The sequence below is a fragment of the Streptosporangium sp. NPDC050148 genome, assembly GCF_055586505.1.
This window is the reverse complement of sequence record NZ_JBVJIA010000001.1, coordinates 112,619-165,690: the sequence shown is the minus strand read 5'-3', so window position 1 is coordinate 165,690 and position 53,072 is coordinate 112,619. Positions and strand designations below refer to the sequence as shown.

The 53,072-nt window shown below is 73.3% G+C and carries 36 protein-coding genes and 1 pseudogene (1 of these 37 cut by a window edge); 18 read left to right on the top strand and 19 right to left on the bottom strand.

What is annotated here, in order from left to right:
* Window positions 1-318: 318 nt before the first annotated feature.
* Window positions 319-2,388: a type IIA DNA topoisomerase subunit B gene (locus ACZ6RT_RS00700; protein ID WP_399187015.1), complete on the bottom strand. Its 2,070-nt coding sequence runs from the start codon at window positions 2,386-2,388 to the stop codon at window positions 319-321.
* A gap of 240 nt (window positions 2,389-2,628) precedes the next feature.
* On the opposite strand from ACZ6RT_RS00700, the gene ACZ6RT_RS00695 reads away from it, so the two are divergent.
* Window positions 2,629-2,859: a DUF7455 domain-containing protein gene (locus tag ACZ6RT_RS00695; protein WP_344896189.1), complete on the top strand. Its 231-nt coding sequence runs from the start codon at window positions 2,629-2,631 to the stop codon at window positions 2,857-2,859.
* Between the two features lie 17 nt (window positions 2,860-2,876).
* On the opposite strand, the gene ACZ6RT_RS00690 is transcribed toward ACZ6RT_RS00695, so the two are convergent.
* A complete protein-coding gene (locus tag ACZ6RT_RS00690; RefSeq protein WP_470151608.1) occupies window positions 2,877-3,656 on the bottom strand; it encodes a GNAT family N-acetyltransferase in 780 nt (259 codons plus the stop codon).
* A 46-nt stretch (window positions 3,657-3,702) separates the two neighbouring features.
* Between ACZ6RT_RS00690 and ACZ6RT_RS00685 the strand changes: the two genes are divergently transcribed.
* Window positions 3,703-4,446, top strand: coding sequence for a YaaA family protein (locus tag ACZ6RT_RS00685; RefSeq protein WP_399187017.1), 744 nt, complete (start codon window positions 3,703-3,705; stop codon window positions 4,444-4,446).
* A gap of 191 nt (window positions 4,447-4,637) precedes the next feature.
* Here ACZ6RT_RS00685 and ACZ6RT_RS00680 read toward each other — a convergent pair whose 3' ends face one another.
* Both ACZ6RT_RS00680 and ACZ6RT_RS00675 read right to left on the bottom strand, forming a co-directional pair.
* Window positions 4,638-6,317 (bottom strand): RNA polymerase sigma factor, encoded by a 1,680-nt coding sequence (locus ACZ6RT_RS00680; protein ID WP_470151605.1) that lies wholly within the window; start codon window positions 6,315-6,317, stop codon window positions 4,638-4,640.
* A 243-nt stretch (window positions 6,318-6,560) separates the two neighbouring features.
* Entirely contained in the window at window positions 6,561-8,654 is a 2,094-nt protein-coding gene (locus ACZ6RT_RS00675) for a SpoIIE family protein phosphatase (RefSeq protein ID WP_399187019.1), read from the bottom strand.
* Window positions 8,655-9,198: 544 nt separating this feature from the next.
* Between ACZ6RT_RS00675 and ACZ6RT_RS00670 the strand changes: the two genes are divergently transcribed.
* From ACZ6RT_RS00670 to ACZ6RT_RS00640, 7 genes are all read left to right on the top strand, one after another.
* A complete protein-coding gene (locus tag ACZ6RT_RS00670; protein ID WP_399187020.1) occupies window positions 9,199-9,441 on the top strand; it encodes a hypothetical protein in 243 nt (80 codons plus the stop codon).
* A 208-nt stretch (window positions 9,442-9,649) separates the two neighbouring features.
* Window positions 9,650-11,161, top strand: a complete 1,512-nt coding sequence (locus ACZ6RT_RS00665) for a hypothetical protein (RefSeq protein WP_399187170.1) — start codon at window positions 9,650-9,652, stop codon at window positions 11,159-11,161.
* A 7-nt stretch (window positions 11,162-11,168) separates the two neighbouring features.
* Window positions 11,169-11,924, top strand: coding sequence for a LamB/YcsF family protein (locus ACZ6RT_RS00660; protein ID WP_399187021.1), 756 nt, complete (start codon window positions 11,169-11,171; stop codon window positions 11,922-11,924).
* 108 nt (window positions 11,925-12,032) lie between these two features.
* Window positions 12,033-12,656, top strand: a complete 624-nt coding sequence (locus tag ACZ6RT_RS00655) for a 5-oxoprolinase subunit B family protein (protein WP_470151602.1) — start codon at window positions 12,033-12,035, stop codon at window positions 12,654-12,656.
* Window positions 12,653-13,603 carry a 5-oxoprolinase subunit C family protein gene (locus ACZ6RT_RS00650; protein ID WP_470151600.1) on the top strand — a complete coding sequence of 317 codons (951 nt, stop codon included), beginning with the start codon at window positions 12,653-12,655 and terminating at the stop codon, window positions 13,601-13,603. The genes ACZ6RT_RS00655 and ACZ6RT_RS00650 overlap by 4 nt, the downstream gene beginning before the upstream one ends.
* Window positions 13,604-13,820: 217 nt before the next feature.
* The gene (pnuC, locus tag ACZ6RT_RS00645; protein ID WP_470151598.1) at window positions 13,821-14,498 is read left to right on the top strand and encodes a nicotinamide riboside transporter PnuC; all 678 of its coding nucleotides are present in this window, start codon (window positions 13,821-13,823) and stop codon (window positions 14,496-14,498) included.
* Window positions 14,495-15,601 carry an AAA family ATPase gene (locus tag ACZ6RT_RS00640; protein WP_470151596.1) on the top strand — a complete coding sequence of 369 codons (1,107 nt, stop codon included), beginning with the start codon at window positions 14,495-14,497 and terminating at the stop codon, window positions 15,599-15,601. The genes pnuC and ACZ6RT_RS00640 overlap by 4 nt, the downstream gene beginning before the upstream one ends.
* A 4-nt stretch (window positions 15,602-15,605) precedes the next feature.
* On the opposite strand, the gene ACZ6RT_RS00635 is transcribed toward ACZ6RT_RS00640, so the two are convergent.
* The 6 genes from ACZ6RT_RS00635 to ACZ6RT_RS00610 form a co-directional block, all read right to left on the bottom strand.
* Window positions 15,606-17,327 (bottom strand): ABC transporter family substrate-binding protein, encoded by a 1,722-nt coding sequence (locus ACZ6RT_RS00635; protein WP_470151594.1) that lies wholly within the window; start codon window positions 17,325-17,327, stop codon window positions 15,606-15,608.
* Window positions 17,324-19,642, bottom strand: a complete 2,319-nt coding sequence (locus ACZ6RT_RS00630; RefSeq protein ID WP_470151592.1) for a dipeptide ABC transporter ATP-binding protein — start codon at window positions 19,640-19,642, stop codon at window positions 17,324-17,326. The genes ACZ6RT_RS00635 and ACZ6RT_RS00630 overlap by 4 nt, the downstream gene beginning before the upstream one ends.
* Window positions 19,639-20,556, bottom strand: a complete 918-nt coding sequence (locus tag ACZ6RT_RS00625) for an ABC transporter permease (protein ID WP_399187028.1) — start codon at window positions 20,554-20,556, stop codon at window positions 19,639-19,641. The genes ACZ6RT_RS00630 and ACZ6RT_RS00625 overlap by 4 nt, the downstream gene beginning before the upstream one ends.
* A 6-nt stretch (window positions 20,557-20,562) precedes the next feature.
* A complete protein-coding gene (locus tag ACZ6RT_RS00620; protein WP_399187029.1) occupies window positions 20,563-21,546 on the bottom strand; it encodes an ABC transporter permease in 984 nt (327 codons plus the stop codon).
* 121 nt (window positions 21,547-21,667) lie between these two features.
* Window positions 21,668-24,025, bottom strand: a complete 2,358-nt coding sequence (locus tag ACZ6RT_RS00615; RefSeq protein WP_470151591.1) for an AAA family ATPase — start codon at window positions 24,023-24,025, stop codon at window positions 21,668-21,670.
* Between the two features lie 607 nt (window positions 24,026-24,632).
* On the bottom strand, window positions 24,633-26,717 hold the full coding sequence (locus ACZ6RT_RS00610; protein ID WP_470151589.1) for a hypothetical protein: 2,085 nt from the start codon (window positions 26,715-26,717) through the stop codon (window positions 24,633-24,635).
* 228 nt (window positions 26,718-26,945) lie between these two features.
* Here ACZ6RT_RS00610 and ACZ6RT_RS00605 point away from each other — a divergent pair, with 228 nt between their 5' ends.
* The 4 genes from ACZ6RT_RS00605 to ACZ6RT_RS00590 all read left to right on the top strand — a co-directional run bounded on the left by ACZ6RT_RS00605 (window position 26,946) and on the right by ACZ6RT_RS00590 (window position 31,623).
* Entirely contained in the window at window positions 26,946-28,496 is a 1,551-nt protein-coding gene (locus ACZ6RT_RS00605; RefSeq protein ID WP_470151588.1) for an MFS transporter, read from the top strand.
* Between the two features lie 176 nt (window positions 28,497-28,672).
* Complete coding sequence (locus tag ACZ6RT_RS00600; RefSeq protein WP_470151587.1) at window positions 28,673-29,557, top strand: DoxX family protein; 885 nt, start codon at window positions 28,673-28,675, stop codon at window positions 29,555-29,557.
* 317 nt (window positions 29,558-29,874) lie between these two features.
* Complete coding sequence (locus ACZ6RT_RS00595; protein WP_399187034.1) at window positions 29,875-30,183, top strand: MiAMP1 family antimicrobial peptide; 309 nt, start codon at window positions 29,875-29,877, stop codon at window positions 30,181-30,183.
* Between the two features lie 288 nt (window positions 30,184-30,471).
* The gene (locus ACZ6RT_RS00590; RefSeq protein ID WP_470151585.1) at window positions 30,472-31,623 is read left to right on the top strand and encodes a low temperature requirement protein A; all 1,152 of its coding nucleotides are present in this window, start codon (window positions 30,472-30,474) and stop codon (window positions 31,621-31,623) included.
* A gap of 189 nt (window positions 31,624-31,812) precedes the next feature.
* Here the strand turns inward: ACZ6RT_RS00590 and ACZ6RT_RS00585 are convergent, their stop codons facing one another.
* From ACZ6RT_RS00585 to ACZ6RT_RS00575, 3 genes are read right to left on the bottom strand one after another with little or no spacing between them, the layout of a single operon-like run.
* Window positions 31,813-32,058 (bottom strand): hypothetical protein, encoded by a 246-nt coding sequence (locus ACZ6RT_RS00585; protein WP_344896248.1) that lies wholly within the window; start codon window positions 32,056-32,058, stop codon window positions 31,813-31,815.
* Window positions 32,059-32,118: 60 nt separating this feature from the next.
* Window positions 32,119-33,516 (bottom strand): serine/threonine-protein kinase, encoded by a 1,398-nt coding sequence (locus ACZ6RT_RS00580; protein ID WP_470151583.1) that lies wholly within the window; start codon window positions 33,514-33,516, stop codon window positions 32,119-32,121.
* Window positions 33,517-33,553: 37 nt separating this feature from the next.
* Entirely contained in the window at window positions 33,554-37,111 is a 3,558-nt protein-coding gene (locus ACZ6RT_RS00575; RefSeq protein WP_470151581.1) for a WD40 repeat domain-containing serine/threonine protein kinase, read from the bottom strand.
* A 680-nt stretch (window positions 37,112-37,791) separates the two neighbouring features.
* On the opposite strand from ACZ6RT_RS00575, the gene ACZ6RT_RS00570 reads away from it, so the two are divergent.
* The 3 genes and pseudogenes from ACZ6RT_RS00570 (at window position 37,792) to ACZ6RT_RS00560 (ending at window position 39,049) form a co-directional block, all read left to right on the top strand.
* On the top strand, window positions 37,792-37,965 hold the full coding sequence (locus ACZ6RT_RS00570) for a hypothetical protein (RefSeq protein ID WP_344896255.1): 174 nt from the start codon (window positions 37,792-37,794) through the stop codon (window positions 37,963-37,965).
* A 93-nt stretch (window positions 37,966-38,058) separates the two neighbouring features.
* Window positions 38,059-38,439: pseudogene (locus ACZ6RT_RS00565) on the top strand (AlkA N-terminal domain-containing protein); the annotation flags it as partial.
* Complete coding sequence (locus ACZ6RT_RS00560; RefSeq protein WP_470151579.1) at window positions 38,405-39,049, top strand: DNA-3-methyladenine glycosylase family protein; 645 nt, start codon at window positions 38,405-38,407, stop codon at window positions 39,047-39,049. The pseudogene ACZ6RT_RS00565 and the gene ACZ6RT_RS00560, both read left to right, overlap by 35 nt.
* A 221-nt stretch (window positions 39,050-39,270) precedes the next feature.
* Here ACZ6RT_RS00560 and ACZ6RT_RS00555 read toward each other — a convergent pair whose 3' ends face one another.
* The 4 genes from ACZ6RT_RS00555 to ACZ6RT_RS00540 form a co-directional block, all read right to left on the bottom strand.
* On the bottom strand, window positions 39,271-39,531 hold the full coding sequence (locus ACZ6RT_RS00555) for a hypothetical protein (protein ID WP_399187039.1): 261 nt from the start codon (window positions 39,529-39,531) through the stop codon (window positions 39,271-39,273).
* A gap of 314 nt (window positions 39,532-39,845) precedes the next feature.
* Window positions 39,846-42,710, bottom strand: coding sequence for a vitamin B12-dependent ribonucleotide reductase (locus ACZ6RT_RS00550; protein WP_470151578.1), 2,865 nt, complete (start codon window positions 42,708-42,710; stop codon window positions 39,846-39,848).
* 85 nt (window positions 42,711-42,795) lie between these two features.
* Window positions 42,796-43,257 carry a transcriptional regulator NrdR gene (nrdR, locus tag ACZ6RT_RS00545; protein WP_362811726.1) on the bottom strand — a complete coding sequence of 154 codons (462 nt, stop codon included), beginning with the start codon at window positions 43,255-43,257 and terminating at the stop codon, window positions 42,796-42,798.
* A gap of 635 nt (window positions 43,258-43,892) precedes the next feature.
* Window positions 43,893-44,072 carry a hypothetical protein gene (locus ACZ6RT_RS00540; protein ID WP_470151575.1) on the bottom strand — a complete coding sequence of 60 codons (180 nt, stop codon included), beginning with the start codon at window positions 44,070-44,072 and terminating at the stop codon, window positions 43,893-43,895.
* 1,105 nt (window positions 44,073-45,177) lie between these two features.
* On the opposite strand from ACZ6RT_RS00540, the gene lexA reads away from it, so the two are divergent.
* Window positions 45,178-45,888 (top strand): transcriptional repressor LexA, encoded by a 711-nt coding sequence (gene lexA, locus ACZ6RT_RS00535; RefSeq protein ID WP_399187042.1) that lies wholly within the window; start codon window positions 45,178-45,180, stop codon window positions 45,886-45,888.
* Between the two features lie 332 nt (window positions 45,889-46,220).
* Here lexA and leuS read toward each other — a convergent pair whose 3' ends face one another.
* Window positions 46,221-48,689 carry a leucine--tRNA ligase gene (gene leuS, locus ACZ6RT_RS00530; RefSeq protein WP_470151864.1) on the bottom strand — a complete coding sequence of 823 codons (2,469 nt, stop codon included), beginning with the start codon at window positions 48,687-48,689 and terminating at the stop codon, window positions 46,221-46,223.
* A gap of 555 nt (window positions 48,690-49,244) precedes the next feature.
* Between leuS and ACZ6RT_RS00525 the strand changes: the two genes are divergently transcribed.
* Window positions 49,245-52,223 carry a hypothetical protein gene (locus tag ACZ6RT_RS00525; RefSeq protein ID WP_470151574.1) on the top strand — a complete coding sequence of 993 codons (2,979 nt, stop codon included), beginning with the start codon at window positions 49,245-49,247 and terminating at the stop codon, window positions 52,221-52,223.
* A 153-nt stretch (window positions 52,224-52,376) separates the two neighbouring features.
* Here the strand turns inward: ACZ6RT_RS00525 and ACZ6RT_RS00520 are convergent, their stop codons facing one another.
* On the bottom strand, window positions 52,377-53,072 hold the 3' portion of the coding sequence (locus ACZ6RT_RS00520; protein ID WP_399187044.1) for a cytochrome P450. Its footprint extends 537 nt past the window's final position; the window shows 696 of its 1,233 coding nt (coding positions 538-1,233); its start codon lies beyond the right edge, outside the window; its stop codon occupies window positions 52,377-52,379.

The following is a 53,072-nucleotide window of genomic DNA, read 5'->3' as shown; positions in this document are numbered from 1 at the left end:
GGTATCTGTCCGGTATGCGTACTCTGTATCCCCCCATTTCCTCCCCCCCCCCCCCCCCCCCCCCCCCCCCCCCGGGCCCTGGGACAAGGCACCGAACCACGGGACAAGGCACCGGCCCCTGGCACGAGGCGCCGGGCCCTCACTGCAACGCCCCCGTGCGTGACATGAGCCGGCGCCACGCCACGCCATGGCACGGCACGGCACGGCGGTCCGGGCCGTGCGCCGTCCGATCGAGGACATCGCGACCCGCACCGTCGCGAGCGGCGCCACGGCCGTACGGGCCGGGTCACGGATCACCGCGCCCGGGGGCGCCGGGAGCTAGGCGTCGATGTGGTCGCGGTCGACCTCGGCGGCACTGCTCACGATGAACTCCCGGCGCGGGGCCACGTCGCTGCCCATGAGGAGCGCGAAGATGCGCTCGGCCTCCTCGATGTCCTCGATGCGCACCCGGCGCAGCGTGCGGTGACGCGGCTCCATGGTCGTCTCGGCCAGCTGGTCGGCGTCCATCTCGCCCAGGCCCTTGTACCGCTGGACCGGGTCCTTCCAGCGCTTGCCCCGCTTCTCCAGGCCGCGCAGCACCCGGTGCAGTTCGGCGTCGGAGTAGCAGTAGACGTACTTGTCCCCGCGGCCGGGGTTGGTGACCTCGATCCGGTGCAGCGGCGGCACGGCCGCGAAGACCCGTCCGGCCTCGACCATCGGCCTCATGTAGCGGTGGAACAAGGTCAGCAGCAGGCAGCGGATGTGCGCGCCGTCGACGTCGGCGTCGGCCATCAGGATGACCTTGCCGTACCGGGCGGCCTCGATGTCGAAGGAGCGGCCGGATCCCGCGCCGATGACCTGGATGATCGCGGCGCACTCGGCGTTCTTGAGCATGTCCGCGACGGAGGCCTTCTGCACGTTCAGGATCTTGCCCCGGATCGGCAGCAGCGCCTGGAACTCCGAGTCACGGGCCGCCCGGGCGGTGCCCAGGGCCGAGTCGCCCTCCACGATGAACAGCTCGCTGCGGTCCACCTCGTCGCTGCGGCAGTCGACCAGCTTGGCCGGGAGCGCCGAGTTCTCCAGGGCGGTCTTGCGGCGCTGGTTGTCACGGTGCTCGCGGGCGGCGATGCGGGCCTTGGCCGCCGCGACGATCTTCTCCAGGACCGCGCGGAGCTGCGGCTTGGCGGTGCGCGAGGGGTTGGTGAGCAGTTCCTTGAGCTCGCGCGAGACGACGTGGGCCACGATCCGGGAGGCCGCCGAGGTGCCCAGGACCTCCTTGGTCTGGCCCTCGAACTGCGGCTCGGGCACCCGGACGGTCACCACCGCGGTGAGCCCCTCCATGATGTCCTCCCGGGTGACCGGGGCGTCGCCGTTCTTGAGCAGCCGGGTCTCACGCAGCTGCTCGTTCAGGGTACGGACGAGCGCGCGCTCGAAACCGTTGACGTGGGTGCCGCCCTTGGGGGTGGCGATCACGTTGACGAAGGAGCGGACGGTGCTGTCGTAGCCCTTGCCCCAGCGCACCGCCACGTCCACGGTCAGCTCGCGCTGGACCTCGGTCGGGGTCATGTGCCCCAGGTCGTCGAGGACCGGGACGGTCTCGTGGAAGTGACCGGTCCCCTGCAGGCGGAGCACGTCGCAGACGGCCTCGTCGCGGGCGAGGAACTCGGTGAACTCCGAGATCCCGCCGTCGAAGCGGAACTCCTCCTCGACGGGCTCCTCACCGCGGCTGTCGCGCACGGACAGGGTCAGGCCCGGCACCAGGAACGCCGTCTGGCGGAGGCGGACGTGGATCTCGTCGAGGGAGACCTCGGCCTCGGGGAGGAAGATCTGGTGGTCCACCCAGAAGCGCACCCGGGTCCCGGTGACGTTCCTGGCGGCGGGCCCGCCGTCACGGAGCCCGGACTTCTTCTTGAACTTGGCCTTGGGCCCGTCGCCGTCGAAGACGCCGGGAACGCCCCTGCGGAAGCTGATCTCGTGGATCCTGCCGCCCCGGTCGACCTCGACGTCCAGCCGCGAGGACAGGGCGTTGACGACGGAGGCGCCGACACCGTGCAGCCCGCCCGAGGCGCCGTAGGAGCCGCCGCCGAACTTCCCGCCCGCGTGCAGTTTCGTGTAGACGAGCTCGACGCCCGCCAGGCCGCTCTTGGGCTCGACGTCCACCGGGATGCCACGGCCGTTGTCACGGACCTCGATGGAGCCGTCGGCGTGCAGCTCGACCTCGATGCGGGTGCAGTGACCCGCCAGGGCCTCGTCGACCCCGTTGTCCACGATCTCCCAGAGACAGTGCATGAGGCCGCGGCTGTCGGTGGAGCCGATGTACATGCCCGGACGCTTGCGGACGGCTTCCAGACCCTCCAGCACCGACAGGTGACGGGCCGTATAACCCGTCTCCGCGCTAACTGCGGTCACGCCCCACTCCCCGTCTGTCGAACACGTGTGCGCAGCTTACCGTTCTTCGCGCCGGAGCGGGTACAGGTCCGCCTCCCGGAGGGCGCCGTCGTCACATCCGGCGTGATCATCGTCACTGTCGGTCACTTTCTGCTCTGGGCGTAGCAGGGGGTCGGTTGGGAACGTTCGTATCGGGTTAGATGTTCTCTCAAGTGACTGCGCCAGATCCTCCACCTCAGGGGATGACCTGAAAGGCGATACGTGACTGGAACCCTCGCCCCCGCCAAGCAGCTGACCGCTGCGGACCGCTGTGACCGGTGTGGCGCCCAGGCTTACATCCGCGCAACCCTGCCCGTAGGGGGGGAGCTGCTGTTCTGCGCCCACCACGGGCGTCAGCACGTGGCGGTGCTGAGAGACAAGGGCGCCAGCATCCAGGATGAGTCCGCGCGTCTCAGCGACACTCCGGCACCGGCAGGCAACGACGAACGATAATCCAACGGATGGGGTCATCATCGGACCCGGTAGTGATACCGGCCCGTCACCGTGAAGCCATGACGCTCGTACAGCGCCCTGGCAGCGGTGTTGGACTCCACCACGACTAAATATGCCCGCTGTGTGCCCTGCCCTCGCCGCCCTCGCGCGTGCGAGAGCAGGGCACGCAACACTCTCGTCCCATGTCCGCGGCGCCGCTCGTCCGGCAGCACGGCCATGGCGTAGATCCCGAACCACCCGCCTTGCCCGACGCCCCGCCCCACGGCCCCCGGGCCCAGCGAGGCGTACGTGGCGGGCACCCCGGTGAGGATGCGCGCGGCCGTCTCCAGGCCGTCGGCGCCGATCCTGCCGTCCACGCTCCACCAGGTGTCCAGCCAGGCCCGTGAGGGCTCCCCGGTGAGCTCGACCTTGTCCGCGGACGGGCCGGTCTTCTCCGCGGCCGCCCCGGCCCCCTCGGACACCCCGTTCCCGCCGGGCACGCCCGCCTCCTCTGACAGGTCGGCCGTCATGATCAGAGTCGGGTCCACCACCCGGTAGCCGCGTGCCCCGAGCAGCGCGTCCAGGCCCGGTGTGGCACCGCCCCCGATCGAGAAGACGCTCGGCAGGCCGCGGTCGGCGTAGAACTCCTCGGCCCGCTCCACGGCGGCCTGGAGATCGTCCTGCTCACCGAGCGGCAGCACGGAGTTCGCCCGCTTGGTCACCCCGCCCGAGGCGCGCAGCACCCAGCCGTCCGCGTCCACCCGGTGGATCGCCGGCCAGGCCTGGTCGACCAGCCGGTCGAAGCCCACATCGATCATGATGAAGGATCCTAACTCCCCGGTCGCCGCACTATGCTCGGCAACCGTGCTGATTCTGCTGCCTCCGTCCGAGGGAAAGGCCTCGCACGGCGACGGCCCGGCCCTCGAGTTGTCCCGGCTGAGCTTCCCCGCTCTCACCCCGGCCAGGGAGGACGTCCTGGAGGCGCTCGGCGCCCTGTGCGAAAGGGACTCGGCCGCCGAGGTGCTCGGGCTGTCTCCGGGGACGGCCGCCGAGATCGGCAGGAACCTGCTTCTGCGGACCGCGCCCACGCTGGCCGCGGCCGACCTTTACACCGGGGTGCTCTACGACAACCTCGGCCTGGCCTCGCTCTCCCCCGAGGCGGCGGGCCGGGCGTCGGAGAGCCTGCTGATCTTCTCCGGCCTGTGGGGGGTGCTGCGGATCGGTGACCGCGTCCCGCCGTACCGGCTCTCCATGGGGGTGCGGCTTCCCCCGCTCGGCGGGCTGGGCGCCTTCTGGCGCCCGCGGATCACCCCGCTGCTCGACGCCGAGCCCGGCCTGGTGGTGGATCTGCGGTCCAGCACCTACGTGACGGCCTGGCGGCCCGGTGCCAGGGCGGTGGCGGTACGGGTGCTCCGGCAGGGCAAGGTGGTCAGCCACATGGCCAAGGCCACCAGGGGCGTGATCGCCCGCTCGCTGCTGGAGGGGGACGTCGACCCGCAGAGCCCGCAGGAACTCGCGAAGGTGCTGGACCATCTGGGGCACTCCGTCGCCCTGGGCGCGGCGCCCGCGGGCGGACGGTCGTCGTGGACGCTCGACGTCATGGTGTGACGGTCGTCATGGTGTGATCGTCCCGCCCCCGGCCCCGGTGGACCCGATCCCTCGACACCGGACGATCTCCCCCAGCCTCCGCCGCATCTGCGGGACGGGAGTCCGGGTCGTTCCGGTGAACCGTCAAGCCCCCGTCGACACCGGCAAGGCCCGCGCCGGACGGCGCGGGCCTGCTGTGGCCGGGCGGATCCTCAGTCGAGGTAGTCGCGCAGGACCTGCGACCGGGACGGGTGGCGGAGCTTGGACATGGTCTTGGACTCGATCTGCCGGATGCGCTCGCGCGTCACCCCGTAGACCTTGCCGATCTCGTCCAGCGTCTTCGGCTGACCGTCGGTCAGGCCGAAGCGCATCGAGACCACGCCCGCCTCGCGCTCGGACAGCGTGTCCAGAACGGAGTGGAGCTGCTCCTGCAGGAGCGTGAAGCTGACCGCGTCTGCCGGGACGATCGCCTCGGAGTCCTCGATGAGGTCGCCGAACTCGCTGTCGCCCTCCTCGCCCAGCGGGGTGTGCAGGGAGATCGGCTCACGCCCGTACTTCTGGACCTCGACGACCTTCTCGGGGGTCATGTCGAGCTCGCGGGCCAGCTCCTCCGGGGTGGGCTCGCGCCCGAGGTCCTGGAGCATCTGCCGCTGGACGCGGGCCAGCTTGTTGATCACTTCGACCATGTGGACCGGGATGCGGATGGTCCGCGCCTGGTCCGCCATGGCCCGGGTGATCGCCTGCCGGATCCACCAGGTGGCGTACGTGGAGAACTTGTAGCCCTTGGTGTAGTCGAACTTCTCGACCGCGCGGATCAGGCCCAGGTTGCCCTCCTGGATCAGGTCCAGGAAGAGCATTCCGCGGCCGGTGTAGCGCTTGGCCAGCGAGACCACCAGGCGGAGGTTGGCCTCCAGCAGGTGGTTCTTGGCCCGGCGGCCGTCCTCGGCGATCCACTCCAGCTCGGCCCGGACGTCCACCGGCAGCTTCTCGCCGTCGGTGCCGAGCTGCTCCTCGGCGAACAGGCCGGCCTCGATGCGCTTGGCGAGCTCGACCTCCTGCTCGGCGTTGAGCAGGGGGACCTTGCCGATCTGCTTCAGGTAGTCCTTGACCGGGTCGGCGGTGGCGCCGGCGGCCGCGACCTGGGGAACCGGGGCGTCGTCGTCGTCGTCGGTGAGGATGAGGACCTCGTCCTCGTTCACCTGGACGGCCTCGACCTTGGGCTCCTCCTCGACCTCGACCTCGACCTCGGCCTCGGCTTCCACCTCGACCTCCGCCTCGGCTTCCACCTCCACCTCCACCTCGACCTCGACCTCGGCCACGGCCTCCAGGTCGAAGTCCTCGATCTCGACGTCCTCGAGGTCGATGACCTCGTCGTCGTCACCGGCGGGCGGCTTGGGAGCGGCGGTCGCCGGGGTCGCCGGGGCGGCGGCCGCGGACGCGGCCTTCCTCGGCGGCGGGGCTGGCACCGGCTTCTTGGCCGCGGGAGCGGCCTTCTTGGGCGGGGCGGGGACCGGCCTCTTGGCGGCGGGCGCGGGCTCGGAGCCGCTGACGACCGCGGTGACGGTCTCCGGCTGCTCCTTGGCCGCCGCCGCGGCGGTCTTGGTCTTCTTGTTGACGGCCGGGGCGGCAGGGGCGGTGCGGCGCTTGGCGGGAGTGCGGGGCTTCTTGGGACCCGCGGAATCCTCGGCGGTCAGCCGTACGGTGATGCCCTCTTTGCTGAGGCTTCGCAGGATTCCAGCGACCTGCGCCATCGGAATGTCCGCTTCCTCGACGGCCTTGCGGACATCCTCGGACTCGAGGAACCCCTGCGAGCGCCCCCGCTCCATCAGCTGCTGAATGACGGGCTCGTTCAGCTCGGATGGCTTCGAGCGAGTCGAACTTGCAGGCGACACGAACACCTCTCGAAGGAAAGCGTGACGAGAATGGATCCAGATGTCCGGCCAGTGGTTTTTCACCCCTGGCCGTGGTTACCGAGGCCGCGCGAGCCGCGACGCACCTGTCCAGCATTGTGGCATGACACCGTGATCCATACGGCCGCCTCCTGGCGGTTGCCCTCCACCCTAGGCCGACCAAGAGAGTAGTGCGTACGGAAGCGAGGCACCGATACCCGAAAGCAACCGTTATGACTGTTTCATTCAGTCACTCTTCGTGGCTGGGGGAACGTGGATCGCGAGCACCGTGACGTCGTCATCCTGCTCATATCCAGACAGCATGCGATCGACGAGGAAATCCAGCAACATGTGGGGGCTTCCCACGACTTCGGGTGGCGCTTCGGTCACAACAGAGCAAAGATCAGCGAGCCCGGCATCCAGCCCGCGCTTGCGGTTCTCCACCAGGCCGTCCGAGTACAGGACGGCGGTGTGCCCCGGCGGGACGCAGAACCGGAACTGCCTGCGGCTGGTGGGCCAGCCCAGCGGCGTGCCCGGCTCGCCGTCGCAGAGCAGCGGAACGCCCTGAGGGGAGACCAGCAGGGGCGGCGGGTGACCGGCGAGCGCCAGCGTGCCCTCCCCGGTGCCGGGCTCGACGACCATGTAGGCCAGGGTCGTGACCTGCTCCTCCTCCTCGGTCGCCTCGAAGACCCGGTCCAGGCCGGTGAGGACCGCCGCGGGCGGCGGATTGGTCAGCGCCAGGGCCCGCATGGCGTTGCGGATCCGGCCCATCCCTGCGGCGGCCTTGACGCCCTTGCCCATGACGTCGCCGACCACGGCCGCGACCCGGCCGTCCTGGAGCACGAACGCGTCGTACCAGTCACCGCCGACCTGCACGTGGCGGCTGCCGGAGCGGAACCGCTGGGCCAGGACCAGCCCCGGGATCACCGGCAGGCGGTCGGGCAGCAGGCTGCGCTGGAGGGTCTCGGCGGTGCGGTGCTCGCGCTCGAACAGCGTCGCCCGCTCCACGGCCAGGGCGCACTGCCCGGCGAGGGCCTCCAGGAAGACGCCGTCCTCCTGGGAGATCTTCTGCGGGCGGGTGAAGGAGAACCGCAGCGCGCCCAGCGCCCGGCCCGCCGCCAGCAGCGGCAGGCCCACCCAGGCCCGCTCGTCGCTGTGGGCGAGGAAGCCCGTGATGGCCTCGTCGTCGCCTCCCGCGTCCACCAACTGGGAGCGCAGGCTCTCGGGCGACTCGGCGAAGACCGGCCGCCGGCTGTTGACCGCCATGGTCATCACGCTGGAGTGGGAGAGCGGGATCTCCTCGCCGGGCGCGCCGGGGACCTCGGGGATGCCCCCGCTGTTGACCAGCTTGAGCGCGGCCCGGTCCACGTCGAGCAGCGCCACCGCGGACCGGTCGGCCGCCAGAGCCGTGCGCCCGACGTCGATGATGACCTGGACCACCTGCTCGACGGTGAGCGCCTCGGCCAGTATGGCCGTGGCGCCCTGCAGGCGCGCGGTCCGCAGCGCGGCGGCGCCGAGCTGGTCGGTCAGGCGGCCGCGCATCTCCTCGGCCTCGCGCTGCGGGGTGACGTCGGTGTTGGCGCCCACCCACTCGACGACCCGGTTGTGGCGGATGATCGGGACGGCGCGCACCTCGAAGTAGCGGTAGCCGCTGGCCCGGGTGCGGACCCGGTAGCTCCACTCGAACATGCTCCGGCCGCGCAGGGCCTCGCGCCACGCCTCCTCGGTCTGCGGGCGGTCGTCGGGGTGGACGGCCTCCAGCCAGCCGTGGGTGAGGTACTCCTCCAGGCCCTGGCCGGTGATCGCCCGCCACTGCGGCGCGTCCTCCCGCACCGTCCCGTTGGGGGCGGTGATCCACACCAGCTGGGACTGGGCCTCGACCAGCGAGCGGTAGCGCTCCTCGCTGCGCCTGAGGTCCTCCTCGACCTGCCTGCTGCGGGTGATGTCGACGCCGACCAGGCAGATCGCCCGGAGCGCGCCGGAGCCGTCGTGGATCGGGGAGAAGGTCAATGACCAGTGCCGGGGCTCGCCGTCGGCGCTGCGGACGCGGATCCGCTGGTCCTGCCTGACCTCGGCCTTGGCCACGATGGCCCGTACCGAGGCCTCGATCAGGGCGGTCAGGTCGGCCGAGAGCAGCTCGGCCGGGGCCCGGCCGACCAGCCGTTCCGCGGGCAGGCCGACCACGTCGGCGAAGACCTCGTCGACGCGCTCGAAGCGGCCGTCCGGGTCGAAGAACGCGAAGGCGAACGGCGACTGCGACAGCAGGCCCTGCAACAGGCCGGAGTCTGAGATGTCCACACCCGACTCCCGGGAACGGGGCACGGAGGTTTCGGCGCTCATGGTCGGCACCTCCGTCGCGTGCCAGGGTCTCCCACGAGGCACATCTCCAAACTTGCGAATTGGCGTAGCGCGGCTCCGGGGGACCGGATCCTGGAGTACATCATCGGCGATGGGCAGGTGCGGACGGAAGCCCCGCCCCGGATGCGGTCGGCACACCCCCTGAACGCCGTCCCCGGGACGACCGGAATCCCCGCACCCGTGCGCGGGGGCCTCCGCGCGGGCGCCGGCCGGCCGCCGCTGCGACGTCGAACGTTTGCGGCCAGGACCCTAGCAGGATCGGGCCGGACCGTCCCGGCAACTCCCCACCTCATCTCCGTCGGCCTCACGGGCGAGTTCAGGCTACTGACTCGCCGTCAATCCGGCTCCCCCTTCGGGGAGACTCGTTTACTCCGTTGTTGCAGAATTCAGTCAAGACACGGGGCAAGCTTTCCATATCACGCCCGCGAGGGTTGACACCGCCGAGATAAGTTGTGGAATGAGAACGCACGTCCCCGCCGACGCATCCGGGGGATGACCCCCGGAAACCGGGAGGAATGCGACAGCCATGCCCGTTCTCACCGCCCGCTTCGCCGGGTCGCCCATGCCCGCTCACGAGCCGGTGACCTCTCACCTGGCCGCCGAGTTCCTGACCGTTCCCGCCGAGACCATCGGCAGGTGCGTGGCCGACGTCCGCGCCTGTGCCGAGCATCTGGGCATCGAGGCGACCCCCGAGGTCGTCGAGCGCGTCGCCCGCGAGCATCTGCTCGCCCTCGTCAACTCCGCGCCGCCGCCCCGCGGTCCCCGGTAGCATCGGGGGACCCGGCCGTCTTCTACGCACCGTTTGGACCGGGAATGCGAGAAGGTCGGGGCGTGAGCGAGCGAGGCGAGCGGGTCGGTCAGGGCGGCGGCGTCCGTCACCGGCCCACCTGGCCGACGGGGGAGGCTGAGACCGCTTGATCCGGCGACACCGTCGAGACCCTCGCGAGAGCCGGTCCCCCGAAGCGGTCTTCTCCGAGATGCTGCTCGCCGCCCGCGAGCTGCTCGCGGTGCGCAGCCCGCTGGACGCCGAGCTCATGGTCTCCGACATGGTCGGGGCCTGGTGGGGCCGGCGGCTGAAGCGCGGGGACGCCGAGCAGGTGCTCGGCGAGGGGCTGGTCGACTACGCGGCCAAGGCGGGCTCACCGGCCGCCCTCACCCTGCTGATCACGCTGGCCTACCTCGGCACGGCCCGCCAGGCCGCCAAGGCCGAGGGCGCCGCGCTGGCGCTCATGGAGCGCGACGTGGCCAGGCCGCGCTGGGCCGACCGGCTGGGCGTGGTCAAGCCCACCGGCTGCTTCGTCTCCCGCGACGCCTACGGCGACCAGGACACCGTGGTGTGCACCTTCGGCTACCGGGGGTCCGACAGCGCCGAGGACCGGCACGCACTGGTGATGATCGTCGACTACAACATGCGCGGCATGGCCCGCGACGCCTGGGTCTCCTCGCACGTCGACAAGCTGCTGGAGCAGGTACGGGCCGAGTCCGAGGGCAACCCGATGCTCCGATTCGAGGAGATCGAGCCACAGCAGGCCAGGGCGCTGCTGGAGTCGGCGATGAAGGCCACCGCCGAGTACGGCCACCGCAGGGCGGCGGTGCCGGTCAGCGACAGCTACAGCGCCTACCACGCCTTCGCGCGGGCCCGGATCAAGGCGCTGCCGCCCGGCCGCAAGCGGCCGGCCCCGCTGCACAGCGAGGCCCCCTACAGCCGCGACCGCCGGGCCATGCTGGCCGCGGAGTTCCTCTCCTCGGACGCGGCCGAGCACCTGTCCGACCCGTCGGCGGCTTCCCGGTGCGCCGACCACATCATCGACTACGGCTGCGACCAGGACTTCGGCCGCCCGCTGCGGGTGAGCCCGACCAAGTGCGAGACGTTCCTGCTCGACTGGCTGCCGCGCAAGGTGATGCTGAACGGCGCCGAGCAGGAGGCGGTGCCGCACGTGCTGGGGGCCTGGGCGCGGTTCGCCGCCGCCAGGACCGGCCTGCCCGACGAGGGGCTGCGGGCCACGCTCGACGCGGTCTGGGAGGCGACCGGCAAGTTCGCCGAGGCCTACCGCGACCCGACGACCTTCGGGCTCGACCGCGACCTGCTGGAGCGGCTGCTGCCCGACGGCGACCTGTCCGCGCTGGCCAGGAGGGTGTTCGCGTTCCCCTTCCTGCAGGGCACGCACGGCGAGATCAAGCTCGGCCTGCTCAACCCGGCCGACGAGGGCGACCGGCGGATCCTGCTGGGCATCGACCACGCCGGCGAGCTCAACAGGCACGACTACGACGAGCACCTGGCCTGGCACGAGGAGATCGCCGCCCGCCTGTGGGAGGGCGACCCGCCCCAGCTGTGGGAGGCCGCGCAGCGGCTGCTCGACCTGGGCCACGACCGGCACGACGTGCTGCACGTGCTGATCGAGATCGCCGAGCGCATCGGCGACGACCCCGAGGAGCTGGCCATCGCCCTCGACGACATCGCCGACATTCCCGACGAGCCCCCGGTGTAGGTGGACCATGGTCATCGATCTGAACGCCGACCTGGGCGAGGGTTTCGGCATCTGGCGACTGGGCGACGACGCGGCCCTGCTGGAGGTGGTGACCAGCGCCAACGTGGCCTGCGGCTTCCACGCCGGTGACCCGCTGACCATCCGCCGCACGTGCGCGGCCGCGGTCGACCGGGGGGTGGCGATCGGCGCCCAGGTCTCCTACCGGGACCTGGCCGGGTTCGGCCGCCGTGAGATGGACGTCGACCCCGAGGAGCTCTGCGCCGAGGTGCTGTACCAGCTCGCGGCGGTCGACGGCATCGCCAGGGCGATGGGCGGCCGGGTCTCCTACGTCAAGCCGCACGGCGCCCTGTACAACCGGATCTGCCGCGACCCCGAGCAGGCCGAGGCGGTGGTGGCCGCGGTCGCCGACCACGACGCGAGCCTGCCGGTGCTGACCCTGCCCGGCTCGGCCGTCCACGAGATCGCCGCCCGCGAGGGCGTCACCACCGTCGTGGAGGCGTTCGCCGACCGCGCCTACACCGGGGCCGGCACGCTGGTCTCCCGCCGCTCCCCCGGCGCTGTGCTGCACGACCCCGCCACGGTCGCCCGCCGGGCGGTGCGGATGGCCACCGAGGGGGTGGTCGACGCGGTGGACGGCACGCGGGTCGCCGTACAGGCGCGCTCGATCTGCGTGCACGGCGACACCCCCGGCGCCGTGCTGCTGGCCCGGGCCGTACGGGACGGCCTGGTGGACGCCGGGGTGACGCTGAGGTCCTTCGCGTGAGGGGCCCGCGGAGGGGCCGTCGCACGGAAGGCACGGAAGGCGCGGCAGACGCGACAGACGCGGACGTGCGGGGACCCGCGTGAGCGGGCCCGGGGCGGGGGGCGCCCGGTGATCCGGCGGGCCGGCGAGCACGCGCTGCTGGTGGAGACCGGCTCGCTGGAGGTCTCCCACCGCCTCGACGCCCTGCTGCGCGCCGACCGGCCGGCCCGGGTGGCGGAGATCGTGCCGGGCCCGGCCACGGTCCTGGTCGTCGCCCCGGGGGCCGACCCGGCGCGGCTGCGCGACGAGCTCGCCCGTCTGCTGGAGGCGGCGGCCGGGGCGGACGCGGGCGACGCCGCCCGCCCGGCGGCCGTGACCCTTCCGGTGGTGTACGACGGCGCCGACCTCGACGAGGTGGCCGCGCTGAGCGGGCTCTCCCGGCGGGAGGTGGTCGAGCGGCACACCGGCCGGGAGCTGACCGTGGGCTGGCTGGGCTTCGCCCCGGGGTTCGCCTACCTCACCGGGCTGGACCCCGCGCTGCACGTGTCCCGGCTGGACACCCCGCGCACGTCGGTGCCCGCCGGGTCGGTGGCGATCGCCGGCCCCTACTCGGCGGTCTACCCCTCGGCCTCCCCCGGCGGGTGGCGGCTGCTGGGCCGCTCGGCCACGGCCGTGTGGGACGTGGACGCCGACCCGCCCGCGCTGCTCACGCCGGGGACGCGGGTGCGCTTCCAGGCGGTTCACGGACCATGATCGAGGTGATCGCGCCGGGGCCGTACGCCACCGTGCAGGATCTGGGGCGGCCCGGGTACGCCCATCTCGGGGTGCCGCGCTCGGGTGCCGCGGACGGGCCGGCCCTGCGGCTGGCCAACCGCCTGGTCGGCAACCCCGAGGACGCGGCCGGGATCGAGCTGACCTTCGGCGGGACCGAGCTGCGCTTCGTCACCGGAGCCTGGGCCGTCGTGACCGGCGCCCCCTGCCCGCTGGAGGTCCTCTCCCCGCGCGAACCCCCGCACGAACCCCCGCGTGAGTCCTCGCACGAGCCCCGGCACGAGCCCTCGAACCGGTTCACGCGCGAGCCGGGCGGGGTCGTGCCGCAGGGGATGTACGCGCCCTTCTGGGTCCCGGCGGGCGCGCGGCTGCGGGTGGGGCCGCCCGAGAGCGGCCTGCGCAGCTACGTCGCCGTCCGGGGCGGCATCGACGCGCCCGTCACGATGGGGAGCCGCTCGACCGACTCCCTGTCCGGGCTCGGCCCCGGCCCGCTCCGCGCCGGGACCGTCCTGCCGCTGGGACCGGCCTCCGGCCTGGCCGCGATCACCGTGGACGCCGCGCCCCCGCCGCACTCGCCCCCGCCGGGCACGGGCGTCCTGCGGGTCCTGCCGGGTCCCCGGGACGACTGGTTCGCCCCCGGCGCGACGGCCGCCCTCTGCGCGGAGCCGTACGAGGTCAGCCAGGACAGCAACAGGGTCGGCGTGCGGATGCGCGGGGCCCCGCTGGAACGGGCCCGGCAGGGCGAGCTGCCCAGTGAGGGCATGGTGGCCGGGTCGGTCCAGGTACCGCCCAGCGGACAGCCGATCGTCTTCCTCGCCGACCACCCGCCCACCGGTGGTTACCCGGTCATAGCGGTCCTGACCTCGGCCGATCTCGCCGTGGCCGCCCAGCTCCGCCCCGGCGACCGGGTACGCTTCCGCCTCGTCTGACCGGCCCGGCCCGCCCGCGTGACCCGGCCCGGGGGCGACCGGCGACGCCACCGTGACGGGACGGCGACGGGGTGACGACGGGGTGGCGACGGGGCGTTCTCACCGGGCCTCGGAATCACCGGAACCCGGAATCACCGGCCCCCCGGAATCACAGGACCCCGGGGGCACCGGCCGCTCCGGGACCGGTTATCGTCACTATGACGATTGAGGAGATCGCATGTCACTCGCCGAGATACTGGCCCCCCTGATGCGGCCGGCGTTCACCCTGGGCGCCACCCCGACCAGCTGGGCCGAGCTCCTGGGGTTCGTCACCGGCGTCCTCACGGTCTGGCTGGTCGTCCGCCAGAACGTCTGGAACTGGCCGATCGGCGTCGCCAACGTGATCCTGCTGGGCGCGGTGTTCCTGACCGCCGGGCTCTACGCCGACGCGGCGCTGCAGGTCGTCTACGTCGTCCTCGGCCTGTACGGATGGTGGCAGTGGCTCTACGGCGGGACCGGGCGGACCCCGCTCCCGGTCCGCCGCACCGGACGGGGGGAATGGGCGGTGCTGGCCGGGTGCGGGATCGCGCTCACCGCGGCGCTCACCGCCGTCCTGACCACGTTGACCGACTCGGACGTGCCGTTCTGGGACGCCCTGACCACCGCCCTGTCGCTGCTGGCCACCTACGGGCAGAGCCGCAAGCTGGTCGAGTCGTGGTGGCTGTGGATCGCCGCCGACGTGATCTACATCCCCCTCTACCTCTACAAGGGCCTGCACCTGACCGCGGCCCTGTACGTGATCTTCCTGGGGCTCTGCGTCGCCGGGCTGCTGGCCTGGCGCGCGGACCTGGCGGCCCGCTCCCTGTCGGCGACGCCCCCCGCCGCGCCGCCGGACGAGCGGGTGGCGCGGCCGTGAGCGGCCCGGAGTTCGCCCACGGGCTGGTCATCGGCAAGTTCTACCCCCCGCACGTCGGCCACCACCACCTGATCGACACCGCCGCCGCGCGGTGCGCGTCGGTGAGCGTGGTGGTCGCCGCCTCGACCGAGGAGACCCTGCCGCTGGCGCTGCGCGCCGCCTGGCTGCGCGAGGCGCACCCGCAGGCCCACGTGACGATCGCCCCGGTGGTCGACGACGTCGAGATCGACTACGACGACCCGGAGATCTGGTCGGCGCACGTCGAGGTGTTCCGGCACGCCCTGGCCCTGGCGCACGGGCGGGTGCCGCAGATCGACGCGATCCTCTCCTCCGAGGCGTACGGGCCGGAGCTGGCCCGCCGGTTCGGCGCCGTGGCCGTCGACGTCGACGCCGGACGGGAACGGTTCCCGGTCAGCGGGACGATGGTCAGGAACGATCCGGTCTCCTGCTGGGAGCATCTGTCGGCGCCGGTGCGCGCCCACCTGGCACGGCGCGTCGTGGTCGTCGGCGCGGAGTCCAGCGGCACCACCACGCTGGCCAGGTCCCTGGCCGCCCACTACGCGGCCCGGGGCGGGCCGTGGGCGGCGACCCGCTGGGTGCCCGAGTACGGCAGGACGTACTCCGAGGAGAAGCTCGCCCGCGCCCGCCGCCGCGCCAAGGACCGCGGGCTGCCCGAACCGTGGCTGGACGACCTGCGCTGGGAGCCGGCCGAGTTCACCCTCATCGCCGAGCGCCAGCTCGCCTGGGAGGAGGCCGCGGCCCGGACGGGGTCGCCGCTGCTGGTCTGCGACACCGACGCCTTCACCACCGCCCTGTGGCACGAGCGCTACCTCGGCGTCCCCTCCCCCGAGGTGACCGCCGTGCACCGCCGCGCCCGGCACGACCTGTGGATCCTCACCTCGGTGCGGGACGTGCCCTTCGAGCAGGACGGCTGGCGCGACGGGGAGGCGATCCGGCACCGGATGGACGCCCGTTTCCGCGAGGAGCTGGCCGCGGGAGGGATGCCGCACCTGGTCGTCACCGGCCCGCCCGCCGCCCGGCTGGCCCGGGCCGTCGAGGCGGTGGACGCCCTGCTGGAGCGGGGCCGAGACCTCGGACCGTGACCTCTCACCGGAGGTAGCCGATGTCCTGGTAGCGCAGGTTGTGGAACCCGCGGGCCCCGAAGTTGGCCAGGGTGTCCTTGACCGCGACGTTCTGCGGGCGCTGGTAGAGCGTCACCACGTTGACCGCCTGCCAGATGAGCCTGTCGGCGGCGTTGGTGTCGGCGACGGCCTCGGCGTCGTCCAGGTCCGCGGTCGCCCTGTTCATGGCGGCGTCGATACGCGGGGAGCCGATGCGGCCGAGGTTGGCGTTCCACTGTCGGGTGCCGTCGGCGCGCCGGACGGCGTCGGCGTACTGGCCGTAGGCGCTGGAGACGGGGAAGGGCGTGCCCGCGTACGCGAACGCGGTGATGTCGTAGTTGCCGGGGATGATGTACCTGGTGAAGTAGTCGTCGGTGGGCACCGACTGCAGGGTGACCCCGACACCGATCCGGGCGAGCATGTCCTGGACGAGCTCGGCCTCGGACTTGGTGAGCTGCAGGCCGGACGGCAGCACGAAGCGCAGGGTCAGCTCCCTGCCGTCCTTCCTGCGGGTCCGGCCCTCCAGCCGCCATCCCGCGGCGTCCAGCTCCCGCGCCGCCCTGGCGGGGTCGTAGCGGCCGATCTCCCCGGCGTTGTCCCGGTAGCCCTCCTGGGTGTTCATGAAGAAGTGGTTGTTCAGCAGGACGATCGGCCAGTCGAGCCCCTGCAGGTCGGACTGGGCGATGGCCTGGCGGTCGATGCCCATGGCGACGGCCCGGCGGACCCTGACATCGGACAGGACGGCGCTCTCCCCGTTCATCGTGATGTGCCGGAAGTCCGGCCCGGCCGCCTGCCGGACGATCGCGCCCGGGGTGGCCTTGGCGCGGGCGTAGTCGGGGGCGGACGGCGCGATGTCGAAGGTGTCGAGCTCGCCGTTGCTGAACGCGCCGACCAGGGCGTCGCTCTCCAGGGAGCGGTAGATGATCCGGTCCAGCTTGGCGCGGTCCCCCCACCAGCGGTCGTCCCTGGCCAGGGTGACGGTCTTGGCGGTCGGGTCGAACGAGACGAACCTGAACGGGCCCGCCGTCACCGGGATCCGGTTCAGCCAGGCGCCGTTGAACGCCCCCGGGGTGGCGTTGGTGGTGCGGGGGTAGAGCGGGGTGAACAGCGACTGCCAGTCGCCGAAGGGCTTGGCGAAGGTCACCACCACCTGGTGGTCGTCCTCGCCCCTGATCACCTTCTCGATGTCCTGGTAGCCGGTGGTGCTCGCCACCCGGTACTCGCCGTCGCGGCCGCTCATCGCCTGCCACTGGGCCCGGTAGTCCTCCCAGGTGATGGGGGTGCCGTCGGACCATCGGGCGCGCGGGTCCAGGGTCAGCGTGACGACCTGCCGGGACCCGGCGGAGGTGACCCTCGCCCGGGTCAGGTAGTCGGTGTCCGGGGAGATCTGCCCCTTGGCGTCCGAGCGGAAGGGCGAGGGCATGAGGGCGTCCACGACCTTCTTGACCGTGGCCAGGTTGCCGTCGACGTGGTTGAGGTTCCAGTTGGACGGATACTCGTTCAGGCCCCAGCGGAGCACGCCGCCGTCGGCGACCCGGTCGCGGGCGACCGGGTTGACGTCGTAGGCGCGGACCGCGGAGGCGGGCCGTCCCTGCGCCCCGTCCCGGTCGCCGCAGCCGGCCAGGATCGGCGGGAGCAGCAGGACCAGGACCAGGACCGCGCGGGACAGCGGCACCGGGAACGCGTCCGGCCGCCGGATCGATGTCACTGTGTTCCTCCCGGGACCTGTGGCTGGGCGGACGGGCGGGACCGGGCGACCGGCCCTGCGGGCAGGTCACCGGACCTCTCGGCGAAGTGGCAGGCGACGCCGTGGTCCTCCCCCAGCGACCGGATCGGCGGCTCCTCGCCCGCGCAGCGTCCCCGGCCGGCCTCGTCGAGGGTCCGGAACAGGGGGCAGCGGGTGCGGAAGCGGCAGCCCGAGGGGGGATCGGCCGGGCCGGGAAGGTCGCCGTCGAGCACGATCCTCTTCCTGGAACGTTCCAGGACCGGGTCCGGCAGCGGGATCGCCGACAGCAGGGCCCGCGTGTAGGGGTGCAGCGGCGTGTCGTAGACCCGCTCCACCCGCCCGATCTCGACGATCGCGCCCAGGTACATGACCGCGACCCGGTCCGCGATGTGCCGCACCACGGCCAGGTCGTGCGCCACGAACAGGTACGACAGCCCCAGCCGGGCCCGCAGCTCCTCCAGCAGGTTGAGCACCCCCGCCTGGATCGAGACGTCCAGCGCCGAGACCGGCTCGTCCAGCACGACCAGCCGGGGCTCCAGCGCGAGGGCGCGGGCGATGCCCACCCGCTGGCGCTGCCCTCCGGACAGATCCTGCGGGTACCGGGCGGCGTGGGAGGGTTCCAGGCCGACCAGGTCGAGCAGCTCGCGGATCCTCGGCCCGGGGTCGCGGCGCCCGTGCGCGCGCAGCGGTTCGGCGAGGATGTCGTACACGCTCATCCTGGGGTCGAGGGAGGCCATCGGGTCCTGGAAGACCACCTGCACGTCGCGCCGGACGGCCATCCGGTCGCGGGCGGTCATCCGGGAGGTGTCGTGGCCCAGCACCGTGATCCGGCCCCGCTGCGGAGCGGCCAGTTCCAGGATCTCCATCAGGGTGGTCGTCTTGCCGCAGCCGGACTCCCCGACCAGGCCGAGGGTCTCGCCCTCGCGGACGTCGAAGCCGACGCCGTCCACCGCGCGGACCGTGCCGACCCGGCGCCGCAGGAACGTCCCCTTCATCAGGGGGTGGTGCCTGACCAGGTCCTCGACGGCCAGGACCACCTCGCGCTCGCCGCGCGGGCGCCGCCGTTCCCCGGCGGGCCGCGCCGGGTCGCGCACACCGTACACCTGGGCCGGGGTCCGGCCGGTCTCCTCGATCTCGCCGGCGCGCAGGCAGGCGGCGAGGTGGTCCGGCGAACCGACCGGCACCGCCTCGGGCTCGCCCTCGGCGCAGGCGGCCACGGCGATCGGGCAGCGCGGCTCGAACGGGCAGCCCGGGGGCAGCGCGGCCGGTGACGGGGGGCTTCCCGCGATGGGCACCAGCGGCCGCTCCCGGCCCTCGTCCAGGCGCGGGATCGAACCGAGCAGGCCCATGGTGTACGGCATGCGGGGGCGGTGGTAGACCTCCTCCACGGAGCCGACCTCGACCGGACGCCCGGCGTACATGACCAGGACCCGGTCGGCGAACCCGGCCACCACCCCGAGGTCGTGGGTGATGACGACGATCGCCGCGCCGGTCTCCCGCTGCGCCGTCCTGAGCACCTCGAGCACCTGCGCCTGGATGGTCACGTCGAGCGCGGTGGTGGGCTCGTCGCAGAGGATCACGTCGGGGTCGTTGGCGATCGCCATCGCGATCACCACGCGCTGGCGCATGCCGCCGGAGAACTCGTGCGGGAACGCCCTGGAGCGGCGCGCGGCGTCCGGGATGCCGACCAGGTCCAGCAGCTCGACCGCGCGCCTGGCGGCCTGCGCGGCGCCGACCCTCCGGTGCACGCGGATCGCCTCGGCGATCTGGTCGCCGACCCGGTAGACCGGGGTGAGCGCGGAGAGCGGGTCCTGGAAGACCATCGAGACCGTCCGGCCCCGGAAGGCGGTGAGCGTCCGCTCCGGGGCGCCCAGGATCTCCCGGCCGTGCAGCCGCACCGAGCCGGTGACGCGGGCGTGCCGCGGGAGCAGGCCCATCACGGCCAGCGAGGTGACCGACTTGCCGGAGCCGGACTCGCCCACGACGCCCAGCACCTCGCCCGGGCGGACCGCGTACCCCATCCCCCGGACGGCGCGCACCGCGGCCGGGCCGGTGCCGAAGGTGACGTGCAGGTCGCGCACCTCCAGCACGGGGTCGGGCAGGGCCTGCGGCGGGCCGCCGTGACCGGGCAGCGGGCCGGACAGGGAGCCGGGCAGGGGGTCGGGGTCGCGGTGGCCGATCGGCCCGGCCCACGGCCGCGCGCCCGCGGAGCCCGCGGGGTTCGCCGGGTTCGCGGGGCCCGACGGGGGCGCGGAGCCCGTAGAGCCCGCGGAGCCCGCGGAGCGTTCGGTCGTCATCGCGTTCCCCCGTCCCGGTGCGAGGCCGGGTCCAGCGCGTCCCGCAGGGCGTCGCCGACCAGGTTCACCGCGAGCACCGTGAGGATCAGCAGGCCCGCGCAGAACCAGAACGTCCAGGGCGCGTAGACGGCCGTGCGGGCGCCGTCGGCGATGAGGCCGCCCAGCGAGACGTCGGGGGGCTGGATGCCGAAGCCGAAGTAGGACAGGGAGGTCTCGGTGAGGATCGCGGCGCTGACGTTCAGCGTGGCGTCGACGACCAGCAGTGAGGACATGTTGGGCAGGACGTGCCGGAAGATGATCGTCGTCGGCGGCACGCCCATGAACCTGGCCGCCTGGATGAACTCCCGTTCCCTGAGCGAGACGGTCATGCTCCGGACGATCTTCGAGGTGACCATCCACAGGAAGAGCGCGAGCACCAGCACGAACACCGGCCACTGGCCCCCGGCGAAGAGCGGGGACATGATCGCCAGGATCAGGAAGGCCGGCAGCACCAGCAGCAGGTCGGTGAACCAGGTCAGCGAGCGGTCGGTCCAGCCGCCGAAGTACCCGGCGAAGGCGCCGACCACCGCGGCGAGCGCGGTGCCGACCACCGCGGCGAGCAGGCCGACGATCAGCGACCTCTGCATGCCGCGGAGCGTGACCGCGTACACGTCGGCGCCGGTCTGCAGGGTCCCCCACCAGTGATCGGCCGACGGCGGGGCGAGGAAGGCCGTGAAGTCCTTGTCGGTGTAACCCCACCGGGTGAGGTACGGGCCGGCGAAGGCCAGCAGGAAGATCAGCGTGAGCAGCGCGCAGCCCGCCCGGCCCCGGCCCCTCGCCAGCAGGCGGCCGGCGACCCGGCGCGGCCTGGTCGCGGGCGCCCGGACGGTGTCACGGGCCCGCTGCTCGGCGAGCTCCTCGTCGGCGACGGTCATCCCTGCTCACCCCGCCCGGACGCGCGGGTCGAGGACGGCGTGCAGCACGTCGGAGGCCAGCGCGGCCAGCAGCACGGCCAGCGCGGCGAGGCAGCTGATCGCGGCCACGGTGTTGACGTCGTTGGTGGAGATCGAGTCGACCAGCCGCTCCCCCATGCCGTGCCAGCCGAAGATCTTCTCGGTGAAGGTGGTGCCGACCAGCAGCGTCCCGAAGGTGAAGGCGAAGTAGGTGACCGCGGGGACGAGCGCGGTGCGCAGCGCGTGCCGGGTCAGCGCGGCGCGGCGGCTGAGCCCCTTGGCCATGGCCGTGCGGACGAAGTCGGCGCCGAGCACGTCCAGCATCATGTTGCGCTGGTAGCGGCTGTAGATCGCGACCAGGCTCAGCGAGAGCGACAGGGTGGGCAGCACCAGGTGCTGCGCCCGGTCGAGCAGGGCCGCGGCCGGGCCGCCCTGCAGGCCGGGGGTCGCCTCGCCGCTGACCAGGAAGACCTGGGCGCCGACCGCCTCGTTGAACCGGACCGCGGCGATGATCAGGATGTTGGCGAGCACCACGGTGGGGATCGCCAGCACGCCGAAGGACAGGCCGGTCGAGAGCCGGTCGAAGGCGCCGTACTGCCTGACCGCGGCGTAGGCGCCGATCGCGATGCCGGTGACGCTGCCGAGGACCAGCCCTATCGTGATCAGGCGCAGGGTGACGCCGATCCGGCGGCCGAGGTCCTCCCCGACCGAGCCGCCGGTGACGCTGCGGCCGAGGTCGCCGCGGACGACACCGCCGCCCCAGGTCAGGTAGCGCTCCAGGAGCGGGACGCGGTCGTTCAGGTTGAGGTCGGACAGGCGCGCGTCGACGACCGCGGGCGGGATCGGGGGGTTGCGTCCCTCGTAGTTGGAGCGCGGGTCGAGCGCGGAGGCGGCCAGCATGTAGGCCAGGCTGGTGGCCACGACGATCAACGCCAGGTAGTTGAGCAGCCTGCGGGCCAGGAATCCCGCCATCTTTCCTCCTCCGTGGCCCGCCGCTGTGAGTCACCATCTTGCTACACTCGGCGACCGACAGGCTGCATAGCGTACCGAATCGGAGGCATCTCGGTGAACGATGACGCCGGCGGGGCCGATGTCACTTCCCGGCGAGCTCGTCCACGGCGGCGCGCAGGTCGGCGCTGGTGATGGTGGTGAGGTCGGCGGCGCTGGCGGTGGCGTCGCCCAGGGCGGCCAGGCGGACGTCCCTGCGCATCGCGGCGCGCTCGAAGAGCGAGCGGGCGAACCTGCCGTTGCCCAGGCCGTCGATCAGGCCCTCGTCGCAGACCCAGGTGAAGACCTCGGCCAGGTCGCGCCGGGCCGCGTCGTCGAACCTGTCGCCCGACTCGTCGGCGAGCAACACCGCGATCTCGGTGAGCTCCCGCGGGGAGTAGGAGGGGAACAGCACCCTCTGGTTGAACCTGCTGGCCAGACCGGGGTTGGAGGCCAGGAAGGCGCTCATCTCCCGCTCGTACCCGGCCAGGATGACCACCAGCCGGTCGCGGTCGTCCTCGGCCCGCTTGAGCAGGGTCTGCACGGCCTCGGTGCCGAAGGCGTCGCCGCCGCTGTAGCCGGAGTTGACCAGGCCGTAGGCCTCGTCGATGAAGAGCACCCCGCCCAGCGCCCGGTCGACCAGCTCGTTCGTCTTGATCGCGGTGGCGCCCAGGTGCTGGCCGACCAGGTCGGCCCGCTGCGCCTCCACCACGTCGGGCTGGGGGAGCAGCCCCAGCGCGGCGAAGATCCGGCCCAGGATGCGGGCCACCGTGGTCTTGCCGGTGCCCGGCGGGCCCGCGAAGACGAAGTGCCGCATCTGCGGCGGGGTGGGCAGGCCCCGCTCCTCGCGCATCCTGGCCACCCTGAGCTGCGCGGTGATCGCGTGCACCTGCCGCTTGACGGGCTCCAGGCCCGCCATCCGGTCGAGGTCGGCGAGCGCCTCCTCCAGAGAGGGGGCCGCCTGGTAGCTCCGGTAGCGGGCGGTGAGCTCGTCGAAGGCCTTGACCACGTCGCCCTCGGCGGTGGTGACGAGGTCCTCGGTGGTGGGCGCGCCACCCGCCCCCACCACCCGCACGTCCCTGGCCTGCGCGGCGGCCTCCACCAGGCTGCGGACGAACCGGGCGTTGCCCAGCTCGTCGACGATCGCCCGCCGGTGGACGTCCTCGAAGCGGGCGAGCAGGGCGGGCATCGCCTCCGGCGCCATCCGGTCGCCCCGGCGCCGCTGCAGCAGCTCGGTGATCCGCACCAGTTCGTCGGGGGCGTAGCTGGGAAAGCGGACCCGGCTGGAGAACCTGCTGGCCAGACCCGGGTTGGAGGCCAGGAAGGCGGTCATCTCCTTCTCGTACCCGGCCAGGATGACGATCAGGCGGTCGCGGTCGTCCTCGGCCCGTTTGAGCAGCGTCTGCACGGCCTCGGCGCCGAACCTGTCGGGCTGGCCGTCGCCGGAGTTGATCAGGCTGTACGCCTCGTCGATGAAGAGCACCCCGCCCAGCGCCCGGTCGACCAGCTCGTTCGTCTTGATCGCGGTGGCGCCGAGGAACTCCCCCACCAGGTCGGCCCGCTGGGCCTCCACCACGTAGGGGGTCTCCAGCAGGCCGAAGGCGTAGAAGATCTTGGCGACGGTCCTGGCCACGCTGGTCTTGCCGGTGCCTGGCGGGCCGACGAAGACGAAGTGCCGCATCGGCGGCTCGGTGGCGTACCCCGCCTCCCTGCGCAGCCTGGCCGCCTCGATCGAGGCGGCGATGGAGCGGACCTGCTCCTTGACCGGGGCCAGGCCGATCATGGCGTCCAGCTCGCCGAGGGCCTCCTCGACCGAGATGGGCGGGGGCGCGTCCTGCCGGGAGGGCGGGGCGGGGACGGCGTGCCCGCCCTCGCGGACCCTGAGGCCGGCCTGCGGCTGCTCGGCCGTCGCCGTGGCCAGTGCCCGGCGCGCCTGGAGGAACCGGTGGACCAGCACCCCGGCCGCCGCGGCGTACGCGGCCCAGATCGCGACGGCGGGCGCCAGGGCGGTGAGCAGCGTGCCGAACAGCAGCGCGACCAGACCGGCCGCGCCCAGGGCCATGGCGGTGGTCGCCCACGGCGGGACCCAGCGGATGAGGTGGGCGGCGCCGGCCACCAGGGGGGCGAGCACCGTCAGCGCCGTCAGGACCGGTGAGCCCCAGCCGTACCCTCCCTGGACGACGGTCAGGACGGCCAGCCAGACCAGGACCACCAGCAGGGTGGCGGCGGCGCGCGGGAAGCTCAGGGTGAGCGCGGCGAAGCCGAGCAGCGTCAGCGTGACGAAGAGCGTGCCCAGGACCGACCAGCCGGTGCCCAGCGCCAGCGCGACCGCCGCGACCAGCACGGCGACGTAGAGCAGCCTGCGCAGGGGGGGTGCGAGCCGGAAGTAGCCCGACCGCACCTGCTCGAACAGATCACGTGCGGCCGCGCGCCCCGCCGGCCGGGCCCTGCTGGATTCCCGCATCACGCCTCCCCGGTCCGCCCCCGGTTATACCGCACCGGGGGGACGTTTGCGCGTGCCTGTGCGTCGCGCCACGCCGCCGGTCGGGCACGATCAGATATCAGATGAGAGCGGATGAAAACGGCGTCCGAGGCGGCGTGTCCCGCCCGGCGCCGTCCCGGCCCGCCCCACCCGCCCCCGGGCCGTTCCCGCGTCCCGCCCGTGGCGGGCGGTGACCGGGCCGCCGCCGCGCGTGACCGGCCGGTCACGGCCGGCGGTCGCGCTCCGGCCCGCTGTCCGCGACCGCGGGCGGGAGGACGGCCGGGCCGGGGCGGGGGCGGAAACCCGGGAAAGGGCAGGGAAATGTCACCGCCCGGCAAGCCGGCGGCGTGCGGGAGCGCCCCGGTGACGGGCCCGTGGCGGGGCCGTCCGGCCGGGGAGCGCTCCGGTAGCGAGCCGGGGCCCGTCGCGGGGCGGTCCGGTCACGGGGGTCGTCGGGTCAGGGGGTCGGGAGTCGGGAGGCGGGGGTGGTCGAGGCGGGGGGCGTCAGGGCGGGCAGGCCCGCGGGAGGCGCTCGGGTCACTCGGGTCACGGGGGCCGTCCGGACGCTCCGGGGGCCCGCGCGGGCTGGTCAGTCGCGGGTGGAGCGTCCCTGGTGGCGTCCGGGGTAGTCGGCGATCGTCACCTCCTTGGGGGTGATCCTCAGCAGGGCGGCCTCGGCGTCGCCGATCGCGATGCCGCGCACCTCAGCCCAGAAGCGGCGGTCGAGAGGGTCGGCGACGAAGACCGCCACCCTCGGGTCGCGTTCGGCGGCCTCCCAGGCGTCGGACGCCGCGATCAGGCGCAGCTCGCCCCCGGGTCCGATCGAGCTGACCGCGCCGACGGCCAGCGTGCGCGGGCCGTCGGGGCCGGTGTAGGCGAGCACCACCTCCCGCGCGTAGGTGAGGGCGGCGCGCACCTCCCCGGTGAGCCCCACCGGCGGTCCGGCGTCGCCGGGGAGCCGGGCGCCGCAGCCGTCGCACATGACCAGCGAGGCCCGTCCCGGCCCGGCCGCCCCCCGCCACCACGCCCGCGTCGACCCGGCGGCGTACACCGCCACCGGCACGGCCAGCAGGACCAGGGCGGCCCGCCAGGCCCACGCGCCCACCGGGCCGGCTCCGAGCCACGGCGCCACGGCGGCCACCCCGAGCAGCGGGGCGGCCACGGCGGGCAGGACCAGGGCGGCCGCCAGCCCGCGGTCCGCGGCCGCCGCCCGGCCCAGGCAGGGCGCCAGTCCGGGCCGGGCACGCAGCCGGCCCAGGGCGAACGGCACGGCGAGGGCGGCCAGCGCCAGGAGCCGCCCGCTCCCGGAGGCGACGGTCACCACCACCGCGGCCGCCGCCGACACCGACCAGGCCCGGCCCGCCACCAGCCAGAGGGTCACGTCGAGGTCGCGCCGGGCCGTACGGTCGTCACCGGCCGCGGCGAACTCGGCCAGGGCCCTGACCGGCCGGCCGCGCCAGACCCCGGCCAGCACCCGCGGCACGAGCGGCACCGCGCCGGACAGCAGCACCAGCCCGGCCAGGACCGCCCAGAGGGTCCCCGGCGCGCCCGGCGGGAGCGGCGGGAGCAGCGGGAGCGGCTCTGCGGGCGACGGCGGCACCCGCGCCGGCAGGCCGGCGACGATCACGACGTAGGCGGCCAGCGCGGCCAGGGTGAGCAGGAGCGACACGCCGAGCCAGGGATCGCGGACGAGCATGCCGGGCACGTACGGCCAGAGCCTGACCCGGCGCGCCTGCCGCAGGGTGATCGCCAGGACGGCGAGCGGCACCAGGGCGCCGCCGATCCTCGCCGCGCCGGCCAGGCCGAGTCCGAACTCCACCGCGCAGACCGCGACGAGCGCGACCGCCAGCAGCAGCCGGGTCCGCCGCGACCACGTCTCCAGCGCGCGCCTGGCCCGTCCCGTCTCCCGCGGGTCCACCGGCCAGGCAGGGTCGTGGTGGGCGCGCGGGCCCTGCCAGCGCAGCAGGGCCAGGCCGAGGTTGATCCGGGCGCCCACGTGGTCCGGCGCGAGGCCCAGCGCGGCCCGGTAGGAGTCCTCGGCGTGGCGGTACTGGCCGCGCAGCAGCGCGAGATCACCGGCCAGGACGTGCGGGTCGGGCTCTTCGGGCGCGTAGCGGACGGCCCGCGAGGCCTGCGCCCACGCCTCGCGCCAGCGTCCGGGCACCCGGCGCAGCGCCGAGCCCAGGCGCATCCGCGCGGCCCAGGAGCCCGGCGCGAGGCGTACGGCCTCCTCGGCCGCGGCCACGGCCTCGGCGTCCCGGCCGAGCCGCTCGAACGCCAGGCTGGCCAGGCGGTAGCCCCAGTCGGCGCCGGAGGCCGCGCCGCTCCCCGCGCGGGGAGCGGCACCGGTCCCGGGGCGGATCCCCGCGGGGGTCCCGGCGCGGGGACCCGCGTGGGTCCCGGTGCCCGGCCCGGTACGGGACCCTGCCGTTCCCGCCCGGGTCCACATGTCGACCCCCGAGACGGACGCCCCGGCGATCCCCGTGCCGTCCCCGGTGCCGGTTCCGCCGGGGGGACCGAGATCCAGGGCCCTGCGGGCGGCCTCCAGGGCGGCCTCGGGCCGGTCCCGGGCCAGCCAGGAGACGGCCACCGCGCACCACTGCCGGGGGTCGTCGGCGTCCCGGGGCGGCGGGACCGGATCGGGGCCGACCGGCCCGCCGGGCCCGCTCACCACGACGGCTCACGGGCCTCGCGCTGATCCCCCACGCCCGCCATGGTCGGTGCCGGGGTCCCCGTTTGCCTAGACGACGGTATAGCCCTGTATCTCTCTAGAGAGGTCCGGACGGACCCCTGCAAGACGGACATATCTATAGATGCATCATCGAATGCCAACCCATGCAGTGCCGGACTTCGCCTAAGCTGCGACGCATGTTCGTCCAGGCTGACAATTCCTGAGCGGCCCATGACCAGCGTCGTGGCCCGCACCGGGCATCCCGACGGCGACCCGCGGGCATCCGGTGCCGGCCGGTGGTCGATCCTCGCCCTGCTCTGCTTCAGCCTGTTGCTGATCGCGGTGGACGCCACGGTGCTGCACATCGCGGTGCCCGCGCTGACCGCGGCCCTGGAGCCGAGCTCGGTGGAGCTGCTGTGGATCATCGACGTCTACTCGCTGGTGGTCGCGCCGCTGCTGCTGACCTTCGGCACGCTCGGTGACCGCTACGGGCGCAAGCGCCTGGTGCTGGCCGGCTACCTGGTCTTCGGCGTCGCCTCGGCGGCGGCCGCGTTCGCGCCGACCCCGTACGCGCTGATCTCCGCCCGTGCCCTGCTCGGCGTGGGCGGGGCGATGATCATGCCCGCCACCCTGTCCATCATCCGGCAGGTCTTCACCGACCGGCACGAGCGTGCGGTCGCGCTGGGGATCTGGAGCGCGGTGGCGGCGGCCGGGGCCGCGGTGGGCCCGCTCGTCGGCGGGGTGCTCGTCGAGCACTTCTGGTGGGGCGCCGTCTTCCTGATCAACGTCCCCATCCTGCTGGTCCTGCTGCCCACCGCGGCCAGGCTCCTGCCGGGAGGCCGGACGCGCTCGGACCGCCCGTGGGACGCGCTCAGCGCGCTGCTGTCCGTGCTGGGGATCCTCGGCGTGGCCTTCGGCCTCAAGGAGGCCGGGGCCGGACACCCCGCGGGAGCGGTGGCGTTCCTGGCCGGGGCCTGGCTGCTGGCCTGGTTCGTCCGCCGGCAGCGACGGCTGCCCTTCCCCCTGCTCGACCTGGACCTGTTCCGGCGGCGCGCGTTCTGCGCCGGGGTGGGCGGGGTGCTGCTCACGGTCTTCTCCCTGGTCGGGCTGGAGCTCATGCTCGCCCAGTACCTCCAGCTGGTCCTCGGCGACAGCCCGCTCCAGGCGGCGGTACGGCTGCTCCCGCTGATGATCGCCTCGATCGCGGGCGGGCTGACCGGGGCGCGCCTGCTGCGCTGGTTCGGCCTGCGCGCCACGATGAGCGGCGGGCTGGCGCTGACCGCGCTCTCCCTCACCCCCACCCTGGCCTGGGGCACCGAGGGGCATCCCATCGCCCTGACGTTCTGCTTCGTCGGCATCGGCTTCGGCATCCAGGTCACCCTGCTGGCCGCCTCGGACACGATCATGTCGTCCACCCCGGAGGCGCTCGCCGGCAGCGCCGCCGCCACCGAGGAGACCGCCTACGAGCTGGGCGCCGGCCTCGGGGTCGCGGTGCTCGGCACGATCACCACGATCGTGTACGCCCCCTCGCTGGCCCAGGTCCCCGGGATCGGCCCGGGCGCGATGGACCAGGCCCGCCAGTCGCTGGCCTCGGCCGCGCACATCGCGCGGGAGATCGGCGGCGCGAGCGGGGACGCCCTGCTCGCCGCGGCCCGTCTCGCGTTCGTCTCGGGCCTGCACTCGACGATCGTGGTGAGCGTCCTGCTGCTCGGCGCGACCGCACTGGCGGTGGGGCTGCTGGTGCCCGGCCGGTCACGGGAGGGACGGGACGACCCGTCGTGAGGGGCCATGGGGGCTCCGGCCCCTCCCCGTGGGAGCGCCCCGGCGGGTCCCCGGATCCCCCGCGCGCCGCACCGCCGTGCGGCCCGGAGGCGGTCCCGGGGTTTGGAAGACCCCGGTTCGGTCATCTATCGGTCAGGCATGGGCAGGAACGGTGAATCTCACCAGAAAGAGGAGCCGTGCGACGAACCCTCCACGATCTCGCCTCGCTGGCCGCCAGGCTGGGCGTGGGCGGGATCTTCTTCGCCAACGGCTGGCACAAGCTCGAAGCGGGCCTGAACGCCACCGCCGCCCAGTTCGCCACCCTGGAGGCCCCCGGCCCCTACATATGGGCGGCCGTCACCATGCTGACGGAGCTCATCGGCGGGGCGTTGATGGTCGCCGGCCTGGCCGTGCCCGCCTGCGGCCTGCTGCTGTTCGCCGAGGCCCTCGCCGTGTTCGTCCTGGCCAGCGGCCAGGTCGGCCTGCCGCTCACCGGGGGTGACGCCAAGCTCATCGTCGCGCTCGGTGCCGCCTCCATCCTGCTCGCGGTCGGCGGCGCGGGCCGCCTGTCGGTCGACCACATGGTGGTGATCAAACGCCGCGAGGCCGAGGCCGCCGAGGACTTCGCCGCCGAGGCCGAGGCCGACGACGTCATCGCCTCGTTGCGCGAGCCCGAGCCGCCCGCCCGGCCGTCCACCCATGCGGCACCGGGTGCGCCGGTCTCAGGGAACACGGGGAACTCGGGAAACTCGGGGAAGAGGCCCGGCGACGGTCCCGGCCCCGCCTTCTCGGATCCGGGCTTCTCCGATCCGGGCTCCTCCCCCGCGGGCTCCGTCCCGTCGGGGAGCGGCGCCTCCCGGAGCACCGCCGCGAAGGCCGTCCCCGAAAGCGGCGCGGGGAGCGACGAAAGAGGGGCCGACACCGCCGAGTTCCCCGCGGCCCGCCCCCGTACGCGTACCCGCAAGCCTCCTCCGGGAGCCACCGGGGCCGCGGCCCCGGCCGCACCGGCTCCCCCGCCCGCCCCGGAGACGACCGGCGACACCCTGGTGGCCGGGAAGAAGGACAAGCCCGCCGAAGGCTGACCCGTCCCCCGGACCGGGACGCGTTCTCATGAAGCCGCCTGTGACGGTGCCTCGATGACGGCGTTCGCATGTCGGCCGTCGGAGGCCCGCGAGGGCCGAGAGGACCCGGGGACCGAGAGGGCCCGGGGACGAAGAGGGCCCGGGGACGAGGTGACCGCAACCTGTCGTCACGGTAAGTAGTTGCTCGATCACTTTTCGTGCATGATGGGCCCTGTTCCGCAGCGGGACGGCGACCGGGTCCCGGGCACCCTCCGGGCCCGGCCGCCGCACCCGGGTGGGATCGCAGAAGCGCAGAACCCTCGACCCCAAGGAGCGCAGTGAAGAGAACCCTCATCGTGTCCGCCCTGACGGCCGGGATCGTCGCGATCACCGCCGGTGCCGCCTACGCCTCGCAGTACGTCGCCTACGAGGGCCCGGGTTTCACCGGCAGATCCGTCGTGATCGACGCCTGCGGACCGTCCAACATCCCCTACCACGGGTCCTACAAGTGGTACGGCGACGGCCAGTCCGGCCGCATGTACAACCAGCCCGACGCGCAGGGCCTGATGCACTTCCGGCTGCCCTCCGACGACAACGCGGAGCAGAGGACGCCCGTCGGCTGGCAGAGCATCTTCATCGAGTGCTGATCCCGGCAGGTCCGGGCGGTCCTGGACGGACCCCTGCGGGACCGCCCGGACGGCGACCCGGGAGGAGACCACCCGGAAGAGGCCCGCCGGAGCGCTCCGTGACCCGACCATGACGATCCTTCCCCCCTGACAGGCGCCCCCCCTTCCCCCCTTCCCCCTGTGGCCGAGGCGTCCGCCGCACGACGCCTCGGCCCGTCGCCGACGGACATGGCGCACGTACCGCGACCAAGCGCTTCGATGTGACATAAATGGATTCACACGGAGATGTCGTACCTGCACAATGATCGGATGCGCCTCCCCGGCTGGTTCGCGGAGCGGGCCGCGCCCGCACCGCAGGAGACCGAACTCCGTGTCTCCACGCTCGAACTCTTCTTCGACCTCGTCTTCGTCTTCACCGTCACCCAGCTCACCGGCCTCCTGGTGGACGGCCTGCAGGAGGGCCGCCCCGTCGAGGGCGCGCTGCAGGTGCTGCTGGTCTTCGGTGTCATCTGGTGGATGTACGCCGGGTACGCCTGGCTGACCAACGCCGTCCCGCCCACCAGGCCCGCCCGCAGGGTGCTGATCCTGCTGGGCATGGCGGGATTCATGATCGTGGCGCTGTCGATCCCCGCCGTCTTCGACGGGGACGGCGTGGCCTTCGCGATCGGGTACCTGCTGCTGGTCGTCGTGCACGCCGGGCTGTACCTGCAGGGCACCTCGGCCATCACCAGGGTGCTCCCGTTCAACCTCGGCGGTACGGCGCTGGTGGGCGCGGCCGCCCTGGTCTCCGCGCCGTACAACTACCTGCTCTGGGCCGCCGCGGTGATCCTGCTGTGGGGCAGCCCGTACTACATCGGGCAGAAGGGCTTCAACCTCCGGGCCGGGCACATCGTCGAGCGCCACGGCCTGCTGGTGATCGTGGTGCTCGGCGAGTCGATCGTGGCCCTGGGCATCGGCGCCAAGGGGCTCCACGTCGGCCTCGCCCTCGGCGTGACGGCGGTGCTCGGCCTCGCGCTGGCCGCCTGCCTGTGGTGGCTCTACTTCGGCGGCGACGACGAGACGCGCGCCGAGCACGCCCTGGAGGGCGCGGAGCCCGTGCGGCGCACCCGGTTGATCCTCGGCGCCTACTTCTACGCGCACATCCCGATGCTGCTGGGCGTCGTCGCGGTCTCCGCGGGCGTCAAGAAGGCCATCGGCCATCCGACCGACCCGCTGAAGCTCAGCGCCGCCCTGGCCCTGGCGGTGGGCTTCGCCCTGTTCGTGGCCGGTGGCGCCTGGTTCCGGCGCGTCCTGGGCATGTCGGGCAACGGCCCGCGGGTCTGGGGCGCCCTCGTCGCGCTCGTCACGGTCGCGCCCGGCCTGTGGTCGGCCCTCGCGCAGCTCACCGCGCTGACGGCGCTGGCGATCGTCGTGATCGTCGTGGAGCGGCGCTCGAACGCCGCCGTCGCCCCGGCGCACTGACCTCGCCGCCGCCCTCCTTCTGCCCGTACCGGAGCCGCGGGCACGGGCAGAGGGACGGGCGGCGAGCGCGGACGGGCCCGGCCTCCCGGGGCCGTCGTCCCGTGTCCCGGTCCCCCGTCCGGACCGGTGACCCCTCCCGTCGTGAAGGCCGTCCGGTGACCCCTCCCGTCGTGAAGGCCGCCCCGAGGATCAGACCTTCATGCCGGTCCGGTCCACGATGGCGTCCGCCCCCTCCATGCGGGCGCAGTGGGCGCAGCAGAACCAGCGCCGGTCGGCCTCTACGCCGTGCCCGACGATCCGGACCCCGCAGTGCTCGCAGATCGGCGCCATCTTCTGGATCGCGCACTCGAAGCTGTCGAAGACGTGCACCCTGCCCTGGGCGTGCACCTCGAAGCTCATGTCGTAGTCGTTGCCGCACGTCTCGCAGCTCGCCATGTCTCCCCCCGAAAACTCATGGCCGTTTCCCGTGGGGGTCCTACCCACCCGCCCGCCCGATCAGACCGTCCGCCCGGCCACGATCACCGCCGCGACCAGCGCCGTCACCAGGACGGCCGAGGCCGCGAGCAGCACGGGCAGCAGCCGGGCGAACCGGTCGCGCGCCACCAGACGGACGCGACCGGCCTCGATCCACCCGCGCAGCCGGGGCCAGGCGTACGGCAGCGCCGGGGACAGCGCCCACGTCCCGCCAGGACGCCGCACGGCCAGCCCGCCGAAGGCGCCGAGGACGGGTTCGGCCGCCGGGGAAACCTTCACCTCTCGGGTGACCGCCTCCCCGTCGGCCGCGACGGCCACCAGCCTGAGGAACACCGCGGGCGCGCGCTTCCGGGCCTCCGGGCCGAGCGCGGCGTACGCGGCCTCGGCGAGGTCGCCCAGCGCGGGGTCGTCGCAGGCCGTACGGACCCTCGCCCCCGCCTGGGCACCCGCCCTGAGCAGCGCGACGACCTCGGGCTCCCGCGGGCCGGTCGCCGCGGGCGTCCCCGGCGCGTCCGGACCGGAGCGCGTCCGGTCGCCGGTGGGCGCGCCGGACGGACCCGGCACAGCGAGCAGGTCCGGCAGGTCCGGCAGAGGGAGTGAAGCGGACAGATCGGACAGCTTGGGCAGGGCCAGCAGGTCGAGGAGCAGGTCGCGGGCGGCCGGGCGGGCGGAGGCGTCCTTGGCCAGCGCGGCGCGGACGAGGGGGCGCAGCGAGCGGGGCAGCGGGTCCAGGTCGGGGTCGAGGGAGAGGACGCGGTGCATCACGGCCCCCAGGCTGCCCGCCGCGAACGCGTCCTCTCCGGTGGCCGCGTACAGCACGACCGCGCCCCAGGCGAACACGTCGGCCGGGCGTCCCACCCGGCCACCGGTGAACACCTCGGGCGCCAGGTACGACGGCGCGTACGGCTTCAGCGCGGGGGCGGCCAGCGCCGATCCCAGGCCGGGAGCCACCCCGAAGCCGGTGACCCGGGGGCCGTCCCGCCCGACGATCACGTTGTCTGGGGTGAGGTCGCGATGGATCACGCCGGCGTGGTGCAGGGCCGTCAGGGCGGTGGCGATCGCGGTGGCCAGGCCGCGCAGGTCGTCACCGCCGAAGAGGCGCCCGGCCCGGCGCAGGCTGGGACCCTCCACGTACTCGCTGACCAGATAGGGCCTGGGCCCGTCGAAGTCGGCGTCCAGCACGCTCGCCGTGCAGAACGGGGCGACCCGGCGGGCCGCCTCGGCCTCGCGGCCGAGCCGGGCGCGCAGTTCCGGGTCGGCCGCCGGGCGGCCGTGCATGACGCTCACCGCGACCCGCCGCCCCCCGGCGTCGTAGCCCTCGTAGACCGTGCCCCGGGCGCCCGCCCCCAGCCGTCCGGCCAGGCGGTAGCCGCCGAGCCGCCATGGGTCGCCCGCGCCGAGTTCCCGCGCAACTCTCATGCGGGATTCGATGCGGCCCGGGGGGTGAAAGTTCTCCTCAGGCGGGACAGACGTCGCGGTAGGGAAGATCCCCCAGGTGGGCGCGCCACTCCTCGCGCGACAGGGTACGGCCCGCCCGTTCGCAGACGGCGCGGGCCACCGCGGCCGGGGCGACCGGATGCTCGGTCAGGGTGCCGTCCGAGTCGACGAGGACCAGGGCGTCCCCGCCGGAGCCGAACGCCAGGGAGCGGAGGTCACCGGGCTGCACCGCGATCGGCGGGCCGAGACGACGCCCGGTCTCGACGTCCCACACCCCCACCGACCGCTCGCTCGCCGCCGCGGCGATGACGTCACCGCGGGGGGAGTACGCCAGTCCCGTACGCGCCGTCGTCCCCGTGCCCCGCTCGCCGCGGATCAGGGTGCCCACCCGCTGCCGTCCGCGGGTCTCGAACACCGACATCCGCATGGTCTGATCGACCGTGGCGAAGCGGGCGCCGTCCCCGGAGAAGGCCAGCGCCGTCGTCTGGATGCCGATGCTGGGCGAGCCGTAGGTCTGGCCGAACGGCTTGCCGGTCCTCGCGTTCAGCAGCCGGTGGTCGCCACCGGCGACCGCGAGCGTCTCGCCGTCCGGGCTGAACGTCAGCCGTTCGACGATCGTCTGGGGCCGCGACCAGCGCAGCCGCCCGCCGGGCACGTCCCAGACGTGGATCTCCCCGTCCGGTTCGACGTCCGCGTCGTGGTAGAGGGTGTAGGCGGCCACGGCGGTGCCGTCGGCGCTGATCGCCAGGGCCGACGCCGTACCGTCACGGGTGACGCCGAAGGAGGCGATCCTCTTGAAGGTGGCGGTGTCCCAGACGGCCAGCTCGGAGTCGTCGACGCCGGTGACGGCCGTCAGCCGCCGGCCGTCGCCGCTGAAGGCCATCTCGAAGGCGCCACCGGCCCCTTCGAGCTCGATCGGCAGCGAGCCCTTCCTGGCGCGCGACCGGACGTCCCGGATCACGATCTCGCCCGCCCCCTCGGCCCTGGAGGCGAGCAGCCGCCCGTCGGGGCTCAGCGCCGCCCAGTGGGTGCCGGCCCCCTTGAGCGTGACCGGATCGGTCAGCCCGGAGATGTCGAGGGCGGTCACCGCGTCCTCGGTGAAGTACCGCAGGGTGCGCCCGTCCGGGTCGAAGGCCAGGACGGGCAGGTAGGCGTCGATCCTCTGGGTGAGCAGCGGCTGGGCGTCCCGGACCCGCCAGACGCGCAGGGCCGTGTGGGTCGCCAGGGCCAGGAAACGCCCGTCCGGGCTGAAGACGAGGTGGCTCTCGGCGACGTCCTCGTCGAACTCGAAGGAGCGATCCAGCTTCGCGCCGGTGGAGGCGTCGCGCAGCTCGGCCCGCCGCCCCCTCAGGACCGCGACGGTCGCGCCGTCCGGGCTGTAGGCCACGTTCGGCACGCACGCGCAGCGCCCGCCGAGCGGGATCCTGCGCAGGTCGTCCAGGGTGAACGCGGTCGCCGTGCTCTCCAGGCCACCGGCGACGATCCGGGTTCCGTCGGCGGAGACGTCGAAGTTGACGCCCGCGACGGGCACGGACCGCTTCTCCCCGGTGGTGAGGTTCCAGACGGTGTTGGCCTCCCCCTCAGTGATCACGAGCCAGTCGTCGGAGCGCCCGAACCGCACGCCGAGGTCGCCGCCCATGCCGGGGGCGCCGACGGTGAGTCCGGCGCCGGTCGGCCTGCCGGTCCGTACGTTCCAGACCCTCAGCCTCGTGCCGTCGGCCACGGCCAGCAGCCTGCCGCCCGGGCTCAGCGCGATCTCCCGCAGGTCGTCGCCGAGGCCGGTGACGCGGCCGACGCGCCGGCCGGTCCGCACGTCCCAGAACCGCGCCTCGCCGTCGCTCGCACTGACGAGCGTGCGCCCGTCGGCGCTCAGTTCCCTGAGGGTCTGTATCCCGGGGTCGGGGTCGCGGAAGGTGGCCGTCTCGCGCTGGACCAGGGAGCCGGCCAGGCTCGCCCTGGCCTCGGGCACCGGCGCCAGCCGCCAGGCGGCCACGCTGAGCAGCATGGCCGTGACCGGTTCGGCGACCCGCAGCGTGTCGGCCGTCGCCGCCAGCCGGGCGGCGGTGGCCTCGTCGCGCTGGGAGGCGATGACGGTGCTGCGGGCGTCTGCCACCCTGCTCTGCTGCACGGCCAGCGCCCCGGCGGCCAGGGCGACCACCAGCAGCACGGCCAGCGTGGCCGACAGCGCCCGGTTGCGGCGGGCGCGGCGCCGGGTCAGGGCGGCGCCCGCCTCCAGGAAGTCGCGCTCGATCGGGCTGAGCGTGATGTTGCGGCGGCCGGTGGCCGCCCAGTGCATGGCGTTCTCCAGGCTGCTGCCCTGGAACAGGTCGCCGTCCTTGCGGCCCTGGGTCTGCCAGCGGCGCGCGGCGGCGAGGATCCCGCGGTGCACGGCCAGGCCGTCCCGGTTGGCCTGGACCCACATGCGCAGCCGCGGCCAGGCCTGCGGCAGCGCGGGACGCGACAGCCACACCTCCCGCTCGTCGTGGGTGACCAGGTAGGCGAAGACCTTCAGCAGGCGGCGGACCGCGGCCGCCTCGGCCTCCTGCCTCCCGTCGAGGAGCTCGGACCACTGTGCCTGCCGGACCAGCAGGCGGCCGTCGTCGTCGACGGTGACCAGCCGCAGGAAGACCTCGGGGGCCAGCTCCCGCTCGGCCGGGCCGAGCCCGGCGTAGGCGTCCTCGGCGAGGGTGCCGAGCGCGGGGTCGGCGGAGGTGGCGCGGATCTGGGCGCCCGCGTCGCTGCCGGCGGCCAGCAGCCTGGGCGTGTCGATGGCCCCGTCCCCGCTGACCAGGGCGAGCAGCAGGTCCCTGGCGGTGGGCCTGGAGGCGGGGTCCTTGGCCAGCGAGGCGGCGACGAACGGCCGCAGGTGCTCGGGCAGGATGTCCAGCTGGGGCTGGACCGACAGCACGCGGTGCATGACCCCGCCCAGGCTCTCCGCCCGGAACGGGTCGGCGCCCGTCGCGGCGAAGACCATGATCCCGCCCCAGGCGAAGACGTCCACGGCGGTGGTCGCGCGCTGGCCCATGAAGATCTCGGGGGCCATGTAGGTCGGGGTGCCCGCCACCATGCCGGTCGCGGTCAGCGACATGTCGATCGTCCGGGCGATCCCGAAGTCGATCACGCGGGGGCCGTCCGGGCCCAGCAGGACGTTGTCGGGCTTGAGGTCGCGGTGGATCACCCCGGCCTCGTGCACGGCCGTCAGCGCGGTGGCGATCGCGGTCCCCAGGCGGTGCAGGTCGCCCCCGGTGAAGCGGCGCCCCTCGGCCACCGCCTTGCGCAGGCTGGGGCCCTCGACGTACTCGCTGACGATGTACGGCCGGGGCCCGTCCAGGTCGGCGTCCAGCACCCCCGCCGTGCAGAACGAGGAGACGCGGCGGGCCGCCGCGGCCTCGCGCCCGAACCGCTCGCGCAGTTCCGGGTCGGCACCGGCGTCGCCGTGCAGGACCTTCACGGCCACCCGCCGCCCGTCGGCGTCGTACGCCTCGTAGACGACGCCCTGTCCGCCCGCGCCCAGCCGGCCGGCCAGCCAATAGTCACCCAGGCGTTGCGGATCACCGTCGATAAGTGTCGTGCTCAACTCACACTCCGTTCAACGGTGGTTTGGACGCCCGGCGGGACCGAGAGGTTCGCGGGATGCTCTCGGGATGTTCGCCCACCCGGGACATGCCTGACCCTCCTTGCCTGAACGGTGCGGAACCCCTCCCGGCCACCCGGCCGCCGCCGGGCCACCGGCAGGTCGGGGCCCGGGCGGCGGCGCCGGGGACGTGCTCCAGGATGCCCGTTCCCGGCATGGCGGGGCGGGCCGTTCGGAGACTCGGGGACGCCCGGGACCGGCCGTGGTCACAGTATCCGGGCTCGCACCGGCGCGCCCGCACGCCGCGCGTGCGAGCCGGGAAACAGGTGCCCACCATGACACCTCCCGGCCGTCACCCTGTGTACGAGGTCGGACGCTCCGCGTGGCGAAAGCGGTTGATCCAATGGGTGGGGCGGGCTAGGTTTGCTCCGCACGGTCGGCGGGAAGGCCGCGCGAGCGACGTCGAACACGGCGAAGCGGAACGAACCCGGGAAAGGAAGCAGATCATGCGACGCGTCAGGATCGTCCGGCGGCGAAGAACACGCTGGTCGGATCGCACCCCCGGCCTGGACCTGCGGTCCCCCTCGGGACGTCGGCTCCCCTACTGATCCGGTCTTTACGACAGTTTTATGGACAGGTCTGTAAAAACTTCTTATAACGGAACCATCACGCCAGGGGGCTCAATGAGGAGACTTGTGGTCGTGCCACCGTACGTCGCACGGCTCAAGATCAGGGATATCCGTTCCGCGTCGCGTCGCAGGGCGCCCGGGGACGCCAAGGTGATCGATCTCGGCGCCTACACCGGCCGCAACGTGCTGCTCTTCCCACGGACGAGCGGCCCGGCCCCCGCCGCCTGATCCCCGCCACGAAGAAGACCCGCCCGGGGCGGGTCTTTCTGCGTTTCCAGGGGTGCGGCTCCGTCCCGGACGGGCACCGGCGATGCTGGTGGCATGCACGAAGAGACGGGACGGCGCACGCGGCACACCGGGTCCGCCGGGTCCACCGGGTCCACCGGGAATGCCGGGAGCACCGGGAACGCAGGCCCCGCCGAGGGCGCCGGTGTCCTGTCGCTGCGGCTGCCGTTCCGCGCGCCTCTCCGCGTGGACGGCCTGTTCGGGCACCTCGCCGCGACCGCCGTACCCGGCGTGGAGGAGTGGCGGGACGGCGCCTACCGCCGTACCCTGCGGCTCCCGTACGGCCACGGCGTCGTCGCGCTGCGGCCGATGACCGGGCACGTCGGCTGCGTGCTGAACCTCACCGATCTCCGCGACGGGCCCGTCGCGATCGCCCGGTGCCGTGACCTGCTCGACCTGGACGCCGACCCCGCCGTCGTGGACGGGCTCCTGGCCGAGGACCCGGCGCTGGCCCCCCCTGGTGGCCGGAGCCCCGGGCCGCCGGGTGCCCCGTACGGTCGACCCTGCGGAACTCGCGGTACGCGCGGTGCTCGGCCAGCAGGTCTCCACCGCCGCCGCCCGCACCCACGCCGCCCGGCTGGTCACCGCCCACGGCGTACCGATCGCGGACGAGGCCGGGGGCCTCACCCACCTGTTCCCCTCACCGCAGGAGCTGTCCTCGCTGGACCCCTCGGCGCTCGCCCTCCCCCGGGCGCGCCGCGCCACCCTCATCGGGCTGATCTCCGCGCTGGCCTCCGGTGGGATCGACCTCGGTGCCGACCGCGACCGGGTTCGCGCGCAGTTGTCCGCACTGCCGGGATTCGGGCCGTGGACCGTCGAGACCATCGCGATGCGCGCCCTGGGCGATCCGGACGCCTTCCTCCCCACCGACCTGGGGGTCCGCGCCGCCGCCCGCAGGGCGGGCCTTCCCGTCACCCCGGCCGCGCTCACCGGCCGCGCGTCCGCCTGGCGGCCCTGGCGTTCGTACGCCGTGCAGTATCTCTGGGGCAGCGGCGACCACGCCGTCAACCGGCTGCCCGCCCCCTGAGCCTCCGCACCGGCTCTCCCCGGGCCACCGCGCCGGCCTCTCCCGGGCCACCGCACCGGCCGCGGGTTCTCGTCGCCGTTCCCGCACGGCCCTTTCCCGTACTGTTCCTTCCTGTACGGGCCGGGGGGCGTCACCGGCGTGAACGACGGGCCGGCCGGGGTGGTCCCGGACGACCCGCCGTCGTCGCTCCGCCGGCGTCCCCTGCCGGAGACCGCGGACGTCTACTTCTTGTCGGAGTCCGACGGCGTCTGCGACAGCGCGCTGGCCGCGGCGGACTTCTCCTGCTTGGTCGAGTCGGAGTCGTTCAGCGTCTTGGCGGCGGCCGACGCCGCCTCGGAACCGGTCTCCCCCTGGCTCTGCGGAGCCTGCGACAGCGCGCTGGCCGCGGCGGACTTCTCCTCCTTGGTCGAGCCGGAGTCGTTCAGCGTCGCGGCGGCGGCCGACGCCGCCTTGGAACCGGTCTGTCCAGAGTTGCTTGACACGTTCTCACCTTTCCTCGAAGCGCGTTCGTACCGCGGAGGCGATGGTGTCACGCGGGCTCCCGCACCGCGCGTGACCTCACCGCCCGCGTCGCGGCGGGCATCCGGCCCCAGGGGCCGGGCGTCCGCCGTTGCGACGGCCTCGGGCCGACTACCCCGGCCGGGCGCCCGCAATCAAAAACCCGCAAGGCAAGGCACATCCGACATGTCCGGCGGCTCATCCTCGTCCCAGAGACGCCGAAAGGGGGCCGGACTCGACTCCGGCCCCCTTTCTCGTCATGGGGCGCTGTGCGGGCGCCGCTCCCCCCTGCCCGGGATCAGCTGCAGCCGCTGGTGGAACCGCAGCCCTCGCAGACGTAGCAGCTTCCGGCGGGACGCATCGTGGTGCCGCAGGTCATGCAGAGCGGCGCGTCGGCGGTGCGGCCCTCGTGGGACTCCAGCGAGCCGGTGCGGCGCGGGGCCTGCGCGGGCACCGCCTCCACGCGGGCCTGCGGCTCCTCGATCGGGGCCTGCGGCTCCTCGATCGGGGCCGACGTGGCGAGTTCGGCGATGACCTCCTCGGTGCGGATCGGCGCCGGATCCTCACCCCGCTGCTGGGCCGCCCGCTCGGAGGCGGAGAAGATGCCCAGGGCTGCGCGGTCGTCGTAGGGCAGGTGGTCCAGGGCCAGGCGGCGGAAGATGTAGTCCATCACCGAGGCCGCGATGCGCACGTCCGGGTCGTCGGTCATCCCGGCCGGGTCGAAGCGCATGTTGACGAACTTGCCCACGTACGTCTCCAGCGGCACCCCGTACTGCAGGCCGATGGAGATCGCCACCGAGAAGGCGTCCATGACACCGGCGAGGGTCGAGCCCTGCTTGGACATCTTCAGGAAGACCTCACCGAGGCCGTCGTCGGGGTAGGAGGAGGCGGTCATGTACCCCTTGGCGCCGCCCACGGTGAAGCGGGTGGTGGTGCTGGGGCGCTGGTTCGGCATCCGGCGGCGGGTCGGGCGGCTGATCTCCACGACCTTGATCTCCGGCTGGGCCGTGGCGGCCGCCTTCTCCTCGGCCTTGCGGTCCTCGGTCTTGCGTCCCGAGGCGGACAGCGGCTGGCCGACCTTGCAGTTGTCGCGGTAGACCGCCAGGGCCTTGAGGCCGAGCTTCCAGCCCTCCATGTAGACCTGCTCGATGTCCTCGACCGTCGCGGACTCGGGCAGGTTGACGGTCTTGGAGATGGCGCCGGACAGGAACGGCTGGGCCGCGGCCATCATCCGGACGTGGCCCATGGGGGCGATCGCGCGCTCGCCCATGGCGCAGTCGAACACCTCGTAGTGCTCGCGGCTCAGGCCGGGGGCGTCGACCACGTGGCCGTGCTCGGCGATGAACTCGACGATCGCCTCGACCTGCTCCTCGGGGTAGCCCAGCTGCCGGAGCGCGCGCGGGATCGTCTGGTTGACGATCTGCATGGAGCCGCCGCCGACGAGCTTCTTGAACTTGACCAGGGCCAGGTCGGGCTCGATGCCGGTGGTGTCGCAGTCCATCATCAGGCCGATGGTGCCGGTGGGGGCGAGCAGGGAGGCCTGCGCGTTGCGGTAGCCGTTCCGCTCACCGAGCCTGAGACACTCGGCCCACTGCCGGGAGGCCTCGCGGTGGATGGCGCCGTCCATCTCCTCGAAGGTGCGCAGCGCCTCGTTGGCCTCGTTGTGCTTGCGCATGACCCGCTTGTGCGCGTCGGCGTTGCGGGCGTAGCCGTTGTACGGGCCCACGACCGCGGCCAGCTCGGCGCTGCGGCGGTAGGAGGCGCCGGTCATCAGCGAGGTGATGGCCCCGGCCACGGCCCGGCCGCCGTCGGAGTCGTAGGCGTGGCCGGTGGCCATGAGGAGCGCGCCGAGGTTGGCGTAGCCGATGCCGAGCTGGCGGTAGGCCCGGGTGGTCTGGTCGATCTTCTCGGTCGGGAAGTCGGCGAAGGTGATGGAGACGTCCATCGCGGTGATGATCAGCTCGGTGACCTTCACGAAGTTCTCGATGTCGAAGGTGTCGTCGTCCTTCAGGAACTTCAGCAGGTTGATGCTGGCCAGGTTGCACGAGGAGTTGTCCAGGTGCAGGTACTCCGAGCAGGGGTTGCTGGCGGTGATGCGGCCCGTCTCGGGGCTGGTGTGCCAGTCGTTGATCGTGTCGTCGTACTGGACGCCGGGGTCGGCGCACTCCCAGGCCGCCTTGGCCATCTTGCGGAACAGGTCCCGGGCGTCGACGGTCTCGATGACCTCGCCGGTGAGGCGGGCGCGCAGGCCGAACTTCTCGCCCTTCTCCACGGCGCGCATGAACTCGTCGGAGACGCGCACGGAGTTGTTGGCGTTCTGGTACTGGACGGAGACGATGTCCTTGCCGCCGAGGTCCATGTCGAACCCGGCGTCGCGCAGGGCGCGGACCTTGTCCTCCTCGCGGGCCTTGGTCTCGACGAACTCCTCGATGTCGGGGTGGTCGACGTCGAGGACGACCATCTTGGCGGCCCGGCGGGTCGCGCCCCCGGACTTGATGGTGCCCGCGGAGGCGTCCGCGCCGCGCATGAAGGAGACCGGGCCGCTGGCGGTGCCGCCGCTGGAGAGCAGTTCCTTGGAGGAGCGGATCCGGGAGAGGTTGACGCCGGAGCCGGAACCCCCCTTGAAGATCACACCCTCTTCCTTGTACCAGTCGAGGATGGACTCCATCTGGTCGTCGACGGCCAGGATGAAGCAGGCGCTCACCTGCTGGGGCGAGGCGGTGCCGACGTTGAACCAGACCGGCGAGTTGAAGCTGAAGACCTGGTTGACCAGGGCGTGCTTGAGCTCGTGGTCGAAGATCTCGGCGTCCTCGTCGGTGGCGAAGTAGCCGTGCTCGACCGCCGTCCTGGTGTAGACGCCCACCACCCGGTCGACGAGCTGCTTGAGGCTCCACTCGCGCTGCGGGGTGCCGACCGCGCCGCGGAAGTACTTGGTGGTCACGATGTTGGCCGCGTTGACCGACCAGGACCGGGGGAACTCCACGTCACGCTGCTCGAAGTTGACCGAGCCGTCGCGCCAGTTGGTCATGACGACGTCGCGGCGCTCCCAGGCCAGCTCGTCGTAGGGATGCACGCCCGGGGTGGTGAAGATCCGCTTCATCTTCAGACCCTTGCGCGGACGCTTGCCCCCGCGTGACACTGTGCCGCTGACGGTCTCCGTCATGACTTTCCCCCTCCTGGGACTCCGCAGAGCCCGCGAATCGGACCACACCAACGCGCCGTCTCACCCCCGGCGCCCGGGGCCTGTCTCACTTCTGTTCGGCGGAGCGCTCCGCCCGGAGCTGCTCGATCTCGGCCTCGAAGTCCGCCAGGGTCTCGAACCCCCGGTAAACGGAGGCGAAGCGCAGGTACGCCACCTCGTCCAGCTCGCGGAGCGGGCCCAGGATGGCCAGCCCGACCTCGTGGGCCGCGATCTCGGCGCATCCGGTGGCCCGGATGCTCTCCTCGACCCGCTGGCCCAGCTGCGCCAGGGCGTCCTCGCCGACGGACCGTCCCTGACACGCCCGCCGGACCCCGGCGATCACCTTGTCCCTGAAGAACGGTTCGGTCACGCCGCTGCGCTTGCTCACCATGAGCAGGACGGTCTCCTGCGTGGTGAACCTCCGCCCGCACTCCGGACAGGTGCGCCGGCGGCGGATCGCGCCGCCGTCCTCGGTGGACCGGCTGTCGATGACCCGGGTGTCAGGATGACGACAGAACGGACAGTGCACGTGTGCCGCCTTCCTGACCTGCCGAAGCGGCCCACCCACCTCATCCGCCCCACGACACGCGCGCGGATACGCTCGCGCACGCCTCTCGATCAGTCGAGAGGCGGTAATGGAACCACAATCTATGGTGAAGTGTTGAGGTGCAGCCACTAGATGTTGTGGTTCCAACCGTAGAAGTGCGCGACCATGAACGCAAGTTGAAAGGACCTTGCGGCGCGAAGTCGCTGATCAGCCGTTATTCCCCGGCGTGTCGCCGGTCCGCCCGATGTGCTCGCGCCCCCCGGGTCACCCGCTTCACCCACGCCCCGCCCGCACGCCACCGCTCCGCCCACGCCTCTGTCGTGCCTCACCCGTTCCGCCCACCGCGTCCCGCCCCCGGGCCGGCCGCCTCCCCCGCGCCCTGCCCGCACGTCAACCGCTTCGCCCACCGTCCCGCCCGCTTCACCCGTGCCCCGCTCGCGTCCCGGGCGCGGGTCCCGGGCGCGGGTCCCGGGCGCGCGGTGAGATCGCGCGCCCGGAGACGCCCCCCTTACGGCAGCAGGCTCCGGAGAAGGTCGAGTCCGGTGCCGGACCGGAACGCCGGGCCGCGGGGCCCGCCGGGGTCTGTGATGCGGCCGACCAACGGGACGGCCCTTCCGCTACGCCGGCGCCTCCACGACCCTCCACGGCGTGTCGCCCTTCCAGGGCGTGTCGCCGACGTGCGCCGTGACCGGGGACGGGCCCCGCCCTCCGGCCGGCTCGCCCGCCGAGATCGTGTCGATGCGCCCGCCGATCCAGAGCACTCCCAGGGTGAACAGCACCAGCGTCACCGCCGCCACGATCCTCCCACGCCGGGTGAGCCGGAGAGGCCGCCTGACCGCCTCGGGCCGGGACGCGACCGGCCGGAGAGCACCGGCCCCGGAGGCGCCGGAGCGGGACGTGCCGGAGCGGGGCACACCTGACCGGGGCGCGCTGGAGCGGGACGTACCGGAGCGCTTTCCAGGGCGAGAGCGGCCGGGGCGGGACGGGACGACCTCGGGCGCGGCCGGCCCACCGGAGCGGGCGACGCCCGAGCGGGAGGCACCGGGCCCGGGAACACCGGTCCGTGAGGCATCGTTCCGCGAGGCATCGGCCCGGGAGGTGCCGGTCCGAGCGGAGGAGCCGGACCGGGTGGCGCCGGACCTGGCGGCTCCGCGCCGGGTCTCGGCGCGCCCACCCCGGCCACGTCCGGACTCGCCGGAGCGGGCGGCCCCACGGCCGGATCCGGGCGGTGCGGGCCGGGAGCCGGAAAGGGGGGCCCCGGAGCGGAACAGCGCGGGAACCGCCTCCGCGGCACCACCGGAATCACCCGGTCCCCCCGGACCCGCCGGACCGGCCGGCGCTCCCCCGCGCCGCGCCGTCCGCGCACGATCGGGCCCTCCGGCCGCTCCGGAGCCACGCGCTCCGGGGCCACGCCCGGACCCGCGCGCCGGGTCGGCCTCCCGCCCCGGCCCCGGCTCCCAGGCCGGGCCCGTCCGTCTGGCCGGGCCCGCCTCTCGCCCCGGGCCCGCCTGTCGTGCCGGATCCGCCTCTCGCCCCGGACCCTGCTCCCGCACCGGCCCCGGCTCCGGTCTCGGCGGCGGCACGAGCCGCAGACGCGGTGCGCCAGAGGCCCCAGAGGCCCCTGAGGACCGGTATGCCGCCCGGGATCGGGACGCGGACGTGGATCGCGGTGTCGTCGTGGTCGGTTTCATGGTGGCCCCCATCCCCTCGACCTGGCCGAACACATGTCGAAGAAAGATCGGCGAATCGAACACGATGTCGATCGAACTCCCGTACGATGTTGTACACCACGGCGTGGCCGATATCGAGGACATTCGAACAATTGTTTGAATATGATCTTGGGCCGAGATATGGTCGCTGTGTGCGACGTGTTCAATACAGATCGGGAGGCGAGGAGTTCGTATGAGCCAGCACGACCAGAACGGTTCGGCCGTCAGCGACCTGGCGGTGCGAAGGCGTGACTCCCTTGGCCTCACCCCCAGGCAGCGGAAGATCCTTGAGGTGATCCGGGACTCGGTGCAGCAGCGCGGCTACCCGCCGTCCATGCGCGAGATCGGTGAGGCCGTGCAGCTCACCAGCACCTCCAGCGTGTCGCACCAGTTGACGGCATTGCAGCGCAAGGGCTACCTGCGCCGTGACCCGCACCGGCCCCGCGCCCTCGAGGTGCGCCTTCCCGGCGAGCCGGTGCTCTGGGTGGATCCCGACTCCGACCAGGACGAGGCACCGGTCAGCCGGCCGACCGCCGCCTACGTGCCGCTGGTCGGGCGCATCGCCGCCGGTGGCCCGATCCTCGCCGAGGAGAGCATCGAGGACGTCTTCGCGCTGCCCAAGCAGCTCGTCGGCGAGGGCACGCTCTTCCTCCTCCAGGTGACCGGTGACTCGATGATCGAGGCGGCCATCGCCAACGGCGACTGGGTGGTCGTGCGCCAGCAGCCCGTGGCCGACAACGGCGACGTGGTCGCGGCGATGATCGACGGTGAGGCCACCGTGAAGACCTTCAAGCGCAGGGACGGCCATGTCTGGCTGGTCCCGCACAACCCCAACTACGACCCGATCCCCGGTGACGAGGCCACCGTCCTGGGCAAGGTCGTGGCGGTCCTCCGCAAGCTCTGAGGCACACGAGCTCCGGGGCACACGGCTCTAGGGCATCGGGACACGACGCGTCGCACGAAGCGGTACACGCCGATGGGCGGCACCCCTCGAAGGGGGTGCCGCCCATCGGCGTTCTCAACGGTTCTCACCGGCCCCTCGGACTCCCGGGTCCGGTCAGGGTTCGGGTCCTTGAGCCAGGGTCAGGGTTCGAGTCCTTGAGCCAAGGTCAGGGTCCCCGAGTCAGGGTCAGAACCAGGGCCGGAGGGCCGGGGCCCTGGGTTCCCGGCCCCTCCCCGCCCCGGTTCCCCGGTCACGGCCGGTCCGGACGCCCCGCGAGAGGCCGGGGTCACCGCTCAGGGGACGATGTTGACCAGCTTGGGCGCGCGGACGATGACCTTGCGCGGCTCGCCGGACAGGAAGGCCCGGACCTTCTCCGACCCCAGGGCCAGCGCCTCCAGGTCGATCTCGGAGATCTCCGGTGAGACCTCCAGCCTGTCGCGCACCTTGCCCGCGACCTGGACGACACAGGTGACGGACTCCTGGACCAGCAGCGCCGGGTCCGCCACCGGCCAGCCCGCCAGGGCGACCGAACCGGTGTGGCCCAGCCGCTCCCAGCCCTCCTCGGCCGCGTACGGCGCGACCAGCGACAGCATGACCGCCAGTGCCTCCGCGGCCTCCCTGACCGCGGGGTCTGCGGCGCCGGGCCCGGAGTCGATGGCCTTGCGCGCCGCGCTGGTCAGCTCCATCATCCGGGCCACCGCGACGTTGAAGCGGTAGGACTCGACCAGCTTCGTGACCTCGTCCACGGTGTGGTGGACGATCCTGCGCAGGCTCACGTCTCCGGCGGTGACGTCGACGCCGGGGGCCGAGGCCGCGCCCGCCTCGGCCATGACGCGGAACGCGCGGGCCAGGAACTTCTGCGACGCCGCCGCGGAGACGTCGGCCCAGTCGATGTCGTCCTCGGGCGGTCCGGCGAACAGCACGGTCAGCCGTACCGCGTCGACGCCGTGGGCGTCGATCTGCTGGCCCAGGTCGACGCCGTTGCCCAGGGACTTGGACATCGCCTTGCCCTGGTTGATGACCTGCCCCTGGTTCAGCAGGCGGGTGAACGGCTCGGCGAAGTCGACCATGCCCATGTCGTGCAGGACCTTGGTGAAGAACCTGGCGTACAGCAGGTGCAGCACGGCGTGCTCGACGCCGCCGATGTACTGGTCGATCGGGCCCCACCTGCGGACGCCCTCGATGTCGAACGGGCCGTCCTCGTAGGCCGGGTCGACGTAGCGCAGGAAGTACCACGAGGAGTCGACGAAGGTGTCCATCGTGTCGGTGTCGCGCCGTGCCGAGCCACCGCACTTCGGGCAGGAGACGTTGACCCAGTCCTCGGCCGAGGCCAGCGGGGAGACGCCCTTGGGCGCCAGGGCCTCACCGCGCAGGTCGGGCAGGGTGACCGGCAGCTGGTCGTCGGGGACGGGGACCTCGCCGCAGTCGCCGCAGTGGATGATCGGGATCGGGCAGCCCCAGAAACGCTGGCGGGACAGCAGCCAGTCGCGCAGCCGGAAGTTGACCGTCGCGCGGCCGGTGTCGCGCTCGCTCAGCACCTCGATGATCTTCCGGATCGCGTCGGCCTTGGCCAGGCCGTCCAGCGGGCCGGAGTTGACCATCGTCCCGTCGCCGGAGGTGGCGACACCGGTCTCGCCGGGGTCGGCCAGGCCGGTGTGCACGACCACCCGTACCGGCAGGTCGAAGGCGCGGGCGAAGTCCAGGTCACGCTGGTCGTGGGCGGGAACGGCCATGATGGCGCCGTGGCCGTAGTCGGAGAGCACGTAGTCGGCCGCCCAGACCGGCATGCGCTCGCCGCTGACCGGGTTGATCGCGTACCGGCCCAGGAAGACGCCGGTCTTCTCCTTCTCGGTGGACAACCGGTCGATGTCCGACAGCTTCGACACCTCGGTCCGGTACGCCTCGAAGGCCTCGCGCCGGTCGTCGGCGACGATCTCCTCGGCCAGCGCCGCGTCCGGGGCGACCACGAAGAAGGTCGCGCCGTACAGCGTGTCGGGGCGGGTGGTGTAGACGGTGACCGGCTCGTCCCGGCCCTCGATCACGAAGTCGACGTCGGCGCCCTCGGAACGGCCGATCCAGTTGCGCTGCATGGTCAGCACGCGCTCGGGCCACTTGCCCTCCAGCTGCGCCATGTCGTCCAGCAGCCGGTCGGCATAGTCAGTGATCTTGAAATACCACTGGGTCAGCTCGCGGCGGATGACCTCGGCCCCGCAGCGCTCGCACCTGCCGTCCTTGACCTGCTCGTTGGCCAGCACGGTCTGGTCGTTGGGGCACCAGTTGACCAGGCCGCCCTTGCGGTAGGCCAGGCCGCGCTCGAAGAAGCGGGTGAACAGCCACTGCGTCCATTTGTAGTACGTCTCGTCGCTGGTGTGCAGGCGGCGCGACCAGTCGAAGGAGATCGCGTAGCGCCTGTAGGAGCCGGCCTGGGTCTCGATGTTGGCGTAGGTCCACTCCGCCGGGTGCGCGTTGTTCTTGATCGCGGCGTTCTCGGCGGGCAGCCCGAAGGAGTCCCACCCGACGGGGTGCAGCACGTTGTAACCACGCTGGAACCAGTAGCGGGAGATGACGTCACCGATGGCGAACACCTCGGCGTGCCCCATGTGCAGGTCGCCCGAGGGGTAGGAGAACATGTCGAGCATGTAGCGGCGCTCACGCGGGTCGGCGGGGTCGTCGGAGGCCCGGAAGGGGTCCAGCTCCTCCCACCGCCGCTGCCACTTGACCTGCAACGCCTGCGGGTCATAGTGCTGGTCGTCGCTCTGCATGTCGGCTCGCTCGTTCACGTCAATCTTCCCTTGGGGTGTGTCCGCGTGGATGGCCTGACCCGTCCGGCCCAATACAAAAACCCTCCGCTCACGCGGAGGGCAGCCGCATCGGCAGGGCGCTCAGAGACGGGAGAGCCGATGCGGCCCGATAAGCAGGGTCGCGGCACGCATAAGGCAAGACTATCGCAGCCCGCAAGGGATATTCGTGGCCCGTACAAAGCGGGCCCGATCACGGCGAACGGCGGACGGCGATCCATGTTCACCGGCAGAATAGGGGTTTCCGCCCTATGACGGGCCGTACGGAACCCGACGGCCATGCGCCGGTTGTGACCTCGTATGTCTCTCGCGTTTACTCTTTCAACCGTGGCATATTCAGTAGAGCCGGGGGGCCCGGACCCGTTGGAGGTCGGCCTGCCCATGCAGGATCCGCCGACCGATCCCACCGGGCTCCAGTTCAGGGGGGCGTTCTCCGGTTTCCCTGCGAGCCCCCCCGTCTCACGTGAGACCATGCCCAATACGCCTAATTCGGGCACCCGCGCGGGAGGTAAGGAAAGCATGGCCTCGGAGCAGTCCAGCCAGTCCCACCTGCCTCCGGCATGGCCGGAAGCCGCCGAGCCTGCGCCCTCGTGGGCGCAGGACTCCCTCGGCACCGGGCCCAGGCTGCCTCGCCCGCAGGACGGCCCGCGGGGCGGCGACGGCTCATGGCAGACCTCTCCCGGGGGCGGTGCCCCGGACGTACCCGGCGGCCGGCCGGGCCCGCAGGACGGTGGATGGACGGGGTCCGCCGCGCAGGACGAGGGGCGGCGGGCGGCCGGCTCGCCCCGCGACAGCTGGGCGGACGCCTTCAGCCCGCAGAGCGACCGCCGGGCACAGGCCCCCGACGCTCAGGGCGGCTGGGGGACCCCCGATTCCCCGGGCGGCCGTCCGCAGGACGCGGCGGGAACGCACGGCCGGGGCCACGACTCCGGCCCGCAGCCGCACCAGACCTCCCCGGGCAACGGCCCGTCCCACGGCGGCCCCTCCCACGGTGACCCGTCACAGGGATCGGGCTCCTGGACACCGGACCCGCTCGGGCTGGGCTCCCCGACCCCGGGGACGCGGCCGGAGGGCCAGGACCGTCACCCGTCCTCGCCGGGCACCGCGTGGCCGCCCTCCGCGCCCACGCAGGACGGCATCCCCGCCTACGGCGCGACCGACCCGCGGGGCCAGACCTACCCCGGTCACTCCGCCGCCGGCACTCCGGCCTCTCCGGCCTCCCAGGGCGGCAACGCCTGGGCGCAGGCCACCACTCCCCACGGCGACGGCTGGGCGAACACCTCCGGTCCGCGGCACGACGACCGGGAACAGGCGTCCGGCCCGTGGGACGGCCGGGCACAGGCCCCCGACGCTCAGGGCGGCTGGGGGACCCCCGATTCCCCGGGCGGCCGTCCGCAGGACGCGGCGGGTCCGTACGGCGGCCGGGGTCACGACGGCCCGCAGTCGCACCAGACCTCCCCGGGCAACGGCCGGCCGCAGCCGGCCCCCTACGACAGCGGCCCGTCCCACGGCGGTCCCTACGACGGCCCCTCCCAGAGCGGCCCCTCCCACCGTGACCCGTCGCAGGGATCGGGCTCCTGGACACCGGACCCGCTCGGATCCGCCCCCCAGGCATCGGACCCGCTCGGGGTGGGGCTCCCCGGAGCCGGGCCGCGGACGAGCGGCGAGGACCGTCATCCGTCCTCGCCGGGCACCGCATGGCCACCCGCCTCCCACACCGACCCACGGGGCCAGACCTTCCCCGGCCCTTCCTCTCCGGGCTCTCCGGGTGACAACGCCTGGGCGCAGGCCACCGCCCCCCACGGCGAGGGCTGGGCGAACGCCCTCGGCCCGCGGCACGACGGCCCGTCCCGCGGCCCCGGCGCCCAGTACGGCACCGGCCCGCAGCAGGCCGGCCCGCACGGTGCTCCCCAGCACGGCGCTCCCCAGCACAGCGGTCCGCAGAACGGCGGCTGGGCGCAGACGCCGGATGCCGGCAGGGACGCGGGTCGGCAGGCGCCCGGTACCACGGGTGAGCCGTGGCAGACCGGCGCGTCCTCACGTGACGCCTCCGCCGGGGCCGGGCCCCGGCCGGCCGACAACACCGCCTGGCCGCCCGCGCCTCCGGTCGAGGGCGCCTCCTGGCCACCGGTCCCGCCGGTGAGCGGGGACGCCTGGCCGTCCGCCTCCTCCCGGGAGGCCTCCGACGCGGCCGATGCGCAGACCTCCACGTTCTCGGTGTCCTGGACCGATCCCCCGGCCGGTGCCACGCCCTCCCCGGCGCACGGTGCCGCCCCGCAGGGAACGGCCCATCAGGGAACCGCCCAGCAGGGGGCCCCGCAGCACGGCGGCGACCAGCAGGGTGCCGCGCAGCACGGTGCCGCTCCCGTCGCCGGTGCGAACCGCCCGCGGTCCGAGAACGGTGCCGGTCCGGGTACGGCCGCCGGGCCCGCGCGGCGCAGCTACGGCGTGCCGGACAACCCGGCCATGTGGGCCCAGGCCGCCGCGGCCGCGGCCGCCGCCCCGTCCTCCCCCGGCGAGACGGCCCCCGCCGCCCACCCGGGCAACGGACCCCACCAGCAGGGCCAACCGGGACAACCCGGCCGGCCGGTGCACCCGGGCCAGGCCGGGCAGCCCGGGCACCACCTCGGTCGCGACCCCTCCGACCCGAACAGGCCGTTCGTCACCGCCGGCCAGATCAGCGGTCCCAAGACGCCTCCGCCGGAGCGCCAGCAGCAGCTGTGGAACACCGTCTTCGGCGAGAACTACCAGGCGATCGAGGACGAGGAGAACGACGGGGGCCAGGGCAGGCCGATCTGGGTCTTCGCGCTGGCCGGTTCCGTGGCCATCGCCCTGATCGGCGCGGTGCTCTGGGCCTTTCTCGCCGGGCCGCTCTCCTCGGCCGAGGAGACCACCGCCGAGCCCAAGCCCTCGGCGTCCGCCTCGAAGAAGGCCAAGCCCGCCGCCGTCGGACGCCTGCCGCGCTTCACGGGCACGGCCTCGCCGGTCGAGGGCAGGCTCACCGACCAGCCCGCGGGCATCACCCTGGCCAGGCTCGGCGCTCCGTGGCGCCAGGACCAGCGGCCGAGCGTGCCGACCGCCTACGGCTTCACGACCCGCCAGTACCTCCCCGCGGGCACGGACTCCGCAGGCAAGACGCAGTTCGCGCAGATCATGTCGGGCCCGCTGTCGCAGCGCCTGAAGAGCAGGTACACCTCGGCGGACAATCTCGCACCAGTGATCAACGCGGTGGCGTCCACCGGTCGCAAGCGGTTCTTCCCCGAGGGCAACACCGCCCGCAAGACCGCCCAGCAGACTCTCACGGTGAACGGCATGCGCGGGCAGCTGTCGGCGTACGAGATCACCTCGGGTGACGCGAAGACGACGATGGTCGTGGCGGCGGTGAACACCGGCGCGGACCTGCCCGCGATCGTCTACATGTCGGTGCCGGACAGCAAGAAGGAACTGCTCCCCGACATCAACACCGTCTTCAAGTCGATCCGCGCCGCCGGGCAGTGATCCCGGCGATCCCGGCGATCCCGGCGATCCCGGGGATCCCGGGGATCCCGGGGATCCAGACGATCCAGGTGACCCGCCACCCGTGAGGATCCGAGTCCAGAAGGCCCGCGGGTGGGCCCGGCGCGCGGGTTCGGGCGGGCCGGGCCCCGGGGGTCAGAAGGCGCACTCCATGTGCTTGATGCCGTTGATGAAGCTGGAGCGGAGCCGGTCGGGCTCGCCGACCGAGCGGATCCCGGGCAGGCGGGTGAACAGCTCCCGGAACATCACGGTGATCTCCCGCCGGGCCAGGTGCGCGCCCAGGCAGAAGTGCGGGCCGGGCCCGCCGAAGCCGACGTGCGGGCCCTCGGTACGGCGGATGTCGAAGCGGTAGGGGTCGGTGAAGACGCTCTCGTCGCGGTTGGCGGCCCAGTAGTAGAGCACCACCTTGTCGCCCTCGCGGTAGAGGTGGCCGTTCATCTCGTGGTCGCGGGTGAGGCTCCGGCGCATCCAGGCCACCGGCGAGGCGAGCCGGACGATCTCCTCGACTGCGCCGGGCAGGCGCCCGTCGAGGTCCTCCAGCAGCAGAGCCCGCTGGTCGGGGTTCTCGGTGAACAGGTGCAGGCCGTGCGAGATGGCGTTGCGGGTGGTCTCGTTGCCCGCCACCACCAGCAGGATGAAGAACGACCCGAGCTCCTGCAGCGTGAGCTTCTCGCCGTCGATGTTGGCGCTGGTCAGGGCGGTGGTGAGGTTGTCGCCGCCCTCCGCGGCCAGCGCCATGACCAGTTCGCGGAGCCGCTCGCCGGCGCCCAGGAGGAGCTCGGCGGCGCGGCTGACGTCGGCGATGAACTCCGGGTCACCGCCCGACAGGAT

Bases quoted from the DNA above. Each gene is read 5' to 3' on its own strand.
- ACZ6RT_RS00690 (WP_470151608.1), bottom strand. From the start codon at position 3,656: ATGATCGATGTGGGCTTCGACCGGCTGGTCGACCAGGCCTGGCCGGCG.
- ACZ6RT_RS00675 (WP_399187019.1), bottom strand. From the start codon at position 8,654: ATGAGCGCCGAAACCTCCGTGCCCCGTTCCCGGGAGTCGGGTGTGGAC.
- ACZ6RT_RS00670 (WP_399187020.1), top strand. From the start codon at position 9,199: ATGCCCGTTCTCACCGCCCGCTTCGCCGGGTCGCCCATGCCCGCTCAC.
- ACZ6RT_RS00665 (WP_399187170.1), top strand. From the start codon at position 9,650: ATGCTGCTCGCCGCCCGCGAGCTGCTCGCGGTGCGCAGCCCGCTGGAC.
- ACZ6RT_RS00660 (WP_399187021.1), top strand. From the start codon at position 11,169: ATGGTCATCGATCTGAACGCCGACCTGGGCGAGGGTTTCGGCATCTGG.
- ACZ6RT_RS00650 (WP_470151600.1), top strand. From the start codon at position 12,653: ATGATCGAGGTGATCGCGCCGGGGCCGTACGCCACCGTGCAGGATCTG.
- pnuC (WP_470151598.1), top strand. From the start codon at position 13,821: ATGTCACTCGCCGAGATACTGGCCCCCCTGATGCGGCCGGCGTTCACC.
- ACZ6RT_RS00630 (WP_470151592.1), bottom strand. From the start codon at position 19,642: ATGACGACCGAACGCTCCGCGGGCTCCGCGGGCTCTACGGGCTCCGCG.
- ACZ6RT_RS00625 (WP_399187028.1), bottom strand. From the start codon at position 20,556: ATGACCGTCGCCGACGAGGAGCTCGCCGAGCAGCGGGCCCGTGACACC.
- ACZ6RT_RS00620 (WP_399187029.1), bottom strand. From the start codon at position 21,546: ATGGCGGGATTCCTGGCCCGCAGGCTGCTCAACTACCTGGCGTTGATC.
- ACZ6RT_RS00615 (WP_470151591.1), bottom strand. From the start codon at position 24,025: ATGCGGGAATCCAGCAGGGCCCGGCCGGCGGGGCGCGCGGCCGCACGT.
- ACZ6RT_RS00605 (WP_470151588.1), top strand. From the start codon at position 26,946: ATGACCAGCGTCGTGGCCCGCACCGGGCATCCCGACGGCGACCCGCGG.
- ACZ6RT_RS00590 (WP_470151585.1), top strand. From the start codon at position 30,472: ATGCGCCTCCCCGGCTGGTTCGCGGAGCGGGCCGCGCCCGCACCGCAG.
- ACZ6RT_RS00585 (WP_344896248.1), bottom strand. From the start codon at position 32,058: ATGGCGAGCTGCGAGACGTGCGGCAACGACTACGACATGAGCTTCGAG.
- ACZ6RT_RS00580 (WP_470151583.1), bottom strand. From the start codon at position 33,516: ATGAGAGTTGCGCGGGAACTCGGCGCGGGCGACCCATGGCGGCTCGGC.
- ACZ6RT_RS00570 (WP_344896255.1), top strand. From the start codon at position 37,792: ATGAGGAGACTTGTGGTCGTGCCACCGTACGTCGCACGGCTCAAGATC.
- ACZ6RT_RS00550 (WP_470151578.1), bottom strand. From the start codon at position 42,710: ATGACGGAGACCGTCAGCGGCACAGTGTCACGCGGGGGCAAGCGTCCG.
- lexA (WP_399187042.1), top strand. From the start codon at position 45,178: ATGAGCCAGCACGACCAGAACGGTTCGGCCGTCAGCGACCTGGCGGTG.
- leuS (WP_470151864.1), bottom strand. From the start codon at position 48,689: ATGCAGAGCGACGACCAGCACTATGACCCGCAGGCGTTGCAGGTCAAG.
- ACZ6RT_RS00525 (WP_470151574.1), top strand. From the start codon at position 49,245: ATGGCCTCGGAGCAGTCCAGCCAGTCCCACCTGCCTCCGGCATGGCCG.